Source organism: Amaricoccus sp. (assembly GCF_047602525.1).
Taxonomy (GTDB): domain Bacteria; phylum Pseudomonadota; class Alphaproteobacteria; order Rhodobacterales; family Rhodobacteraceae; genus Amaricoccus.
In genome coordinates, this window is record NZ_JASGHB010000001.1 from 2,212,590 (window position 1) to 2,268,434 (window position 55,845).

At 70.7% G+C, this 55,845-nt stretch carries 53 protein-coding genes, 1 tRNA gene and 5 pseudogenes (2 of these 59 running past the window's edge); 31 read left to right on the forward strand and 28 right to left on the reverse strand.

Going from position 1 to position 55,845, the window contains the following annotated elements:
- Window positions 1-165, reverse strand: partial view of a DUF2934 domain-containing protein gene (locus QM699_RS11425; RefSeq protein ID WP_415011239.1) — the 5' portion only. It extends 123 nt beyond the left edge of the window; 165 of the gene's 288 nt are visible here — the first part of the coding sequence; its start codon is at window positions 163-165; the stop codon falls past the left edge of the window.
- 164 nt (window positions 166-329) lie between these two features.
- On the opposite strand from QM699_RS11425, the gene QM699_RS11430 reads away from it, so the two are divergent.
- Complete coding sequence (locus QM699_RS11430; RefSeq protein ID WP_415011240.1) at window positions 330-497, forward strand: hypothetical protein; 168 nt, start codon at window positions 330-332, stop codon at window positions 495-497.
- A 4-nt stretch (window positions 498-501) separates the two neighbouring features.
- On the opposite strand, the gene QM699_RS11435 is transcribed toward QM699_RS11430, so the two are convergent.
- A complete protein-coding gene (locus QM699_RS11435; RefSeq protein WP_415011241.1) occupies window positions 502-1,725 on the reverse strand; it encodes a glycosyltransferase in 1,224 nt (407 codons plus the stop codon).
- 6 nt (window positions 1,726-1,731) lie between these two features.
- Window positions 1,732-2,178 (reverse strand): hypothetical protein, encoded by a 447-nt coding sequence (locus QM699_RS11440; RefSeq protein ID WP_415011242.1) that lies wholly within the window; start codon window positions 2,176-2,178, stop codon window positions 1,732-1,734.
- A 243-nt stretch (window positions 2,179-2,421) separates the two neighbouring features.
- Here QM699_RS11440 and QM699_RS11445 point away from each other — a divergent pair, with 243 nt between their 5' ends.
- Window positions 2,422-3,555 carry a hypothetical protein gene (locus QM699_RS11445; protein WP_415011243.1) on the forward strand — a complete coding sequence of 378 codons (1,134 nt, stop codon included), beginning with the start codon at window positions 2,422-2,424 and terminating at the stop codon, window positions 3,553-3,555.
- On the opposite strand, the gene QM699_RS11450 is transcribed toward QM699_RS11445, so the two are convergent.
- The 3 genes and pseudogenes from QM699_RS11450 to QM699_RS11460 form a co-directional block, all read right to left on the reverse strand.
- Window positions 3,536-4,333, reverse strand: a complete 798-nt coding sequence (locus tag QM699_RS11450) for a CatB-related O-acetyltransferase (RefSeq protein WP_415011244.1) — start codon at window positions 4,331-4,333, stop codon at window positions 3,536-3,538. The genes QM699_RS11445 and QM699_RS11450 overlap by 20 nt on opposite strands.
- Before the next feature lie 293 nt (window positions 4,334-4,626).
- The gene (locus QM699_RS11455; protein WP_415011245.1) at window positions 4,627-5,601 is read right to left on the reverse strand and encodes a hypothetical protein; all 975 of its coding nucleotides are present in this window, start codon (window positions 5,599-5,601) and stop codon (window positions 4,627-4,629) included.
- A gap of 295 nt (window positions 5,602-5,896) precedes the next feature.
- Window positions 5,897-6,625 (reverse strand): annotated as a pseudogene (locus QM699_RS11460) (GTPase); the annotation flags it as partial.
- Window positions 6,626-6,795: 170 nt separating this feature from the next.
- Here QM699_RS11460 and guaD point away from each other — a divergent pair.
- The 11 genes and pseudogenes from guaD to QM699_RS11515 all read left to right on the forward strand — a co-directional run.
- Window positions 6,796-8,139: a guanine deaminase gene (gene guaD / locus QM699_RS11465; RefSeq protein ID WP_415011246.1), complete on the forward strand. Its 1,344-nt coding sequence runs from the start codon at window positions 6,796-6,798 to the stop codon at window positions 8,137-8,139.
- Window positions 8,140-8,507: 368 nt separating this feature from the next.
- Window positions 8,508-10,001 (forward strand): sugar ABC transporter ATP-binding protein, encoded by a 1,494-nt coding sequence (locus QM699_RS11470; protein WP_415011247.1) that lies wholly within the window; start codon window positions 8,508-8,510, stop codon window positions 9,999-10,001.
- Window positions 10,002-10,014: 13 nt separating this feature from the next.
- Window positions 10,015-11,094: an ABC transporter permease gene (locus tag QM699_RS11475; protein ID WP_415011248.1), complete on the forward strand. Its 1,080-nt coding sequence runs from the start codon at window positions 10,015-10,017 to the stop codon at window positions 11,092-11,094.
- Entirely contained in the window at window positions 11,091-12,200 is a 1,110-nt protein-coding gene (locus tag QM699_RS11480) for a substrate-binding domain-containing protein (protein WP_415011249.1), read from the forward strand. Before QM699_RS11475 ends, QM699_RS11480 begins: the two co-directional genes overlap by 4 nt.
- 183 nt (window positions 12,201-12,383) lie before the next feature.
- Complete coding sequence (locus QM699_RS11485; RefSeq protein WP_415011250.1) at window positions 12,384-14,855, forward strand: glycogen/starch/alpha-glucan phosphorylase; 2,472 nt, start codon at window positions 12,384-12,386, stop codon at window positions 14,853-14,855.
- A gap of 83 nt (window positions 14,856-14,938) precedes the next feature.
- Window positions 14,939-17,101, forward strand: coding sequence for a 1,4-alpha-glucan branching protein GlgB (gene glgB, locus QM699_RS11490; RefSeq protein ID WP_415012748.1), 2,163 nt, complete (start codon window positions 14,939-14,941; stop codon window positions 17,099-17,101).
- A gap of 68 nt (window positions 17,102-17,169) precedes the next feature.
- Window positions 17,170-18,394 (forward strand): annotated as a pseudogene (gene glgC, locus QM699_RS11495) (glucose-1-phosphate adenylyltransferase).
- Window positions 18,394-19,840 (forward strand): annotated as a pseudogene (gene glgA, locus QM699_RS11500) (glycogen synthase GlgA). Before glgC ends, glgA begins: the two co-directional pseudogenes overlap by 1 nt.
- Entirely contained in the window at window positions 19,837-21,474 is a 1,638-nt protein-coding gene (locus QM699_RS11505; protein WP_415011251.1) for an alpha-D-glucose phosphate-specific phosphoglucomutase, read from the forward strand. The pseudogene glgA and the gene QM699_RS11505 overlap by 4 nt, the downstream one beginning before the upstream one ends.
- Window positions 21,471-23,435 (forward strand): glycogen debranching protein GlgX, encoded by a 1,965-nt coding sequence (gene glgX, locus QM699_RS11510; protein ID WP_415012749.1) that lies wholly within the window; start codon window positions 21,471-21,473, stop codon window positions 23,433-23,435. Before QM699_RS11505 ends, glgX begins: the two co-directional genes overlap by 4 nt.
- Window positions 23,436-23,478: 43 nt before the next feature.
- Window positions 23,479-24,978 (forward strand): annotated as a pseudogene (locus QM699_RS11515) (glucan biosynthesis protein); the annotation flags it as partial.
- A 54-nt stretch (window positions 24,979-25,032) separates the two neighbouring features.
- On the opposite strand, the gene QM699_RS11520 reads toward QM699_RS11515, so the two are convergent.
- Complete coding sequence (locus tag QM699_RS11520; protein ID WP_415012750.1) at window positions 25,033-25,989, reverse strand: NADPH:quinone oxidoreductase family protein; 957 nt, start codon at window positions 25,987-25,989, stop codon at window positions 25,033-25,035.
- 5 nt (window positions 25,990-25,994) lie between these two features.
- Window positions 25,995-26,846: a 4-hydroxy-tetrahydrodipicolinate reductase gene (dapB, locus tag QM699_RS11525; protein WP_415011252.1), complete on the reverse strand. Its 852-nt coding sequence runs from the start codon at window positions 26,844-26,846 to the stop codon at window positions 25,995-25,997.
- 64 nt (window positions 26,847-26,910) lie between these two features.
- Here dapB and rbfA point away from each other — a divergent pair, with 64 nt between their 5' ends.
- The 3 genes from rbfA to QM699_RS11540 are packed head-to-tail and all read left to right on the forward strand — an operon-like array spanning window position 26,911 to window position 28,953.
- Complete coding sequence (gene rbfA, locus QM699_RS11530) at window positions 26,911-27,309, forward strand: 30S ribosome-binding factor RbfA (RefSeq protein WP_415011253.1); 399 nt, start codon at window positions 26,911-26,913, stop codon at window positions 27,307-27,309.
- Window positions 27,310-27,313: 4 nt separating this feature from the next.
- Window positions 27,314-28,216 (forward strand): tRNA pseudouridine(55) synthase TruB, encoded by a 903-nt coding sequence (gene truB / locus QM699_RS11535; RefSeq protein ID WP_415011254.1) that lies wholly within the window; start codon window positions 27,314-27,316, stop codon window positions 28,214-28,216.
- The gene (locus QM699_RS11540) at window positions 28,213-28,953 is read left to right on the forward strand and encodes a phosphatase PAP2 family protein (RefSeq protein WP_415011255.1); all 741 of its coding nucleotides are present in this window, start codon (window positions 28,213-28,215) and stop codon (window positions 28,951-28,953) included. Before truB ends, QM699_RS11540 begins: the two co-directional genes overlap by 4 nt.
- 20 nt (window positions 28,954-28,973) lie before the next feature.
- Here the strand turns inward: QM699_RS11540 and QM699_RS11545 are convergent, their stop codons facing one another.
- From QM699_RS11545 to QM699_RS11565, 5 genes are all read right to left on the reverse strand, one after another.
- Window positions 28,974-29,126 carry a Trm112 family protein gene (locus QM699_RS11545; RefSeq protein WP_415012751.1) on the reverse strand — a complete coding sequence of 51 codons (153 nt, stop codon included), beginning with the start codon at window positions 29,124-29,126 and terminating at the stop codon, window positions 28,974-28,976.
- A gap of 41 nt (window positions 29,127-29,167) precedes the next feature.
- Window positions 29,168-29,848, reverse strand: a complete 681-nt coding sequence (locus QM699_RS11550) for an LON peptidase substrate-binding domain-containing protein (RefSeq protein ID WP_415011256.1) — start codon at window positions 29,846-29,848, stop codon at window positions 29,168-29,170.
- An 18-nt stretch (window positions 29,849-29,866) separates the two neighbouring features.
- Window positions 29,867-30,769, reverse strand: coding sequence for a thioredoxin (trxA, locus tag QM699_RS11555; RefSeq protein ID WP_415011257.1), 903 nt, complete (start codon window positions 30,767-30,769; stop codon window positions 29,867-29,869).
- 110 nt (window positions 30,770-30,879) lie between these two features.
- Window positions 30,880-31,488: an HD domain-containing protein gene (locus tag QM699_RS11560; protein ID WP_415011258.1), complete on the reverse strand. Its 609-nt coding sequence runs from the start codon at window positions 31,486-31,488 to the stop codon at window positions 30,880-30,882.
- Between the two features lie 49 nt (window positions 31,489-31,537).
- Window positions 31,538-32,512: a glycosyltransferase family 8 protein gene (locus QM699_RS11565; RefSeq protein WP_415011259.1), complete on the reverse strand. Its 975-nt coding sequence runs from the start codon at window positions 32,510-32,512 to the stop codon at window positions 31,538-31,540.
- 111 nt (window positions 32,513-32,623) lie between these two features.
- On the opposite strand from QM699_RS11565, the gene ahcY reads away from it, so the two are divergent.
- Window positions 32,624-34,036, forward strand: coding sequence for an adenosylhomocysteinase (gene ahcY / locus QM699_RS11570; protein ID WP_415011260.1), 1,413 nt, complete (start codon window positions 32,624-32,626; stop codon window positions 34,034-34,036).
- Window positions 34,037-34,622: 586 nt separating this feature from the next.
- On the opposite strand, the gene QM699_RS11575 is transcribed toward ahcY, so the two are convergent.
- Window positions 34,623-35,006: a DUF2125 domain-containing protein gene (locus tag QM699_RS11575; protein ID WP_415011261.1), complete on the reverse strand. Its 384-nt coding sequence runs from the start codon at window positions 35,004-35,006 to the stop codon at window positions 34,623-34,625.
- Window positions 35,007-35,010: 4 nt separating this feature from the next.
- Window positions 35,011-35,643 (reverse strand): annotated as a pseudogene (locus QM699_RS11580) (DUF2125 domain-containing protein); the annotation flags it as partial.
- Window positions 35,644-35,741: 98 nt separating this feature from the next.
- Here QM699_RS11580 and QM699_RS11585 point away from each other — a divergent pair.
- From QM699_RS11585 to QM699_RS11605, 5 genes are all read left to right on the forward strand, one after another.
- A complete protein-coding gene (locus QM699_RS11585; RefSeq protein ID WP_415011262.1) occupies window positions 35,742-36,284 on the forward strand; it encodes a gamma-glutamylcyclotransferase in 543 nt (180 codons plus the stop codon).
- 139 nt (window positions 36,285-36,423) lie between these two features.
- Window positions 36,424-36,726 (forward strand): hypothetical protein, encoded by a 303-nt coding sequence (locus tag QM699_RS11590; RefSeq protein ID WP_415011263.1) that lies wholly within the window; start codon window positions 36,424-36,426, stop codon window positions 36,724-36,726.
- An 8-nt stretch (window positions 36,727-36,734) separates the two neighbouring features.
- On the forward strand, window positions 36,735-37,556 hold the full coding sequence (locus QM699_RS11595; RefSeq protein ID WP_415011264.1) for a cytochrome b/b6 domain-containing protein: 822 nt from the start codon (window positions 36,735-36,737) through the stop codon (window positions 37,554-37,556).
- On the forward strand, window positions 37,553-38,314 hold the full coding sequence (locus QM699_RS11600; protein WP_415011265.1) for a molybdopterin-dependent oxidoreductase: 762 nt from the start codon (window positions 37,553-37,555) through the stop codon (window positions 38,312-38,314). The genes QM699_RS11595 and QM699_RS11600 overlap by 4 nt, the downstream gene beginning before the upstream one ends.
- 117 nt (window positions 38,315-38,431) lie before the next feature.
- Complete coding sequence (locus tag QM699_RS11605) at window positions 38,432-39,259, forward strand: RibD family protein (RefSeq protein ID WP_415011266.1); 828 nt, start codon at window positions 38,432-38,434, stop codon at window positions 39,257-39,259.
- On the opposite strand, the gene QM699_RS11610 is transcribed toward QM699_RS11605, so the two are convergent.
- The 5 genes from QM699_RS11610 to QM699_RS11630 are packed head-to-tail and all read right to left on the reverse strand — an operon-like array spanning window position 39,151 to window position 43,380.
- On the reverse strand, window positions 39,151-39,936 hold the full coding sequence (locus tag QM699_RS11610; RefSeq protein ID WP_415011267.1) for a class I SAM-dependent methyltransferase: 786 nt from the start codon (window positions 39,934-39,936) through the stop codon (window positions 39,151-39,153). The genes QM699_RS11605 and QM699_RS11610 overlap by 109 nt on opposite strands.
- A complete protein-coding gene (locus tag QM699_RS11615) occupies window positions 39,933-40,997 on the reverse strand; it encodes a glycosyltransferase family 4 protein (protein WP_415011268.1) in 1,065 nt (354 codons plus the stop codon). Before QM699_RS11615 ends, QM699_RS11610 begins: the two co-directional genes overlap by 4 nt.
- On the reverse strand, window positions 40,994-41,389 hold the full coding sequence (locus QM699_RS11620) for a 6-pyruvoyl trahydropterin synthase family protein (protein WP_415012752.1): 396 nt from the start codon (window positions 41,387-41,389) through the stop codon (window positions 40,994-40,996). Before QM699_RS11620 ends, QM699_RS11615 begins: the two co-directional genes overlap by 4 nt.
- A 22-nt stretch (window positions 41,390-41,411) precedes the next feature.
- Entirely contained in the window at window positions 41,412-42,380 is a 969-nt protein-coding gene (locus QM699_RS11625) for a dehydrogenase (RefSeq protein ID WP_415011269.1), read from the reverse strand.
- A complete protein-coding gene (locus QM699_RS11630; protein ID WP_415011270.1) occupies window positions 42,370-43,380 on the reverse strand; it encodes an AraC family transcriptional regulator ligand-binding domain-containing protein in 1,011 nt (336 codons plus the stop codon). The genes QM699_RS11625 and QM699_RS11630 overlap by 11 nt, the downstream gene beginning before the upstream one ends.
- Window positions 43,381-43,626: 246 nt before the next feature.
- On the opposite strand from QM699_RS11630, the gene QM699_RS11635 reads away from it, so the two are divergent.
- From QM699_RS11635 to QM699_RS11645, 3 genes are all read left to right on the forward strand, one after another.
- Window positions 43,627-43,857 carry a hypothetical protein gene (locus QM699_RS11635; RefSeq protein WP_415011271.1) on the forward strand — a complete coding sequence of 77 codons (231 nt, stop codon included), beginning with the start codon at window positions 43,627-43,629 and terminating at the stop codon, window positions 43,855-43,857.
- Between the two features lie 284 nt (window positions 43,858-44,141).
- A tRNA-Ser gene (locus QM699_RS11640) sits at window positions 44,142-44,231 on the forward strand.
- A 101-nt stretch (window positions 44,232-44,332) separates the two neighbouring features.
- A complete protein-coding gene (locus QM699_RS11645) occupies window positions 44,333-45,856 on the forward strand; it encodes a tyrosine-type recombinase/integrase (RefSeq protein WP_415011272.1) in 1,524 nt (507 codons plus the stop codon).
- A gap of 328 nt (window positions 45,857-46,184) precedes the next feature.
- On the opposite strand, the gene QM699_RS11650 is transcribed toward QM699_RS11645, so the two are convergent.
- From QM699_RS11650 to QM699_RS11685, 8 genes are all read right to left on the reverse strand, one after another.
- Complete coding sequence (locus tag QM699_RS11650; protein ID WP_415011273.1) at window positions 46,185-46,847, reverse strand: Bro-N domain-containing protein; 663 nt, start codon at window positions 46,845-46,847, stop codon at window positions 46,185-46,187.
- 84 nt (window positions 46,848-46,931) lie between these two features.
- Window positions 46,932-47,186, reverse strand: a complete 255-nt coding sequence (locus QM699_RS11655) for a spike base protein, RCAP_Rcc01079 family (RefSeq protein ID WP_415011274.1) — start codon at window positions 47,184-47,186, stop codon at window positions 46,932-46,934.
- Window positions 47,187-47,191: 5 nt separating this feature from the next.
- Window positions 47,192-47,497, reverse strand: a complete 306-nt coding sequence (locus QM699_RS11660; protein WP_415011275.1) for a hypothetical protein — start codon at window positions 47,495-47,497, stop codon at window positions 47,192-47,194.
- A gap of 200 nt (window positions 47,498-47,697) precedes the next feature.
- Window positions 47,698-48,279 carry a Bro-N domain-containing protein gene (locus QM699_RS11665; protein WP_415011276.1) on the reverse strand — a complete coding sequence of 194 codons (582 nt, stop codon included), beginning with the start codon at window positions 48,277-48,279 and terminating at the stop codon, window positions 47,698-47,700.
- On the reverse strand, window positions 48,228-48,731 hold the full coding sequence (locus QM699_RS11670; RefSeq protein WP_415011277.1) for a BRO family protein: 504 nt from the start codon (window positions 48,729-48,731) through the stop codon (window positions 48,228-48,230). The genes QM699_RS11665 and QM699_RS11670 overlap by 52 nt, the downstream gene beginning before the upstream one ends.
- Before the next feature lie 18 nt (window positions 48,732-48,749).
- A complete protein-coding gene (locus QM699_RS11675) occupies window positions 48,750-48,962 on the reverse strand; it encodes a hypothetical protein (RefSeq protein WP_415011278.1) in 213 nt (70 codons plus the stop codon).
- Between the two features lie 16 nt (window positions 48,963-48,978).
- Complete coding sequence (locus QM699_RS11680) at window positions 48,979-49,644, reverse strand: helix-turn-helix domain-containing protein (protein ID WP_415011279.1); 666 nt, start codon at window positions 49,642-49,644, stop codon at window positions 48,979-48,981.
- Window positions 49,641-50,651: an Ldh family oxidoreductase gene (locus tag QM699_RS11685; RefSeq protein WP_415011280.1), complete on the reverse strand. Its 1,011-nt coding sequence runs from the start codon at window positions 50,649-50,651 to the stop codon at window positions 49,641-49,643. The genes QM699_RS11680 and QM699_RS11685 overlap by 4 nt, the downstream gene beginning before the upstream one ends.
- 343 nt (window positions 50,652-50,994) lie before the next feature.
- On the opposite strand from QM699_RS11685, the gene QM699_RS11690 reads away from it, so the two are divergent.
- From QM699_RS11690 to QM699_RS11715, 6 genes are all read left to right on the forward strand, one after another.
- Entirely contained in the window at window positions 50,995-51,276 is a 282-nt protein-coding gene (locus QM699_RS11690) for a hypothetical protein (protein WP_415011281.1), read from the forward strand.
- A complete protein-coding gene (locus QM699_RS11695; RefSeq protein ID WP_415011282.1) occupies window positions 51,273-51,482 on the forward strand; it encodes an ABC transporter substrate-binding protein in 210 nt (69 codons plus the stop codon). The genes QM699_RS11690 and QM699_RS11695 overlap by 4 nt, the downstream gene beginning before the upstream one ends.
- A complete protein-coding gene (locus QM699_RS11700; RefSeq protein WP_415011283.1) occupies window positions 51,473-51,829 on the forward strand; it encodes an ABC transporter substrate-binding protein in 357 nt (118 codons plus the stop codon). The genes QM699_RS11695 and QM699_RS11700 overlap by 10 nt, the downstream gene beginning before the upstream one ends.
- 91 nt (window positions 51,830-51,920) lie before the next feature.
- Complete coding sequence (locus QM699_RS11705) at window positions 51,921-52,601, forward strand: oligopeptide/dipeptide ABC transporter ATP-binding protein (RefSeq protein ID WP_415011284.1); 681 nt, start codon at window positions 51,921-51,923, stop codon at window positions 52,599-52,601.
- A 533-nt stretch (window positions 52,602-53,134) separates the two neighbouring features.
- Window positions 53,135-54,274 (forward strand): dipeptidase, encoded by a 1,140-nt coding sequence (locus tag QM699_RS11710; RefSeq protein ID WP_415011285.1) that lies wholly within the window; start codon window positions 53,135-53,137, stop codon window positions 54,272-54,274.
- Window positions 54,271-55,845, forward strand: the 5' portion of a protein-coding gene (locus QM699_RS11715; RefSeq protein WP_415011286.1) for an ABC transporter substrate-binding protein. The gene runs 63 nt beyond the window's last position; the window shows 1,575 of its 1,638 coding nt (coding positions 1-1,575); the start codon lies at window positions 54,271-54,273; its stop codon lies off the right edge, out of view. Before QM699_RS11710 ends, QM699_RS11715 begins: the two co-directional genes overlap by 4 nt.

A 55,845-nucleotide genomic window follows, 5' to 3' on the forward strand; every position in this document is an offset into this window, starting at 1 on the left:
TGCATCCGGGGCGGTGGCCGCCGCCTCGTCCACCGTTTCCCCGGCCTCCCCCGCCGTCTCGCGTTCCGCCTGAAGCCAGTGTTCGAGGTCGCGACCCTCGGGCCGCCCCTCGTCTTCCCAGATCGAATAGGCGCGCCCCTGCACGCTTTCCCTCGGTCCCGCCATACATCTCTCCTCGGCTTGCGCGGCCTCGAGCCGCTCGCGGGAGGAAAACCGGACCAGCGCATGATTGTTCCGCCACGCCCGGGGCGGCACCGGCGTGCCGGGGCTGGTCCGGCGCGGCGATTCCGGCCACGGTGGAACCGACCAGACAGCTGCCGAGGCCCGAAATGCCGGATCGCGATCCGCACGCCGAATCGGTCGACATCCCAGCCACGGCGCGGCGGCTGGCGGTCCTGCTCGCCGCCATCGCGCGCGAGCCCGCGCCCGGGCGCCTGCTCGATCTCGCGCAGGAGTTGCAGGCCCTCCTCCGCGCGCAAGACCCGGACTCCGACTGAGCCGTCAGCGCAACCGCTCGAGAAACTGCGCCTTTGCCGCGAAGATCCGTGGCTCCGCCAGATCCGCCTCGATCCGCGCCCGCGCCCGCCGCCGCCGCCGCTCGACGCCCGGCCCGCCGGCCAGGGTTTCGAGGATCGCCTCGGGCAGCCGCGCCGGCTCGCGAAAGTCGACCAGTGCCGCCTCGCCCTGGTCGGCGAACTCCCGCACCGGGGCCGTATCCGACGCCACCAGCGGCGCTCCGACCGCCATCGCCTCGAGCAGCGACCAGGACAGCACGAACGGGACGGTCAGGTAGACATGCGCGTCGGAGCGTTGCAGCAGGGCGCGGTATCCGGCGAACGGCAACGTCCCGACGAAATGCACCCGCGCCGGGTCGAGGCCATGCACCGCCAGCGCCCGCGCCTTCCAGTCGATCCGCCGGATCGCGTCGCCGCCATAAGCGACCCGGTTCTCCCCGGCGATGACGGCGACCACGGCCGGATCGGCGGCCAGCACCGCCGGCAGCGCGGCCATGAACTGCGGAAAGCCGCGGTGCGGCTCCATCCCGCGCGTCGCATAGGTGACGACCCGCGCCTCCGGCGCCACCAGCCCCCCGAGCGTGCCACGGCGCGCCGCGGGATCGGGGCGGAACCGCTCCGTGTCGATGCCGTCGTGCAGCACGGTCAGCCGCGCGACCAAAGCCTCGGGGAACTGCGCCGCCTGGAACACGGTCGGCACGAGCCCCGCGTCGGCGGCGGACAATTCGAGCGCGATCGGCGCGTTGCGCGCCCGCTCGTGGATCGCCGCCTCCGGTCCGGCCGGGCCGGCGGCGGGCTCGATCGGCGCGAGGAACTCGACGTCCGCGCCGGGAAAGCGATACCACCACTCGCAGTACGGCACGACGCGCGCCCGCGGAAACACGTCCTTGGCGAACATCCCCGCCCCGGGGCCGGCATGGGACATCACGAAGTCCGGCCGCAGCCCCGCCCCGCGCGCCGCCAGCGCCGTGCGGGCAAAGGCCTGGGCGTTCAGCGCCGCCCGATCCATCGGCTGCGCATAGGGATGCGTCTCGGGCGACGGCCGCCGGTGCGGCGCATACTGCAGCACGCGGATGCCCTCCGCCTCCGCGCCCGCCCGCGCGGTCGCAAAGGCCACATCCCAGCCGCGCGCTGCCAGCCAGCCGGCGAACCCGCCGAACTGGCCGGGAAAATCGTCGTGGACAAACAGGATCGAGGGCGGCCGGGCCATCGCCCGTCAGGGCCAGACCAGCGACAGAATGCCGAGCGCGATCGACACGCCGGCGGTGGCGAGCGCCAGCCCAAGGATCAGGTTCGGGCCGGAGGGCGCGGCGCCCGGCGGCTCGACGCGCGCCAGCGTCGCCTCGATGCGGGCCTGCACCAGCTCCAGCCGCTCGGCGAGCCCCATCAGAGCGTCGCTCGGCGCGGCCTGCGCCATGCGCAGCGCCGTCACCTCCTCATAGAGCCGCTCCACCAGCCGCCGCTCCGGCGCGCGATCGCGCGCGCCGGAGCGGCGCAGGTCGAGGCGCGCGCCGTCCGCCGCCCGGGCCACCGCGACGACGGTGAACTCGAACCCCGGCTCCAGCGGCGGATCGAGGTCGGCCGCGAAGCCGTATCGGCCGCTGCCGACCCCGGTCTTCACCAGAATCCGGCCGGGGCCGGTCGGCCCGCACGGTGGCGACAAGGCGGCCGTCCCGGCGGATCTCCACGTCGAGCGAAACGCCCGCATCGGTGCGGTCGATGGCCCAGCCGGCGATCCGGTCGGCGCGCAGAACGTCGACCACCCCATAGAGCCGCGGGCCGGCATCGGCCGGCGCCTGCGTCGAATCAGTGGCCTCGGTGGGGACATTCATGGCAGTTCCTTCCGGGGGTCCTGCTTACGGGCTCCGAAAAACTCCGGTAACGCTTGGTCATTAACGAACTGCCAATGCATCGCCTGCCCCTCATCGCCCTGCTTGCAGCCGCTCCCGCCGCTCCGGCGGCGGCCGCGCCCCGGATTGCCGGTGCCGCGGAGACGACGTTCTCGTGGGCGAACGACCGCTGCGCCACGTGGGATATCCCCGACACGCCCGCCCGCGCCTGGCGCGACGCATCGGGCGCGACCCACCTCGTCGCGGGCTCCGAGGCGAGCCGCGCCTCCGTCGGGCCGGACCTCGACCACCTCAGCCGCGACTGCAGCGTGCTCTACCAGGCCGCCGGCAATCCCGACCCGGCGGCGGTGGACGAGCGCGGCTGGATCCATTCGATCTTCACCGCGGACGGCGTCCACGTCATCGCCCTCGTCCACGAGGAATTCCACGGCCGGATCGGCGTGACGTGCGAAAGCGACTCGTCGGGCGACTGCTGGCGCAACTCGATCGTCGAAATCTCGTCCGACGACGGCGGGCGCACCTTCCGCCGCCAGGGCCTCGCGCTGGTCGCCGGCCCCCCCTATCGCTACAACGACGACGCGGACGGGCGCACGGGCTACTTCAACCCCAGCAACATCCTCGAACGCGAGGGCTTCCTCTACGTCTTCGTCTGGGCGACCGGGGACCACGCCCAGCGCACCGGCGCCTGCCTGCTGCGCCGCCCGGTCAACGGTGATGCGGCCGACTGGCGCGGCTGGGACGGCAGCGGCTTCACCGTGCGCTTCGTCGATCCCTACCGCGAGGATGTCCCCGACCCGGCCGAGCACGTGTGCGCCCCTCTCGATGGCGTCACCAGCGTGATCTCGAGCGTGGTCGCGTCGCCGGATGGCGGCTTCGTCGCGGTCAGCCCGACGACACGCGCGGAAGAGGCCGGACGGGTGTCGGGCATCCACTGGATGCAGTCGCCCGACCTGCTGAAGTGGAGCTCGCCCGAGCTGCTGCTGCCCGTGCCGCTGCTCTGGCGGCATGGCTGCGACGAGTCGCAGGTCTATGCGTATCCGGCGCTGCTCGATCCCGACAGCCCGAGCCCGGTCTATGCCACCGTCAGCCGGCACCTCTGGCTCTATCTCGCGGAAATCAGGCTCGTCGACTGCCGGGCCGGGCCCGAGCGCAATCTCGTGCGGTTCCCGATCAACTTGCCTGCGCCATGACGGCCGGCGCCAGCCGGGCCGCAAGCCCCATGGCATCGGCCAGATCCGCCGCCTGCGCCTCCGGCCCGGCATAGGGCCGCACCGCACCGTCGGCGACCAGCTGCTCGATGCGATCGAGCGCCGCTTCCACGTCGTCCATCGGCGCCGCGAACAGGTCGTAGATCGAGTAGTTCCACCACGCGACGGCGAGCAGCCGCTCGACCGTCGTCTCCGGGAAGCGCAGGCGCAGCACCTTGCCCGGCGTGCCGACGACGATGGCATAGGGCGGCACGTCGCGCAGCACCGTCGCCCGCGCCCCGATGATCGCCCCGGCGCCGATCGTCACCCCCGCCTTCACGAAGGCGCCCTGCCCGAGCCACACGTCCGGGCCGATCTCGGTGATCGGGCAGCTCGCGGCGAACGGCCGCTTGTGGCTGCGGATGAACGGCCGCTTCTCCTCGGCGAGCAGCGCATCCCAGCCGTTCACCTCCGGGTAGTAGGCGGTGCGCGAGGTGGTGAGCCAGTCGGTCGGATGCTCGTGCGGCCCGATGACCACGCCGCTCGCCATCGAGCAGTAGCGGCCGAACCGGGCGTTGTTCACCGTGCCGCCGGACAGGTTGCAGAAGGCGCCGACGTCGATGAACGCCCCGTTCGGCACGCTGGCGATGATCGAGGTCGGCCCCTCGATCCGCGACCCTTCGGCCAGCCGCCCGGTGTGGCGCAGGCCCGGCAGGCGCAGCCCCACCTTGTCGAGCGCGTCGAGCGCCGGTCCCGGCAGGGTGAAGGATGTCGTCGCCATCGGGCTCTCCACGCGTGTTCCAGCCCCCGATCTAAGGCGCCGTTCCTTCACGATCCGTGAACGGCCCCCGCCCCGGCGGCTTTCGCGTACGAGGTCCGGCGCCCGACCGCCGGCTCGCACGCGGCAATCGGCCTTTCGCGACCGACGCTGGCGCTCACCGTCGCTCGGTTCGCGTCTGCGCCGCGTGGGTGAGCGGCCCCGACAAATTCACCTCCACGTGGCGCGCATCAGGGCGGCGTGCGGCTCACGCCAACGCGCTTCCACCCTGATCGGCGCCACATGGGTGACAGCGCCTATCCTGCCATTTCCTTCGTCCGCTCCTGGACCACCTTGTCGGCCGCCTTGCCGTGCAGCTCCTCGTAGTGGTCGAAGTCTGCCGCATACCACCCGACCCCTTGCGTCGCCGCCCGGACGTCGTTCGCCAGGGCCGGCAGCGCCGCGCCCGGGACCAGCGCCTCGAACACTTCCCAGCCCTTCGCCTCGGGGTCGGCGTCGAAGCCCAGCACCTGCCCGGAATGCGACGAGACCAGTGGCCCGAGGCTGCCGGTGAAGGCGGCGGGGGCATGGATCGCCACGCGGAAGACCGGTTGCAGCAGCACCGGGGCGGCCGCCTTCAGCGCCTCGCGCACCCCCTGCCGGCCGGCGATGCGGAACGCCATCTCCGAGCTGTCGACCGCATGGGCCATCCCGTCGGTCAGGGTCACGGCGACGTCGACCACCGGAAAGCCGAGCGGCCCCTTCTCGGTGGCGTCGCGCGCGCCCTGCTCCACCGCGGGGATGTAGTTCCGCGGCACCGCGCCGCCCTTCACCACCTCGGAAAACGTGAACCCCGCCCCGCGCCCGGCCGGCCCGACGGTCAGCTTCACGTCCGCGAACTGCCCGGCGCCGCCGGTCTGCTTCTTGTGGCGATAGGCGGTCTCCTGCGGCTTCGAGATCGTCTCGCGGTACGCCGCCGCCGTCGGCTGCTCGTCGACGTCCATGCCGAACACGTCGCGGAGCCGCTGCCGCAGCAGGCGCAGGTGCAGCGGCCCCTGCAGGCCGGCGAGAGCGTTGCCGGTCTCCGGGTCCTGCGTCACGCTCAGTCCGCCGTCGCCCTCCGCGGCGCTCGCCAGCGCGCCGGAGAGCTTCACGGTGTCCCGCTCCGACGTGGCGAGCAGCAGCCGGCGCAGCATCGGCGGATGCGGCGCGTGCCACGCCGGGGCGTCGAGCAGGCCGGTCGCCGTCGCGATCCGGCCGGCGGCGAGGTGGTCGGACTTGACCGCGGTCACGATCGCGCCCTCCGCCACCGAGTTCGAGATGGTGGCCGTCGCGCGGATCGGCCGGGGTGAGCTGCCCGGCCGCCCGGCCGCCGAGCGGCTGCCCCGGGCCGATCGGCGCCAGCGCCCGCAGGAGCAGGGTCTTGCCCAGATGCTTGCGGGTGGCGCTGGCGAAGACCGCGGCCAGCGGCGGCTCGTTCGCCCCGGTCCCCTCGGCGAGCCGCGCCCGCAGCGTCGCGGGCGCCGGCGTCTCGTGGCGCAGCGCCTTCATCATCCGCACGATGCCGTTGCCGTGCCCGGCCGAGCCGATCAGCGCCGGCAGGATGCGGTTCTCGCCGAGCGCCCGGGCGCAGAGGGCGAAGACCGCGTCGTTCGGCGGCTGGCGGTCCTCGACCAGCTCCTCGAGCAGCCAGTCGTCGAATTCGGACAGGTGCTCCAGCATCTCGCCCCGCGCCTCGTGCTCGCGGGTGCTGACGGTGGCGGGGATTTCGATCAGCTGCGACGGCTCGCCCTCGCGGTAGTGCCAGGCCCGCTCCGAGACGAGATCGACCGATCCGGTCACGTGCCCGTCCTCGACGATGGGGATCTGCCGCAGGATGATCGGGTGGCGGGCATAGTCCTGCAGGGCCGCCACGATGTCGCGCACCCGGCCCTGCGCCTCGTCGATGCGGTTGATGAAGAGGATCGCCGGCGTGCCGGCCGCCTTGACCAGATGCAGCCAGGGCGAGGCGAGGATCGCGGCCGCCGGCTCGGGCCCGACGCAGACGACGGCGATGTCGGCGGCGAGCAGCGCGTCGGCCGCGACGTGCAGCAGCTCGATCGAGCCCGGGCAGTCGATCGCCTGCCAGTCGTCGCCGAGGTGGGTGAAGCTCGCGACCCGCAGCTCGCCCGGCTGGGCGGCGGGCTGCGGCTGGCCCTCGAGGGCGCACATCCGGTCGACCAGAGTCGACTTGCCGGTGTTCGATGCCCCGAGGACGGCGAAGGTGCGCGCCATCTTTGTCTCCCCCCATTGTGGTTCTTCTCTTTGGCGGATCATGGGACGAGCCGGCCGCGATTTCCAGCGTGTCGGCTTCCAGCGTGTGGGCCAGCGCCTCGGCAGCCCGGTTTCTCGGGGCGCGCGCGAAGCTGCTTCGGGAAATCCAAGGTTGTCCGGCCGGCGCCGCCGGGGTTCACTGCGCGGGTTTGAACGCGCGAGGGGAGGGCAGCATGGCGGCGAGAGGGCTGAGGGGCGAGGTGGTGAGCCTGCGGGCGGATCCGTTCCTGGAGGCGCCGGAGACCTGCCTCGAGCATATCCCCGACGCGCTCGTGGTGGTCGAGGACGGCCTGATCGCCTCGGTCGGCCCGTGGGACGACGCCCGCGCCGCGGGGCTCGACGTGACGCACTATCCGACCGGGATCATCGCCCCAGGCTTCATCGACGCCCATGTCCACTATCCGCAGACCCAGATGATCGGCGCCTTCGGCGAGGGGCTGCTCGAATGGCTGGAGAAGTACACCTTCGTCGCCGAGCAGGACTTCGCCAACCGGGTGCACGCCGAGGAGGTGGCGGCCGTCTTCCTGCGCGAACTGCTCCGGGGCGGCACGACGACGGCGGCGGTCTACTGCACGGTGCATCCGCAGTCGGTCGAGGCGTTCTTCGCCGAGTCGGAGCGCTTCGACACCCGGATGATCGCCGGCAAGGTGCTGATGGACCGCAACGCGCCCGAGGCGCTGCTCGACACGCCCGAGACGGCCTATGCCGACTCGAAGGCGCTGATCGAGCGATGGCACGGCCGGGGGCGGCAGCTCTACTGCATCACCCCGCGGTTCGCGCCGTCCTGCTCGCCGGCGGAACTGGCGGCGGCAGCGCGGCTCTGGGCCGAGCATCCGGGCACCTACGTGCAGACGCACCTCTGCGAGACGACGGCGGAAATCGACTGGGTGATGGACCTCTTTCCCGGTCACTCCAGCTATCTCGACGTCTACGACAAGGCCGGGCTCGTCGGGCCGCGGGCGATCTTCGGACACGCGGTCCACATGGACGAGGCGGACTTCTGCCGCTGCCACGAGAGCGGCGCGGCGCTGGCGCATTGCCCGACCTCGAACCTGTTCCTCGGCTCGGGGCTCTTCCGGGTGTTCGAGGCGCGCCGCGCCGACCGGCCGGTGCACGTGGCCCTCGGCACCGACCTCGGGGCCGGGACGGCGTTCTCGCAGCTCAGAAGCCTCGACGAGGCGTACAAGGTGGCGAAGCTCGGCGGCGAGAAGCTGACGGCCGCGCACGGGCTGTGGCTCGCGACGCGGGGGGCGGCGGACGCGCTGCAGCTCGGCGACCGGCTCGGGCGCGTGGCGCCGGGGATGGAGGCGGACCTGGTGGTGCTCGATCCGGGCGCGACGCCGATCCTCGGGTTCAGGAGCCGCTTCGCGCGGGACCTGATGGAGCGGCTGTTCGTCCTGATGATCCTCGGGGACGACCGGGCGGTACGCGCGACCTGGGTCGCCGGGCGGCCGGTCTACGACCGGGACCGGGCACCGTCGTTCCTCCACGCCGCCGAGGACGCGTTTCCCGGGTGAAGCCGGGCGGCCGGCCGAAGGGGGCATCGAGCCCCCCTCGGCCGGCGCGGCCTTCGCCGCGGAGCCCCGGGGAGCGGTTCCGAGAGCGGCCGTAGAGTGGGGACGCCGCCTTGGCGGCGATTGAGGGCGCGCGGGTCGCGCGCATTGCTTTCTTTGCTTGTTTTCCGGCTGTTGCCGGAAAACCGACTGCTCTCCAGGTTTCAAGGCCGTATGAAGACCAAGAAGGAGGAGCACAGGCGGGGCCGCGGGTCTCGGGTGGATGTCGCCTCTTCCGGCGCGCTTGACAGTGCGTCGCAGGCATCGGCTAGTGAACGAAGCGGCCGGCAGAGCCGCACGGGACCGGACGGCCCCAGGGGAGGACGGCGCAGATGGCCGGTGGCGGAAGCCTGGCGTTTCGCGATATCGTCAAGACGTTCGGGGGCACCCGGGCGCTGAAGGGCGTCAGCTTCGAGGTCGCGCCCGGCGAGATCGTGGCCCTGCTCGGCGAGAACGGCGCCGGCAAGTCGACGCTCATCAAGATCCTCGGCGGCATCCATCGCGCCGATGGCGGCGAGATCACCCTCGGCGACCTGCCCTACGTGGCCGAGGGCACCAGGGGCGCGCGGGCCATTTCGTTCATCCATCAGGACCTCGGGCTGGTCGAATGGATGACCGTCGCGGAGAACGTCGCGCTGGCGCAAGGCTATGGCGGCGGGCCGTTCCGGCGGATCGACTGGCGCGGGACGGAGCGGGCGGCGCGGGCGGCACTCGGGATGGTCGACTGCGACATCGACCCGGAGACGCGGGTGAGTGCGCTGTCGCGCACCGAGAAGTCGCTGGTGGCGATCGCCCGGGCGCTGGCCACCGACTGCGACTTCCTGGTGCTCGACGAGCCGACCGCGAGCCTGCCGGCGAACGAGGTGGAGCGGCTGTTCACCGTCATGCGCTCGCTGAAGGCGCGCGGCGTCGGGATGATCTATGTCTCGCACCGGCTCGACGAGGTGTTCCGGGTCGCCGACCGGGTGGTGGTGCTGCGCGACGGGACGAAGGTCGGCGACGGGCCGGTGGCGGAGACCTCTCCCGAGGCGCTGGTGCGCCAGATCGTCGGCCGCTCGACCTTCGACGCCTTCGCCAAGGTCGAGCGGCCGTCGGCGGCGGTGCGGCTGCGGGTCTCGGGGCTGGCGACGGCGTCCGCGGGGCCGGTCGACTTCGAGCTGCGCGGCAACGAGCTGCTCGGCCTCGTCGGTCTGCGCGGCGCCGGGCAGGAGGAGGTCGGGCGCGCGCTCTTCGGGGTGCTGCCGCATGTCGGCCGCGTGGTGCTCGACGGGCGCGATCTCGCGCTCGGCTCGGCCTTCGCCGCACTCGGCCAGGGGGTCGGGCTGATGGCGCGCGACCGGGCCGAGGAGGCGGTGGCCGGGCGGCTGAGCGTGCGGGAGAATACCTTCCTGAACCCGGCCGCGGCCGGACGCGGCGCGCTTTCGGTGCTCTCGCCCGGCGCCGAGGCCCGGGCGGCGGCGGCGCTGGGCGCGCGGGTGAACCTGAAGCCGAATGCGCCGGAGCTTGCCATCGAGTCGCTGTCAGGCGGCAACCAGCAGAAGGTGGTGGTGGCGCGCTGGCTCGCCACGGGGCGCAGGCTGCTGATCTGCGAGGATCCGACCGCGGGCGTCGACGTGGGCGCAAAGGCCGAGATCTACGGGCTGATGGCGCGGGCGCTCGACGAGGGTCTGGGCGTCATCGTCGTCTCGACCGATTTCGAGGAGGTGGCGCAGATCTGCCACCGGGCGCTGGTGTTCAGCCGCGGGCGCATCGTCGCCGAGCTGACCGGGCCGGCGCTGACCACGGAGGCGGTCATCACCGCGGCCTCCACCACAGCGGCGGCGTGAGGGGGACCCGGGCATGTCGGTCAATTCGGTCAAGTCCGAGGCGCTGGAGCCGACGCGGGCGGAGCTTGCGGGCCTTTCCGGCGGTGCCCGGATCGCGCGGCTGCTGCCGGTCTACGGGCTGGTGATCCTGACGGTCCTGCTTGCGCTGTTCTTCTCGCTGCTGCTGCCGCAGACCTTTCCGACGCTGCTGAACCTGCGCTCGATCGTGGCGGACAAGGCGATCATCGCCATCCTGTCGCTCGCGGTGATGATCCCGATGGTGACGGGCAAGATCGACCTGACGGTGGGCTATGGCATCGTGCTCTGGCATATCCTCGCGATCAGCCTGCAGGTCTGGTACGGCGTGCCCTGGCCCGTGGCGGCGCTGATCGTGCTCGGTCTCGGGGCGCTGGTCGGGTTCCTGAACGGGCTGCTGGTCGAGGTGGCGCAGATCGACAGCTTCATCGCCACGCTCGGCATGGGCACGGTGCTCTACGCACTGGCGATGTGGCATTCCGACGGGCGGCAGATCATCGGCACGCTGCCGGACGGGTTCTTCAAGCTCAACACGCTGCGCGTCGCCGGCGTGCCGGTGACGGGGTTCTACGTGCTCGCCCTCGCCGTCGTCATGTGGTTCGTGCTCGAGTACCTGCCGGTGGGGCGATACCTCTATGCCATCGGCGCCAATCCCAAGGCGGCGGCGCTGAACGGCATCCCGGTCCGGCGCTACACCATCGCCGCGTTCGTCGCCTCCGGCACGCTGACCGCGGCGGCGGGGGTGATCCTGGCGGCGAAGCTCCGGATCGGGCAGGCGAGCGTCGGGCTCGAGTTCCTGCTGCCGGCGCTGGTGGGCGCGTTTCTCGGGTCGACGACGATCAAGCCCGGCCGGGTAAACGTCTGGGGCACGATCGTCGGGGTCATCATCCTCGCGATCGGCATCTCCGGGATCCAGCAGATGGGCGGGTCGTTCTGGGTGGAGCCGATGTTCAACGGGCTGACGCTGCTCGTGGCGATCGGCATCGCGGGATATGCGCAGCGCAAGCGCATGGCGGCGACGCGGGTGCCGGAGGCCCGCTCGCCGGACAAGACACCGGCACAGGGAGGACTGCAATGAAACTGACGGGACTGGCGGCGCTGCTCGCCACGGTGGCGGTGGTGAGTGCGGGCACGGCCTGGGCGGAGGACGATCCGCTGGCGGCGGCGAAGGCGCGCATCGAGACGGCGACGGCGCGGGCCGGGCAGTGGGACGGCCCGACGACGGGGCCGAAGGCGGCCAAGGGCAAGACGATCATCTACGTCGCGGGCGACCTGCGCAACGGCGGCACCGAGGGCGTGTCGCGCGGCGTCGCCGAGGCGGCCAAGGCGATCGGCTGGGAACTGCGCGTGCTCGACGGGCACGGCGACATCTCGGCGCGCACGGCGGCGATGAGCCAGGCGGTGGCGCTGCACCCGGACGGGATCGTCGTCGGCGGGTTCGATGCGGTCGAGCAGAACGCCGCGCTGGAGCAGGTGAAGGAGGCGGGGATCCCGTTCGTCGGCTGGCACGCGACGATCGAGCCGGGGCCGGACCCGAAGACCGGCATGTTCGCCAACGTCAACACCCGGATCTCCGACGTGGCGCAGACGGCGGCGGACCTCGCCATCGTCGATTCCGGCGGCAAGGCGGGCGTGGTGATCTTCGGCGACTCGAACTACGAGATGGCCATCGGCAAGGCGCGGATGATGGAGAAGGCGGTCAAGGACGGCTGCCCCGGCTGCGAGGTGCTGGTGCTCGAGGACTCGCCGATGACCGAGGCGTCGAGCCGGATGCCGCAGCTCACCACCTCGCTCTTGCAGCGGTTCGGGGCGAAGTGGACGTATTCGCTGGCGGTGAACGATCTCTACTACGACTTCATGGGACCGTCGCTGGCGAGCGCGGGGATCGACGGAGGGGATCCGCCGCACAATATCTCGGCGGGCGACGGGTCGGAGTCGGCGTTCCAGCGGATCCGCTCGGGGCAGTACCAGATGGCCACCGTGCCGGAGCCGCTGCAGGAGCAGGGCTGGCAGCTGGTCGACGAGCTGAACCGGGCCTTCGCCGGCGAGCCCTGGTCGGGGTATGTCTCGGGCATCCATCTGGTGACGGCGGAAAACATTGCCTTCGACGGCGGGCCGCAGAACGTGTTCGACCCGGACAACGGCTACCGCGAGGTCTATCGCAAGATCTGGGGCGTCGAGTAGACGCGCGGACGGGGGCCGGCGCGGCAATCGCGCTGGCCCTTGATCGGCGGCGAAAAACGGGCTTAGGTCGGGCGTCGCGCCGGGGAGGAGCGCATTACGAGACCATGCGGATCGAGGGCGCCGGAGAGCGCTTCGGTCCATGAAGACCCCCGATCTCGCCCCGTATCAGGCCAGGGACCCCAGATGACCCCCCCCCTTCAGGCGTTGCCCGCCCCCCGCCCCGAGTTTGAAGACCCGAACACCCTCGCGAAGGAGGTCGTCGACCGGCTGACCTACCGGGTCGGAAAGGATCCGAAGGTCGCCAAGCCGCACGACTGGCTGCAGGCGGCCGTGCTCGTCACCCGCGACCGGGCGATCGAGTACTGGATGAACGCCACGCGCCAGACCTACCTCGAGGGCGACAAGCGGGTCTATTACCTCAGCCTCGAGTTCCTGATCGGGCGGCTGATGCGCGACGCGCTCGCCAACCTCGGGCTGCTCGATACCATGCGCGATGCGCTGAAGCTGCTCGACGTCGACTTCGACGAGATCGCGGCGCTCGAAGCCGACGCGGCGCTCGGCAACGGCGGCCTCGGGCGGCTGGCGGCGTGTTTCATGGAGAGCATGGCGACGGTGGGCGTGCCGGCCTATGGTTATGGCATCCGCTATCGCCACGGGCTGTTCCGGCAGGAGATCCTCGACGGCTGGCAGGCGGAGATGCCGGAGATCTGGCTCGAGCACGGCAACCCGTGGGAGTTCGACCGGCGCGAGGCGGCCTATGCCATCGGCTTCGGCGGGCGGGTCGAGTACCGCGAGGCGAACGGCAAGTCCGAGCGCTACACCTGGCATCCGCAGGAGCGCGTCACGGCGACGGCCTACGACACGCCGGTGGTCGGCTGGCGCGGGGCGCGGGTCAACACGCTCCGCCTGTGGAAGGCCGATCCGATCGACCCGATCCGGCTCGACGCGTTCAACGCCGGCGACCACATCGGCTCGCTCACCGAAAGCAACCGGGCGGACGCGCTGACGCGGGTGCTCTATCCCGCCGACGCCTCGCCGGCCGGGCAGGAGCTGCGGCTCCGGCAGGAATACTTCTTCTCGTCCGCGTCGCTGCAGGACATCCTGCGCCGGCACATGCAGCAGTACGGCCGGTTCGACAACCTGCCGGACAAGGTGGCGGTGCAGCTCAACGACACGCACCCGGCGGTCTGCGTGGCGGAGCTGATGCGGCTCCTGATGGATGTCCACGAGATCGAATTCGACGACGCCTGGCAGCTGACGGTCGGGACGATCGGCTATACCAACCACACGCTGCTGCCCGAGGCGCTGGAGAGCTGGCCGGTGCCGCTGTTCGAGCGGCTGCTGCCGCGGCACATGCAGATCATCTACGAGATCAACGCCCGCCTGCTCAAGGCGGCGCGCAACGATCACACGATGACCGACGACGAGATCCGCTCGATCAGCCTGATCGACGAGTCGGGCGAGCGGCGGGTGCGCATGGGCAACCTCGCGTTCGTCGGCGCGCACGCCGTCAACGGCGTGGCGGCGATGCACTCCGAGCTGCTGAAGGTCACGGTGTTCAAGGATCTGCACCGGATGTTCCCGGAGCGGATCAACAACAAGACCAACGGCATCACGCAGCGGCGCTGGCTGTTCCAGTGCAATCCCGGGCTGACCGGGCTCATCACCGACACCATCGGGCCGGCCTTCCTCGACGACATCGAGCGGCTGCGCGACCTCGAGCCCTACGCCAAGGACCCGAGCTTCCAGGACGCCTTCGCGCGGGTGAAGCGGCAGAACAAGGACGCGCTCGCCGACATGGTGCGCGACCGGATGGGCATCCGCATCGACCCGAACGCGCTCTTCGACATCCAGGTCAAGCGCATTCACGAATACAAGCGCCAGTTGCTCAACATCATCGAGGCAGTGGCGCTCTACGACCAGATCCGCACGCACCCGGAACTGAACTGGGTGCCGCGCGTCAAGATCTTTGCCGGAAAGGCGGCGCCCACCTACCACAACGCCAAGCTGGTCATCAAACTGGCGAACGACGTGGCGCGGGTCATCAACTCGAACCCCATCGTGCGGAGCGTGCTGAAGGTCGTGTTCCTGCCCAACTACAACGTCAGCATGGCCGAGATGCTGGTGCCGGCGGCCGACCTGTCGGAACAGATCTCGACGGCCGGCATGGAGGCGTCGGGCACCGGCAACATGAAGTTCGCCCTGAACGGCGCGCTTACCATCGGTACGCTCGACGGCGCCAACGTGGAGATCCGCGAGGCGGTGGGGCCGGAGAACATCGTGATCTTCGGCCTGACCGACACCGAGGTCGAGGAGCGCCGCAACAACGGCCATGATCCGCGCAAGGTGATCGAAGCGTCGCCCGAGCTGAGCCAGGCCCTGCAGGCGATCGCCGGGGGCGTGTTCTCGCCGGACGATCCGAACCGCTACGCCGGGCTGATCGGCGGGCTCTACGAACACGACTGGTTCATGGTGGCGTCGGACTTCGACTCCTACACCGCGGCCCAGCGCCAGGTGGACACGCTCTGGTCCGATCCGTCGCTGTGGTGGGAGAAGGCGATCCTGAACACGGCGCGGATGGGCTGGTTCTCGTCCGACCGCACGATACGACAATACGCGACGGAGATCTGGGGCATCACGCCCGGGGTCGACTGACGCGAGGACCATACCTTGGGGAGGGGATGGCATTGGTGAGGGAAGTTGCGGAGCCAGGCCGGCGCAAGGCCGGCGGCGTCGACATGGCTGCGATCGACGCGATTGTCGCCGGCCGGCATGCCGACCCCTTTGCCGTGCTCGGCCTGCACGCGGTCGGCCGCAAGCTGGTAGCCCGCGCGTTCGTCGAGGGCGCGGAGGAACTGACCGCGTTCAGCCTGTCCGGCGACGAGCTGGGCACGCTCGAGCGCCGGCATGACGCCGGCTTCTTCGAGGGGCCGCTGGCGCTGAAGCAACGGGCGCCGCTGCGCTATCGGGCGACGAACGCCGGGGGCACCTGGTGGGTGACGGACCCCTACTCCTTCGGCCCGGTGCTCGGGCCGATGGACGACTACTATATCCGCGAAGGCAGCCACCTGCGGCTGTTCGACCGGATGGGCGCGCACCCGCTGACCCACGAGGGCGCGGAGGGCGTGCATTTCGCCGTCTGGGCGCCCAACGCGCAGCGGGTGAGCGTCATCGGCGACTTCAACGCGTGGGACGGCCGGCGGCACGTCATGCGGCTGCGTCGGGACACCGGGATCTGGGAGATCTTCCTGCCGGACGCGGGCGTGGGCGCGCACTACAAGTTCGAGCTGGTGGGGCCGGACGGCAACCTGCTGCCGCTGAAGGCCGACCCCTTCGCCCGCGCCTCGGAATTGCGGCCCGCCACCGCCTCCGTGGTGGCGGCGGAGTTGCAGCACGACTGGCAGGACGCGGCGCACCGCGCGTTCTGGGCCGAGGCCGACGTGCGGCGGATGCCGATCTCGATCTACGAGGTGCACGCGGGCTCGTGGCGGCGGCCCGACGGCGAGGGGTTCCTGTCGTGGGACGAGCTGGCCGACCAGCTCATCCCCTATGTCGTCGAGATGGGCTTCACCCACATCGAGTTCCTGCCGATCAGCGAGCACCCCTATGATCCGTCGTGGGGCTACCAGACCACGGGCCTCTACGCGCCGTCCGCGCGCTTCGGCCCGCCGGAGGGATTTGCCCGCTTCGTCGACGGAGCGCACAAGGCCGGGATCGGAGTCCTGCTCGACTGGGTGCCCGCGCACTTCCCGACCGACGCGCACGGACTGGCGCAGTTCGACGGCACCGCGCTCTACGAGCACGCCGACCCCCGGCAGGGATTCCATCCCGACTGGAACACCGCGATCTACAACTTCGGCCGGCAGGAGGTGTTCTCGTATCTGTTGAATAACGCCCTCTACTGGTCTGAAAAGTATCACATCGACGGGCTGCGCGTCGACGCGGTGGCCTCGATGCTGTACCTCGACTACTCGCGCAAGGAAGGCGAGTGGGTGCCGAACCAGTACGGCGGCCGCGAGAATCTCGAGGCGGTGGAGTTCCTGCGTGCGACCAACCGCGCGGTCTACGGCAAGCATCCGGGCCGGATGACGATCGCCGAGGAGTCGACCTCGTGGCCCAAGGTCTCGGCGCCGGTCTACGACGGCGGCCTCGGCTTCGGCTTCAAGTGGAACATGGGCTGGATGCACGACACGCTGCAGTACATGGCGCGCGAGCCGGTGTACCGGCAGTTTCACCACAACGAGCTGACCTTCGGCCTGCTCTACGCCTACAGCGAGAATTTCGTGCTGCCGCTCAGCCACGACGAGGTGGTGCACGGCAAGGGCAGCCTGATCGCCAAGATGACTGGCGACGGCTGGCAGAAGTTCGCGAACCTGCGGGCGTACTATGCCTTCATGTGGGGATATCCGGGCAAGAAGCTCCTGTTCATGGGTCAGGAGTTCGCGCAGGGCGCCGAATGGACCGAGGCGCGCGGCCTCGACTGGTGGCAGCTCGACCTCGAGCCGCACCGCGGGGTGCAGAGCCTGGTGCGCGACCTCAATCATCTCTACCGCGACACGCCGGCGCTGCATCAGCGCGACTGCGAGGGCGACGGCTTCGAGTGGCTGATCGCGGACGATGCGCAGAATTCGGTCTATGCGTGGCTGCGCAAGGCGCCGGGGCAACCGCCGGTCGCGGTGATCTCCAATTTCACGCCGGTGCCGCGCACCGGGTACGCGGTGCCGCTGCCGGTCGCCGGGCGCTGGACCGAGCTCATGAACACCGACGCCGGCCACTACGGCGGCTCGAGCGTCGGCAACATGGGGGGGGTCGACGCGCAGGACGCGGACGGCCGGGTGCAGGCCATCGTGACCCTGCCGCCCCTCGCAACGATCTGGCTGAAGCTTGACACGGGCGCTTGAGGCGACCGAAGAAACGAAGGGGGAGTATCTTGGCTGACAGACGTTCAGGGCCGCTCGCACGCGACGCCATGGCCTATGTGCTGGCCGGCGGACGCGGCAGCCGGCTGAAGGAGCTGACGGACCGGCGCGCCAAGCCCGCCGTCTACTTCGGCGGCAAGACGCGGATCATCGACTTCGCGCTGTCGAACGCGCTCAATTCCGGCATCCGGCGGATCGGCGTCGCGACGCAGTACAAGGCGCACAGCCTGATCCGCCACCTGCAGCGCGGCTGGGACTTCTTCCGGCCGGAGCGCAACGAGAGCTTCGACATCCTGCCCGCCAGCCAGCGCGTGAGCGAGACGCAGTGGTACGAGGGCACGGCCGATGCGGTCTATCAGAACCTCGACATCATAACGGATTACGAGCCGGAGTTCATGGTGATCCTCGCCGGGGATCATATCTACAAGATGGACTACGAGCTGATGCTGCAGCAGCACGTGGAACAGGGCGCCGACGTGACCATCGGCTGCCTCGAGGTGCCGCGGATGGACGCGGTGGCGTTCGGCGTGATGCATGTCGACGAGAAGGACGTCATCACCTCGTTCCTCGAGAAGCCCGCCGATCCCCCGGGGATCCCCGGCCAGCCGGATCTCGCGCTGGCCTCGATGGGCATCTACGTGTTCCGCACGAAGTTCCTCGCCGACCTGCTGCGGCGCGACGCAGAGCTGCCCGGATCGAGCCGGGATTTCGGGCATGATCTCATCCCCTACGTCGTCAAGCACGGCAAGGCGGTGGCGCACCGCTTCTCGACCTCGTGCGTGCGGTCGAGCCGGGAGGGCGTGGCGTACTGGCGCGACGTCGGCACGGTGGATGCGTACTGGGAAGCGAACCTCGACCTGACCGACGTCATCCCCGAGCCTCGACCTCTACGAAACGAGCTGGCCGATCTGGACCTATGCCGAGATCAAGCCGCCGGCGAAGTTCGTCCACGACAGCGCGGGGCGGCGCGGCGAGGCGATCTCGAGCCTCGTCTCGGGCGACTGCATCATCTCGGGGGCGGCGCTCAAGCGAAGCTTGCTCTTTACCGGCGTCCGGGTGCACTCCTATGCCAAGCTTGAGGAGGCGGTGGTCTTGCCCGAATGCGATATCGGCCGGAATGCCCGGCTCTCGAAGGTGGTTCTGGACCGCGGCGTGCGGATCCCCAGGGGCTTGGTGGTGGGCGAAGACCCGGAGCTGGACGGCAGGCGGTTCCGCCGCACCGAGTCCGGGGTGTGCCTCATCACCCAGCCGATGATCGACGCGCTCGACGCGTGATGCGGATCCTCTCCGTCACGTCGGAAGCCTACCCGCTGGTCAAGACCGGCGGGCTCGCCGATGTCGCCGGCGCCCTGCCCCCCGCGCTGGGGCGGCAGGGCATCGACGTGCGCACGTTCCTGCCCGGCTATCCGGGCGTGCTGGCCAAGCTCGGCGGCGCCTGGCAGTCCGTCTCCGAGTTCCCCTCGCTGCTCGGGACGCGGGCCCGCATCCTGTCGGCCGAGGCCGCGGGCCTCGACCTGCTCGTCCTCGACGCGCCGGAACTCTACGACCGGGCGGCGGGGCCGTATGGCGGGCCGGATGGCGACTACGTCGACAACTGGCGCCGCTTCGCCGCGTTTGCCAAGGCGGCCGCGGAAGTGGCGGCGGGCAGCCTGCCGACGTTCAAGCCCGACCTCGTGCATGCGCACGACTGGCAGGCGGGGCTGGTGCCGGCCTACCTGCGGTTCTACGGCATCCCGGTCCCGTCGATCCTGACCGTCCACAACCTCGCGTTCCAGGGGTACTTCCCCGCCCATGTGTTCAGCTGGCTCGACCTGCCGCCGCAGGCGTTCGCGCTCGACGGGGTGGAGTACTACGGCGGGGTCGGCTTCCTGAAGGCCGGGCTCGCCAACGCCACCGCGCTCACCACGGTCAGCCCGACCTACGCCGAGGAGATCGCCACGCCGGGCGGCGGCATGGGCCTCGACGGGTTGATCGGCGCCCGCGCCGGCGCGCTGACCGGCATCGTCAACGGCATCGACGCCCGCGCCTGGAACCCGGCGACCGACCCGCTGCTCGCCGCCCGGTTCAGTGCGGACGACACCGAGGGGCGCAAGGTCAATCGCAAGGCGGTGGAGCAGTCGTTCCACCTCGACGCGGACGGCACGCCGCTTTTCGTCGTCATCAGCCGGCTGACCGGGCAGAAGGGCATCGACCTGCTGGTCGAGGCGTCCGACGAGCTGCTGATGCAGGGCGGCCGGCTGGCGGTGCTCGGCACCGGCGATCCCGCGCTCGAAGCGGCGTTCCTCACCCTTGCCGCGGCGCATCCGGGCCGAAATCGGCGTGCGTATCGGCTATGACGAGGCACTGGCCCACGTGATGCAGGGCGGCGCCGACGCCATTCTCATCCCCTCGCGCTTCGAGCCCTGCGGCCTGACCCAGCTCTGCGGCCTGCGCTACGGCTGCATCCCGGTGGTGTCGCGCGTCGGCGGCCTCGCCGATACCGTGATCGACGCCAACATCGCCGCGATCAACGCCGGCGTCGCCACCGGCGTGCAGTTCCAGCCGGTCGACGCGGGCGGTCTGCGCCACGGCATCCGCCGGACCTTCGCGCTGATGCGCCAGCCCGAGACCTGGGCGATGATCCAGCGTCAGGCGATGGCGGCGGATGTGTCGTGGGACCGCAGCGCCCGGCTCTATGCCGACCTCTACGCCTCTCTCCTGCCCGAAGGACCCGCCGCATGACGCCGCCAATCAAGATCGTCGCGACGAAACCCTACACCGACCAGAAGCCCGGCACCTCGGGCCTGCGCAAGAAGGTGCCGCACTTCCAGCAGCCGAACTACGTGCAGAACTTCCTCCAGTCGATCTTCGACAGCCTCGAGGGTTTCGGGGGCAAGACGCTGGTGATCGGCGGCGACGGACGCTTCTTCAATCGCGAGGTGATCCAGATCGCGCTGAAGATGGCGGCGGCGAACGGGTTCGGGCGGGTGCTGGTCGGCCGCGGCGGGCTGCTCTCGACGCCGGCGGCCTCCAACGTCATCCGGCAGCATCGCGCCTTCGGCGGCATCATCCTGTCGGCGAGCCACAACCCGGGCGGGCCGACCGAAGACTTCGGCATCAAGTACAACACCGGCAACGGCGGCCCCGCACCGGAGCGGATCACCGAGGCGATCTTCGAGCGCACGAAGGAGATCGAGGACTATCGCATCCTCGACGTGCCCGACCTCGACCTCGACAGGCCCGGGGTGCAGCCGCTTGGCGCGATGACCGTCGAGGTGATCGACCCGGTGGCGGACTATGCCGCGCTGATGGAGACGCTGTTCGACTTTCCGGCGATCAAGGCGATGTTCGCCGGCGGCTTCCGCATGGCCTTCGACGCGATGTCGGCGATCACCGGGCCCTATGCCACGGAAATCCTCGAGGGCCGGCTCGGCGCCGCCAGGGGCACGGTGCGCAACGGCACCCCCCTGCCCGACTTCGGCGGCCACCACCCCGACCCGAACCTCGTGCACGCCAAGGCGCTCTACGACGACATGATGGCGCCGGACGCGCCGGACTTCGGCGCCGCCTCGGACGGGGACGGCGACCGCAACCTCATCATCGGCCGCGGCATCTTCATCACTCCGTCGGACAGCCTCGCGATGCTGGCCGCGAACGCGCACCTCGCCCCGGGCTATGCCGCCGGGCTCGCGGGCATCGCCCGCTCGATGCCGACCAGCGCCGCCGCCGACCGGGTGGCGGAGAAGCTCGGGATCGGCATCTACGAGACTCCGACGGGCTGGAAGTTCTTCGGCAACCTGCTCGACGCCGGCATGGCGACGATCTGCGGCGAGGAGAGCGCCGGCACCGGCTCGAACCACGTCCGCGAGAAGGATGGCCTCTGGGCGGTGCTGCTCTGGCTCAACATCCTCGCGGCCCGCAAGGAGCCGGCGAAGGCGATCGCCGAAGCGCACTGGCGCGAGTACGGGCGCAACTACTACGCCCGCCACGACTACGAGGGGATCGACTCCGACGCGGCCAACGGGCTCGTCGACGCGCTGCGGGCCAGGCTCGCCAGCCTGCCGGGGACGAAGGTCGGGCCGCTCACCGTCGCGGCGGCGGACGATTTCGCCTACCACGATCCGGTCGACGGCTCGACCTCCGCGAAGCAGGGCATCCGCGTCCTGTTCGAGGGCGGCAGCCGCGTCGTCTTCCGCCTGTCCGGCACCGGCACCTCCGGGGCGACGCTGCGCGTCTACATCGAGGCCTACGAGCCGCCGACCGGGGCGCTCGACCTCGCGGTTTCGGACGCGCTGGCCGATCTCATCGCCGCGGCCGAGACGCTGGCGCAGATCAAGGAGAGGACCGGCCGTTCCGAGCCGGACGTCGTCACCTGAGCCCGTCTCCGTTCCCGAAGCCGTTCGGCGCCACGCCCGGACCGGACGGCACGCGGTTCGCCACGTGGTCGGCGAACGCCGAGCGGGTGTGGCTCTGCCTGTTCGAAGGCGGCAGCGAGCGGCGCATCGCGATGCGCCGCGGCGCCTTCGGGCTGTTCTCGACCACGGTCAAGGACGCGGGCCCCGGCACGCGCTACGGGCTGCGCGCCGACGGGCCGTTCGACCCGGAGCGGGGCCTGCGCTTCGATCCGGCCAAGCTGCTGGTCGATCCCTATGCCGTCGCCCTCGACGGGCCGTTCCACTACGACGCGCGGCTGGCCGCGCCGCGGCGCGACGGGATCGACACCGCCGCGCTGATGCCGAAGGCGGTGGTGACCGCCCTGCCCGACCTCGCGCCGGCCCCGCCGCCGGTGTTCCGGCCCGGCGGGCTGATCTACGAGGTGCCGGTGCGGCCGTTCACCAAGCTGCACCCCGAGGTGCCCGAGGCGCTGCGCGGCACGGTGGGGGCGCTGGCGCATCCGGCGGTGCTCGACCACCTGACGCGGCTTGGCGTCGACGCGGTGGAGCTGATGCCGATCACCGCGTGGATCGACGAGCGCCACCTCGGGCCGCTCGGGCTGACGAACGGCTGGGGCTACAATCCCGTCGCGTTCATGGCGCTCGACCCGCGGCTCTGCCCCGGCGGCATCGGCGAGCTGGCGGCGACGGTCGCCACGTTGCGCGCGGCCGGGATCGGCACGATCCTCGACGTGGTGTTCAACCACACCGGCGAGAGCGACCAGTTCGGACCGACCCTCAGCCTGCGCGGCCTCGACAGCGCCACCTACTTCCGCCACCTGACCGACGGGACGCTGGTGAACGACGCCGGCACCGGCAACACGCTCGCCTGCGAGCATCCGATGACGAGCCGGCTGATCCTCGACACGCTCCGGCATTTCGTCGGACAGGCCGGGGTCGACGGCTTCCGCTTCGACCTTGCTCCGATCCTCGGACGCGACGCGGGCGGCTTCCGGCGCGACGCGGCGCTGTTCGACGAGATGGCGGCCGATCCGCTGCTCGCCGACCGGGTGATGATCGCCGAGCCGTGGGACATCGGCCCCGGCGGCTATCAGCTCGGCAACTTTCCCGACGGCTGGCTGGAGTGGAATGACCGCTACCGCGACCGGGTGCGGCGGTTCTGGCGCGGCGACACGCACATGCTGGGCGAGATGGCGACGGCGGTGGCCGGATCGTCCGACGTCTTCGCCCCGCCGTCGAGCCGCAGCGTCAACTTCATCGCCGCGCACGACGGCTTCAGCCTGGCCGACCTCGTTGCCTACGCCCACAAGCACAACGAGGCGAACGGCGAGGAGAACCGCGACGGCCACGGCGAGAACCTGTCGTGGAACCACGGACCGGAAGGGCCGACCGACGACGCCCGCGTCCTCGCCGCCCGCCGCCGCGATGTCGAGGCGCTGCTCGCGACGCTGCTCGCCTCGCGCGGCACGGTCATGCTCACCGCCGGCGACGAGTTCGGGCGCAGCCAGGGCGGCAACAACAACGCGTACGCCCAGGACAACCCGATCACCTGGCTGGACTGGCAGGGGCGCGACCAGGCGCTCGAGGCCTTCGCCGGCCGGCTTGCGGCGGCGCGGCGGGCAACTCCGGCGATTGCCGGGCCCGAGCTGCTGACCGGCGCCGGCGAGCCGCCGGATGTCGTGTGGCTCACGCCCGCGGGAACGCCGATGGCGCCAGCCGACTGGGAGGCGCAGCACGGCGGAACGCTCGCCATGCTGCTCGCCCGCGACGGGGCGCGGGTGGCGCTCCTGTTCAACCGGACGGCGGACACGATCGACTTTCGCCTGCCCACACGGCCGGAGCATCGGTGGGAGGGCGCGACAGACGGGTGCGTCTGCGTTGGCGGGCGTGCAGTCGCGTTCGTGACCGAAGCCCCCCTTGAGGCGGGGCGCCCGGCGACGTAAGGAGAGGCTTCCCCAGCAACCCCCTCGGACGCAAGGACGAAACATGGATCGCCGCACCCTGCTCGAAGCCTTCGTTCTCGGCCTCGCGGGCACGCGGCTTCCTCTCTTCGCAACCGCAGCGGAAGCGCAGGACGCGCCGAAGCCCTTCAGCTTCGACAGTGTCATCGCCCTCGCGCGCGAAGCGGCGGGCAAGCCCTACACGCGCCCGATGATGAAGCTGAGCGAGCCGTTCGCCGACCTGAAATATGACCAGTATCGGGCGATCCGGTTCCGCGACGACAAGCGGCTGTTTCAGGGCGGCGGTTTCCAGGCCGAGCTGCTGCCGCCGGGCTTCTCGTACCAGGACAAGATCGAGATCAACGTCGTCACCGACGGACAGGTGCAGCCGGTGGCGTTCTCCACCGACTTCTTCGCGTTTCACCCGAGCTATTTCCCCTACCCGGACGGCCGGGCGCCCGCGGGGCTCGGCGCCGACATGGGCTTTTCCGGCGTGCGCTTCCGGCATCCGGTGAACCGCCCCGGCGTCTGGGACGAGTTCGCGGTGTTCCAGGGCGCGAGCTATTTCCGGGCCGTGGCGCGCGATACCGTCTATGGCCTGTCGGCGCGCGGGCTTGCCATCGGCACCGGCGGACCGGACCCGGAGGAGTTCCCGATCTTCACCCGCTTCTGGATCGAACAGCCCGGCCCGGACGACCGGGTGCTGCGCCTCTCGGCACTGCTCGACAGCGACAGCGTGGCGGGGGCCTACGACTTCTCGATCGAGCCCGGCCGCGAGACGGTGATGCAGCTGCGCGTGGCGCTGTTCCCGCGGCGCGACATCGGCTCGCTCGGCATCGCGCCGCTGACCTCGATGTACTTCTTCGGACCGGAGGGGCGCACCGGGATCGACGACTTCCGCAACGCCGTGCACGACAGCGACGGCCTGCGCATGGTGAACGGCTCCGGCGAGCGGCTGTGGCGGCCGCTGCGCAACCCGCCGGCCATCGAGACCTCGGCGTTCTCCGACGAGAACCCGCGCTCGTTCGGCCTGATCCAGCGGGCGCGCAACTTCTCGGACTACGAGGATGCGGAAACCCACTACGAGAAGCGGCCGAGCGCCTGGGTGGAGCCGGGCGAAGGCTGGGGCAAGGGCTTCGTCATGCTGGTGGAGATCCCCTCCGGCGACGAGTTCGCCGACAACATCGTCGCCTTCTGGCGGCCGGAGACGCCGCTGAAGGAGGGGAGCGAGCTCGATCTCTCCTATCGCCTGACCTGGGGATACGTGCAGGAAGAGGAGCTGCCGCTCGCCACCGTGATCGCCACCCGGAGCGGCATCTCGATCCTCGACACCCGCGAGCGGGTGTTCGTCGTCGACTTCGACCTCGGCGACATCGCGCTCACCGACCTGACGCCGCGGATCGAGGTGACGTCGGGCGAGATCAAGGGCCTCAGCGTCATTCCGCTGCCCGATACGGACACGGCGCGGGTCGGCTTCCACTTCGTTCCCGGCGAGGCGAAATCGGCGGAATTCCGGCTCTGGCTGGAAAGCGAGGGCGTGAAGGCGTCGGAGATTCTGGCTCTACCGCTGGAGCATGTGACGGCGTTCCCGCGGACGCCCCTACCCGCCGATCTCCACCACCACCTTGCCCGTCGCCTCCCGCCGGCGCAGCAGGTCGAGGCCCGCCTCGGCCCCGGACAACGGCAGCCTGTGGCTGACATGCGGCGCGAGCCGGCCGAGGCGCCACCAGGCGAACAGCGTCTCGAAGCTCGCCGCCACCGCGCCGGGCGAATGCTCCGCCCACGCGCCGAAATGCACGCCGAAGACGCTCAGATCCTTCACCAGCAACAGGTTCGCCGGGTACTGCGGCACGCCGCCGCTGGCAAAGCCGATCGGCAGGATGCGCGCCCGCGCCCGCGTGGCGCGCAGCGCGGCCTCCGCCAGCGTTCCGCCGACCGGATCGTAGACCACATCCGCCCCGCCCAGCGCCTTCACCTCGGCGCGGATGTCAGCATCGGCGTCGAGCAGCACCGCGGCGCCGGCCCGGCCGGCGATCCGAAGCCGTTCAGGCCCGCGCGCCACTGCGACCACCCGCGCGCCCATCCGCGCGCCAAGCTCGACCGCCGTCAGCCCGACGCCGCCGGACGCGCCGAGCACCAGCAGCGTCTCGCCCGGCCGGAGCTTCGCCGCCCAGGCGAGGGCGATGTGGCTGGTGCCATAGGCGACGAGGAAGCCCGCGGCGACGCTGTCGGGCATCCCGTCCGGGATCACCGCGCAGCGCGCTTCCGGCACCGCCACATACTCCGCGAGCCCGCCGTGGCCGACGTAGGCCGCGACCCGCGTGCCGGCCGCCAGCCGCGCCCCGCCCGGCGCCTCGACCACGCCCGCCACCTCGACTCCGGGCGAGAACGGCAGCGGCGGCCGCACCTGATACGTGCCCGCCACCATCAGCGTGTCGGCGAAGTTGAGGCCGCAGGCCCGCACCCGGACCAGCACCTCGCCGGCCCCGGGCACGGGCACCGGCGCCACGCGCTGCACCAGCGGCGTCCCGAGCGCCGTCACCTGCATCGCCCGCATCGTCGTCACCGCTCGGGCACCTCGGCATCGGGATCGTGCAGGCCGAGCACGTCGATCATGCTGTACTGGCCCGGTGCCCGGTCCTGGCCCCAGAGGGCGGCCCGCACCGCGCCGCGGGCAAAGAGCATCCGGTCGGTGGCGATGTGACCGATCACCACGCGTTCGCCCGGGCCGGCGAAGACCACCTCGTGCTCGCCCACCACGTCGCCGCCGCGCAGGCTGGCGAAGCCGATCGCGCCGTCGGCCCGCGGGCCGGTGATGCCGTCACGGCCGGATTCGGTCACGTCGGCAAGGTTGACGCCGCGCCCCGCCGCCGCCGCCTCGCCGAGCATCAGCGCCGTCCCCGATGGCGCGTCCACCTTGCGGCGGTGGTGCATCTCGACGATCTCGATGTCGTAGTCGGGCCCGAGCACCGCCGCGACCCGCCGCGTCATGACCGCCAGCAGGTTCACGCCCACGCTCATGTTGCCCGAGCGCACGATCACCGCGTGCCGCCCGGCCGCCGCCAGCTTCTCCAGATCGCTGCGCTCCAGCCCGGTGGTGCCGATGACGTGGACCAGCCGCGCCTGCGCCGCCAGCACGGAATGCGCCACGGTCGCGGCCGGGGTGGTGAAGTCGAGCGCCGCCTGGCTGCGGGCGAAGATCTCGAGCGGGTCGTCCGCGACGACGACGCCGAGCGGCGGGCCGCCCATCGCGACGCCGAGGTCCTGGCCGACCCACGGGTGGCCCGGCCGGACGGTCGCGCCGGACAGGTGCGCCCCCGGCGCCTCGATCACCGCGCGCGCGAGCATCTGGCCCATGCGCCCGGCAACGCCCAGGACCGCGATCCCGATGCCGCCCGCGTCCGTCCCTGTCATGCCGCGCCTCCCCTTGGCTCCACGCGGCCTTGACTCCACGCGGCGCCGATAGGATGTGACCGGAATGGCAAAGACAAGACCCATCGCCTCCGGCGGCGCGCCGAGCCAGCGCCAGCTTCGCGTCGGCGAGGTGATCCGGCGTGCCCTGTCGGAGATCCTCCAGCGCGGCGAGCTGCACGATCCGGATCTCGCACACGTCTCCGTCACCGTGTCGGAGGTGAAGGTCGCACCCGACCTGCGCCACGCGACCGCGTTCGTCCTGCCGCTCGGCGGGGTCAACACGGCAGAGGTGGTGCGCGCGCTCGGCCGCAACCGCATCGAGCTGCGCCGGCTCGTCACCGACCGCATCGACCTGCGCTTCTCGCCGGAGCTGGCCTTCCAGGCCGACACTCGCTTCGACCAGATGGACCGCACCCGCGAGGTGCTGCGCTCGCCGGACGTGCGCCGCGACCTCGAGGATTGATCCCATGGCCAGGAAGCGCCGCGGTCGGCCGGTCCATGGCTGGCTGATCCTCGACAAGCCGGCGGGCGTCACCTCGGCGCATGCGGTCGCCCGCGCCAAGCGCACGCTCGATGCCGAGAAGGCCGGTCATGCCGGCACCCTCGACCCGGCCGCGACCGGGCTGCTCGCGCTCGCCTTCGGCGAGGCGACCAAGACGGTGCCGTTCATCGCGGACGCCTCCAAGGCCTACCGCTTCACCGTGCGCTGGGGGGCGGCCACCACGACCGACGACGCCGAAGGCGAGGCGATCGCCACCTCGCCGCTGCGCCCCGAGCGCGCGGCGATCGAGGCCGCACTTCCCGCGTTCACCGGCGACATCCTGCAGATCCCGCCGCAGGTCTCGGCGGTAAAGGTCGACGGCGAGCGCGCCTATGCGCTTGCCCGCGCCGGTGAGACGCTGGACCTGGCCGCCCGCCCGCTGCGCGTCGCCCGCCTCGACCTCGTCGCGATGGACGCCGACACGGCGACCTTCGAGATGGATTGCGGCAAGGGCGGCTACGTGCGCAGCATCGCCCGCGACCTCGGGGCGCGCCTCGGCTGCTTCGGACACGTCGCGGCGCTCCGCCGCCTCGCCACCGGCCCCTTCGACCTCGACGGCGCCGCGAACTGGGACGATCTCGCGGAGCCGGGCCTTGGCCAGCGTCTCCTGCCGCTCGAGGCCGCGCTCGCCGGCGTGCCCGAGCTCGCCTGTCCGGCGCCACTGGCGACGCGGATCCTGAACGGCAACCCGATGCCGCTGGTCGGCGCCGGGCTCGCAGACGGCGCGACCGCGTGGGCGAGCCGCGACGGCGTTCCGCTCGCGGTCGGCACGTGGCGCGGCGGCGCGCTGCATCCGTCGCGGGTCTTCGTGCTGGACGACAGCCGGTGAGACCGGCGCGCTGGGCACTCGGCGGCTGGCGCTGGCTGCTCGACCGGGTGGAACTGCGCACCCTCGTCGCGCTCGGCGCGGCGACCGGCTGCCTCTGGATCTTCATCGCCATCGCCGACGAAGTGACCGAGGGGGGCACGCACGCGTTCGACGAGGCGCTGCTGCTCGCGCTCCGCAACCCCGCCGATCCGGCGGATCCGCTCGGCCCCCCCTGGCTCGAGGAGCTGACCCGCGACGTGACCGCGCTCGGCAGCTTCGGCATCCTTGCCGCGATCACGCTGGCGGTCGCGGGCTTTCTCTGGCTGCAGGGCGACCGGCGCTCCATGTGGGTGGTGCTCGCCTCGGTCGGCAGCGGACAGGCGCTGTCCTCGCTCGCCAAGCACGGCTTCGACCGGCCGCGCCCCGACCTCGTGCCGCATGGCATGGTGACCTACACCACGAGCTTTCCCTCCGGCCACTCGATGATGGCCGCCGTCACCTACCTGACCCTCGCCGCCCTCGTCGCCCGGGTGCAGCCGACCCGGGCGCTCCGGGCCTACGTGCTCGGCCTCGCCATCGCGCTGGTGCTCGCGATCGGGGTGAGCCGGGTCTATCTCGGGGTGCACTGGCCGACCGACGTTCTCGCCGGCTGGACCGCGGGCGCCGGATGGGCACTCGCCTGCTGGCTCGCGGCGACATGGGCAGAGCGGCATGCCGCGACGGCCAGGTCGGCTCCACCGCACCGCCCGGCCCCGTGAGCCGGCCGCGTCCGCGGGGATCAGTCCAGCGGCCGCGCCTCGTTCACCAGCATGACCGGCACACCGTTGCGGATCGGAAAGGCGAGCGCGGCGTTGCGCGACACCAGTTCCTGCCGACCGGCATCGTAGACCAGCGCGCCGCGGGTCACGGGGCAGACCAGCGCCTCGAGCATCCGCCTGTCCGCCGCGGTCAGCGGCACCGATGCCTCCTCGCTCACTGCAGGACTCCGTCATCGCCGCCGGAGCGCAGCGCGAATTCCATCAGCGTCACCAGGGTCTCGCGCCGGGTGGCGAGCGTCGGGGCCTCGAGCAGCGCCTGCCGCTCCTCGGGATCGAACGGACAGAGGATCGACAGCGAATTGACCAGAAGCTCGGCATCCGCCTCCTTCAGGCTCTCCCAGTCGGAGGAGAGCTGCGCCGCCTCGAAGAACCGCGACAACACGTCGAGAAACCCCCCACGGTCGAACCCGGGATCGACCTCCGCCCGCCCGAGGTCGCGCTCGAAGTCTGCCCAGTCGGCCCGCGCCCGCAGATACGGCGCAAACCCCTCCTCGACCGGGCCGAGGCGAAAGCGCGCCACCCCGGACAGGGTGACGAGATAGCGGCCGTCATCGGTCTCCTGGAACGCCGTGACCCGCCCGGCACAACCGATCCGGTGCAGCCGCGCGGTCTCCACCCGCTCCCGCTCCGGCCCCGGCCCGCGACCCTCGGGCAGGAGCATCGGCTGGATCATCCCGATCAGCCGGTGCGGGGTCTTCAGCGTGTCCTCGAGCATCGCGAGATAGCGCGGCTCGAAGATATTGAGCGGCAACCGGGCCCGCGGCAGCAGCAGCGCGCCGGGCAACGGAAACACCGGGAGCGTCTCGGGAAGGTCGGCAAGACTGTACTTGCGCACCGCTGGCCTCCCGCGCCGTCAGGCGAAGATCATCGAGCTCAGCCGACGCCGCCCCTTCTGTACCGCCTCGCTCTTCGGCCCGAGGCTGTCGAAGAGCTTGAACAGCTGCGCCTTCGCCGCGCCCTCGTTCCACTCCCGGTCCCGGCGGAACAGCTCGAGCAGATCGTCGATCGCGCCAACGGAATCCCCCGCCCCGATGCGCGCCAAAGCGAGGTCATAGCGTGCCTGAAGGTCCGACGGATCCGCCGCCAGCCGGGCCTCCAGCTCCGCCGTCTCGCCGGTCGCCCCGGCCGTCGCCTCGGCAAGCTCGATCTGCGCCCGCGCCGCGGCGATCGCCGGATCGCTCTCCTTGCCCTTCGGCGTCAGTTCGAGCACGCCCTTTGCCTGCTCGATCTCGCCCAGCGCGAGATGCGACCGCGCCAGCCCGCCGATCGCCGCGAGGTTCGTCTCGTCCTCCTGCAGCACCGCGGCGAAGGTCTGCGCCGCATCGGTCGCCGCCCCTTCGGCCAGCATCTCCTCGGCGGCGGCGATCGCCTCCTCGAGGCCGGCGTTGCCGCCCGACATCTCGATCAGCCGGTCGACGAACGCCTTGATCTGCGCCGGCGACTGCGCCCCCATGAACCCGTCGACCGGCTGGCCGCCGACGAAGGCGAACACCGCCGGGATCGACTGCACCCGCATCTGGGCCGCGAGCCGCTGGTTCTGGTCGACATCGACCTTGACCAGCCGCACCTTGCCCTTGGCCTCGGTGACCGCCTTCTCCAGCGCCGGCGTCAGCGTCTTGCACGGCCCGCACCACGGCGCCCAGAAGTCGACGATAACCGGCACCTCGACGGAAGCCTCGACGACGTCGGCCATGAAGGTCGCCTCGGTCGCGTCCCTGATCGGGCTCGCGGCGGGCATCGGGGCTTTCAGGTCCATGCGATCAGATCTCCTGCTCGGGCCGGCGGGCGCGGCCGAGGATTTGGCCCGTTAGGTGGTGTAGCGCCGCCTGCCCGTCAAGCGCTATCACCGCCGGTCGGCATGGCCGCTCAGCATGCGGCCATCAGCTCGGCGTGCCGCGCGAGGAAGGCCGCCTTCACCGCCATGGGCGGCCTCGGCGCAAGCCGCAGGCTGCCCACCTCGTCGAGGCGCGGCGTTCCGAAGAAACGGTTCGCCTCCGGGGCGGAGAATCCGGCGATCTGCGTCGCCTCGAGCCAGGCCGACACCTTGTCCGCCCGCTTGATCTGCACCTTCACCGCCTTCGGCAGATCGGCCGGCAGCCCGAAGCGGATGTGCACCGCCCGGGCCAGCCGCGCGTCGAGCAGCGCATACCCCGGCCCGACCGCGGCCTTCACCGGCGAGATCATGTCGCCGATCACGTATTCCGGCGCATCGTGCAGCAGCGCCGCCAGCCGCCACTTCGGCTCCGGCTTCGGCACGATCCGCGCATAGAGATCCTCGACCAGCAGCGAGTGCTCGGCCACCGAATAGGGATGCTCGCCATGCGTCTGGCCGTTCCAGCGCGCCACGAACGCGAGGCCGTGGGCGATGTCCTCGATCTCCACGTCGAAGGGCGACGGATCGAGCAGGTCGAGCCGCCGCCCCGAGAGCATCCTCTGCCACGCCCGCGCCGTCACGCCGCTCCCTCCGCCCGCCATGGGTCTTCGTACGGCCGCGTGCCGCGCCGGCGGACCGATGCGCCGCCGGTCACACGAGCACCGTCATGTCGTCCGGGAATCGGTCGAGATAATCCGCGAGCTTGCCCTGCGAGAGCAGGTGCTTCACCAGCATCCGCCGGACGAATCCACGGTTCGCCAGCGGCCGCACTCCGTCCGGCCCGACCGGCGCCTCGGGAAAGTGCTCGGCGAAGAACGCGCGATAGGCCCGCCGGAAGCGCAGCGGCAGCTCGCCGCCGTCGTGGCTCCACGGCTTTCGCGGCCCGATGAAATGCACCACGTGCGCGTCGTCGAGCGCCTCGAACAGCCGCGAGGCCCAAGTGTATTGCCAGTTCCAGACCGGCGACAGCTCGGCGAAGGCGCCGCGTACCACCGCGTTCACCAGATCCTGATCGAGGCCGATCCGCGCCGGATCATGGGCGGCGCCGAAGGCGAGCATCCGCCCGAGCACCTCCCGCTCGCGCCAGGCGGCCACGTCGATCAGCAGCATGCCGCTGTTGAACACCGACGCCCACGGCAGGCCCAGCCGGGCGAACGACGGCGTCCGCCGCCGCGGCGTGCGCCACTGCATGTTGTCGCGGACCGCGCCCAGAGGATGCGGCCCGAGGTCCACCTCCAGCAGCGCGCCGAAATCCCCGCCCTGGATGAAGACGTCGGCGTCGAGGTAGAGCAGCCGGCGATACGCGCCCGCGAACGCATCCGGCAGCGCATAGCGCAGGTAGGACGCGGCGCTCCGCCTCGGGTCGAGGCCGAGGCCATCGAACATCCCCGCGGTCCCGACCCGGCAGCGCCGGAGCCCGAGCGGGGCGAGGCCCGCGACCGCCGGCGGCATCTCCGGCCCGCAGAGGCAGATGTCGAACGTCCGGCCGGGCGACAGGGCCGCAAGCTGCGCCGCCGCGAAGGCGGCATGGCGCAGGTAGGCCCCATCGGCCGCGAAGACCACCGCCCGGTCGAAGCCCGCCGGCCGGTCGGCATCGAGCGTCACCACGCCCTCCGTCGCCGCCATCCGGCGCCCTCCCGATGTTCCGACAGCGGTCTTGCCGCACCTGCGGTTGTGGAGCAACCGGGATCTTGCTAAGCCGCGCCCCAACAGACCCCATTCGGAGACCTCCGGGACATGAGCGAAGATCAGGCCGTACTGAGCCGGGACTATGTCGTCAGGGACATCAACCTCGCGGACTTCGGCCGCAAGGAACTCGACATCGCCGAGACCGAGATGCCGGGGCTCATGGCGATCCGCGCCGAATACGGCCCCGCGCAGCCGCTGAAGGGCGCGCGCATCGCCGGCTCGCTGCACATGACGATCCAGACCGCCGTGCTGATCGAGACGCTGACCGCGCTCGGCGCCGAGGTCCGCTGGGCGTCGTGCAACATCTACTCGACCCAGGACCATGCCGCCGCGGCGATCGCGAAGTCGGGCGTGCCGGTGTTCGCGATCAAGGGCGAGACGCTCGAGGACTACTGGACCTACACCGACCGCATCTTCGACTTCGAGGGCGGCGCGAACATGATCCTCGACGACGGCGGCGACGCCACGATGTACATCCTGACCGGCGCCCGGGTCGAGGAGGGCGAGACCAGCCTGATCGAGAACCCGGACTCCGAGGAAGCGGAATACTTCTTCGCGCAGATCAAGAAGCGGATGAAGGCGTCGCCCGGCTGGTTCGTGAAGCAGCGCCACGCGATCAAGGGTGTCTCCGAGGAGACGACGACCGGCGTGCATCGGCTCTATCACCTGATGGAGAAGGGCCGCCTGCCGTTCCCGGCGATCAACGTGAACGACAGCGTCACGAAGTCGAAGTTCGACAACAAGTACGGCTGCAAGGAAAGCCTCGTCGACGGCATCCGTCGCGGCACCGACGTGATGATGGCGGGCAAGACCGCCGTCGTGCTCGGCTACGGCGACGTGGGCAAGGGCTCCGCCGCCTCGCTGCGCGGCGCCGGCGCGCGCGTCATGGTGACGGAAGTCGACCCGATCTGCGCGCTTCAGGCGGCGATGGACGGCTTCGAGGTCGTCACCATGGACGACGCGGCCTCGCGGGCGGACATCTTCATCACCGCGACCGGCAACAAGGACGTCATCACCATCGACCACATGCGGGCGATGAAGGACATGGCGATCGTCGGCAACATCGGCCACTTCGACAACGAGATCCAGGTCGCGCAGCTGAAGAACCTGACGTGGACCAACATCAAGGACCAGGTCGACATGATCTCCTTCCCCGACGGGAAGCGGATGATCCTGCTCAGCCAGGGCCGGCTGCTCAACCTCGGCAACGCCACCGGGCATCCGTCGTTCGTGATGTCGGCGTCGTTCTCGAACCAGACGCTGGCGCAGATCGAGCTGTGGACCCGCGGTTCGCAGTACGAGAACAAGGTCTACACCCTGCCCAAGCATCTCGACGAGAAGGTGGCGCGGCTGCATCTGGCGAAGATCGGCGTGAAGCTGACCGAGCTGTCGGCCGAGCAGGCGGCCTATATAGGCGTGGCGCCGACGGGGCCGTTCAAGGCCGAGCACTACCGCTACTGACGCCGCTAACCGTCTCGTTACCTTGAAGTCTAGGGGCTTCCCGTTTGACGGGAGGCCCCTTTTCCTGCAATGTCGGTCTTGTCGATGGCCGCGGCAGAAACGCCCTCCTGAACCATCGTACTCCACGAAAATCGCACCGGTTGCACCCGATGGGTCACAGAGGCCCTGGAGGGGTCGTGCGGGTCAGCGTGGGTCTGGCATGACGCGGATGTTCTCGGGTCCCACGGCGATGGTGGGTCCGCCCCCGGACCCGTCCCGCGTCGCCGGATCCCGCGGATGGGGGTCCGTTGTACCCGCACGCTGCGGATCGGGGGGGCCTTTGAGGGGAGGCCCCCCCGATCTCGCCTTTTCATGCCCGCCGTGACGTCGCCCGGTGCCCCCTCTCCGAACGGTCAGCCGGCACGCAGCGCGGGACGCGGCCTTTGCCGCGACAGGGAGCGCGCGGGGCGCGCGCATGGTTTTTTGCCTGTTTTCCGGCTGTTGCCGGAAAACCGACTGCTCTCCAGGTTTCAAGGCCGTATGAAGACCATCGGCGTCGCGCGAGCTGCCGGCCGGGGAGCGACGGCGGCGCGCGGTCGCCGGGACTTCAGCGGGTCGCGAGCCGGGGGGCGGGGCCGATCGGGATCGGGCCGAGGCGGGTCTGGCCGTCGGCGAAGGCGAGCGGGATCTCGATCGACTCGCGATTGCCTGCCATCTGCGCGAGGAGGCCGAGGCCGACCCGCAGCGTCCCGGCCATGTTCGCGCCGATCATGCCCCCCTGCTCCGCCACGTCGATCATGTCGCGCCAGTTCGTCGCCGCGATGTCGAGCCGGCCGGCGGCAAAGCCCTGCGCGTCGACATCGAGGGTGCCGTGGGCGCGCAGGTCGAGCCGGCCCCACGCGAGGTGAAGGTCGCGCACGGACACCTGCTTCAGCGCCGGCAGGCCGGCCTCGACGGCCGCGCGGTCCCACGGGCGGTCGAAGATCAGCATCGAATTCGAGCGACAGCGTGCCGATCTCGGCCGGCAGAACCTTGCCGGCGCGCAGCGCGCGCATCAGTTCCGGCGGCAGCGCGAGGCCGGAGACGTCGAGCGAGAGGTCATGGGCAAAGGGCGGCGCGGCGTCGCCGGTCGACTGCCGCGTCGCGAGGATCGCCTTGCCGACCTGCGCCGACCAGCCGGCATCGCCGGTGATCTGCATGTCGCCGATCTCGAACGTCATGTGGTCGAGTTCGAGACGCGGCGTCGGGCGGAACAGCACCGAGCCCCGGAACGTGTCGCCGTGCAGCCGGAGGGTGTCGTAGGGCGTCGAGAAGACCTGATTGCCGGGAAGTGCGGCGATGATGTGGTGCGGCTTGTAGGCGAGCGACAGGATCTGCAGCTCGTCCGCCTTCCACGCCCAGCCGGCACTGGGGTCGGCGAGGTTGAGTCCGGTCACGAAGGAATCGACCCGGCTCGGATAGCCCGTGACCTGCACGTCGCCGGCCTCGGCGACCCAGCCGGCCGCGCGCCGCTCTGCCAGCCAGCCCTCGAGCGCCCGCTCTCGAAGCGACACCTGCCAGAACCAGAAGCCGCTCCACGCCAGTGCCGCGACCACGACGACGGCGGTGATTGCCAAGACTGCACGCATGTCCTACCCCCTTGCCCCGCCAGTTAACCGAGCCGAACCAGGGACGCGAGGGGGAAACGGCGAGGTTGACACCAAGGGCGGCGGACGCGAGGGCAGCGATGGCGACGGGTGATCTCTGGGTCTTCGGCTATGGCTCGCTGATCTGGCGCCCCGGCTTCGACTTCGAGGAGCGGCAGGTGGCGCGCCTCGCGGGATGGCGCCGCGGGTTCTGCATGACCTCGATCCACTACCGCGGCACGCCGGAGGCGCCGGGGCTGGTTCTCGCGCTCGACGAGGCGCCGGAGGCGGCGTGCGAGGGCCTCGCCTTCCGGGTGGCGGCCACGCAGGCCGGGGCGGTGCTCGCCTACCTGCGCGAGCGTGAACTGGTGTCCTCGGCCTACGACGAGCGGCGGCTGCCCGTGCGGCTCGCGGATGGTCGCGAGGTCGAGGCGGTCGCCTATGTCGTGGACCGCGCCCATGCGCAGTACGTCGGCGGCCTCACGCTGGAGCAGCAGGCCGAGGTGATCGGCCGCGCCGAGGGGTCAAGCGGGCCGAACCTCGACTATCTCCTCTACACGGTCGAGGGCCTGACGGCGCTCGGCGTGCACGACGAGGAGCTGGTGCGCCTCGCCTCGATGGTGCGGCAGGCGCGCGCCAGCTGACCGGAGGGCGGATCGGAGGCCGGCGGCTCCGGGCGATCACCGTTTCGTGCGTCGATTCGCCGTAACCGATCGCGGCCGGACGCCGTATCAGGGGATGTGGCCGCACCGAGAGGCGGCACGCCTGATCGAGAGGGAAACCATGACCCGCCTTCACATCGCCTTCACCCTGGCCGCCTGCCTCGTGCCCGGCCTCGCGCTCGCCGACATGTCCTGCGCCGAGTTCAACGGCATGGACATGGACTCGCAGATGCAGATCGTCGGCTCCATGGCCGAGGCCGGCGAGGGCGGCATGAGCGCCTCCGGCACGATGACGGTCGATCAGGGCGACGATGCCGAGGTGATGGCGAACGACGATCTGGTGATGGCGGTGCAGGCCGCCTGCAAGCAGAGCCCCGAGCGCACGCTGGGCGCCGCGGTCAGCGACGCCAGCGACAACGAGTAGCACGGTCGATGGAGCGCGCGCCCGCGCCCGGCGGGGGAGAGGTCGTCCGCCGGCATCGCCTGTCGACCCGGCTCTGGCACTGGGTGAACGCCGGCGCGCTCGTCGTCCTGCTGATGAGCGGGCTGATGATCTTCAACGCCCACCCCCGGCTCTACTGGGGCGCCTATGGCGCAAATGCGGATCCGGCGTGGCTCGAGATCGGCGCGGCGGCGGGGCGCGGGTATCTGCGCATCGGCGGGACCGAGGTGGACACCACCGGCGTCCTCGGCGTCAGCGCCCGGGACGGGCGGCTCTGGGCGGTGGCGTTTCCCGGCTGGGCGACGATCCCCTCCGGCTACGACCTGGCGCTCGCGCGGCGCTGGCACCTGAGCTTTGCCTGGGTGCTGGCGGCCGGCCTCGCGGCCTATGCGGCGGCGAGCCTCGTCAATGGCCACCTGTGGCGCGACCTGGCGCCGCGCCGCGCCGAACTCGCGCCCCGGCATCTCTGGGCAGAGGTGAAGGCACACGCGCGCCTGGACTTTCCGGCGGGAGAGGCGGCGCGCCACTACAACACGCTGCAGAAGCTTGCCTATCTCGCGGTGCTCGTCGGGCTCTTGCCGGCGATGGTCCTGTCGGGGCTCGCCATGTCGCCGGCGATGGACGCGGCCGCGCCCTGGCTGCTCGACCTGTTCGGCGGACGACAGGGCGCGCGCTCGGTGCATTTCATCGTCGCGTGGCTGCTGGTCGGCTTCGTCGTGGTGCATCTTGCCATGGTGCTGCTCGCCGGGCCATTCAACGAGGTGCGCTCGATGGTAACGGGCCGCTACCGCCTGCCGGAGGCGCGGCGATGAGCGGGGTGAGCCGGCGGGCATTGCTGCGCGGGGCGGGGCTGGCGGCGCCGGGCCTGCTGCTCGGCGGCTGCGACGCGCTGGGGGCGAGCCCGAGCTTTCGCGACATCGTGCTCGGCACCGGCGAGTGGCTCTCCTACCGGGTGCATCGCCTGATCGGGTCGGAGGCGCTGGCGCGGGAGTTCGCCCCCGCCGAGATGTCGCCGAGCTTTCGCACCAACGGCAACACCGAACCGCGCTCGGCGGCGTGGCGCGCCCACGCCGACACGGGCTTCGCCGACTGGCGCCTCGACGTCGGCGGGCTGGTCGACGCGCCGCTGTCGCTGTCGCTGGCCGAGCTGAAGGCGATGCCGGCGCGGACGCAGATCACCCGCCACGACTGCGTCGAGGGGTGGAGCGCGATCGGCCAGTGGACCGGCGTGCCGCTCGGCGCGGTGCTGGCGCAGGCGCGGTTGCAGCCGGCGGCGCGGTATGTCGTGCTGCATTGCGCCGACGATTTCGACGGCACGGCGTACTACGAGAGCATCGACCTGGTGGATGCCTTCCACCCGCAGACGATCCTTGCCTATGGGATGAACGGCGGCGACCTGCCGGTCGGACATGGTGCGCCGCTGCGGCTGCGGGTGGAGCGTCAGCTCGGGTACAAGCAGGCGAAGTTCATCATGCGGATCGAGGCGGTGGCGCTGCTCGGCGCCGTCGGGCGTGGCAAGGGCGGGTTCTGGGAGGACACGGTCGGATACGACTGGTACGCTGGGATCTGAGCGACTGTTTGACCGCCTCGATGGGAACGCTCGTCCGGATCCGGTGTTTCGGAGAGGGCGTGCCGGCGGTGGCCGCGCGGCCAGCCGCCGGGGCGGGCGGCGCAGGGGGAACGAGCGATGCAGCGAGCGGACGTGACGGCCAGGGTCTGGGCGGCGGCGCTGGCGCTGCGCGAGGGGTCGGCGCCCGGGCCGGCGCCGGACTGGACGGCGGAGGAGCAGGCGGCATGGGCGCTCTATGCGCCGATCGCGGCCCGACCCGAGGGCACCGGACTTTTCGCGCAGGTGGGGCAGTCTCTCGACGGGCGGATCGCCACTCCGTCGGGCGACGCGACCGAGGTGTCGGGGGCCGGGGGATTGCGCCACCTGCACCGCTGCCGCGCGCTGGCGGATGCGGTGGTGGTCGGCGTCAGGACCGCGCTGCAGGATGACCCGCGCCTGACCGTGCGGCTGGTGCCGGGGCCGAGCCCGGCGCGGGTGGTGATCGACCCGCGCGGCCGTCTGCCCGACGGCGCCAAGGCGCTTCTGGATGCCAGCGTCCGGCGGGTGGTGATCCAGGCGTGCGAGCGGCGGCGGGCGCCCGGCGTCGAGGTGGTGCGGCTGCCGGCGCCTGATGGCTGGATCGCGCCCCATGACATCGCGGTGGCGTTGGGCGACCTCGGCTTCGGGCGGGTGCTGGTCGAGGGCGGCTGCGTGACGATCCAGCGATTCCTCGATGCCGGTCTCTTGAGCCGGCTGCACGTCGCGGTGGCGCCGCTCATCATCGGCGACGGGCCGTCGGGCCTGCGGATGGCCCCGGTGGCGCGCCTGCGCGACGCGCTGCGGCCCGAGACGCATGTCTACGGGCTCGACACCGACGTGGTTTTCGACTGCGCGCTGGCGGCCGGGGGCGTGGCGAAGAGATCGACTTGGCCGACCGAGGCGAACACGGTCGCCGCGCGCGCCTGACGCCAGGCTCGGGTCTCGACCCCAGTTTCGGCGGCAGCGGCGGCGATGCCGTCGGTGAGCGCGTCGAGCAGCGCGCCCGGATGGAGGCGCCAGGGGCTTGCGGCGACGCTGACGCGGAAGCCCAGCCGTGTCAGGGCAGCCGCGAGGCAGGGTGCCGCGTCCGGCCCGAGGGCCGGCCCGCCGAGCCCCTTCTCGCCGCGCTGATGCCGGTTGAAGCCTGCGGCGACGGCAGCGTCGTCGGGGTGTGCGGGGGTCCATTCGAGTGACCCGTCGTAGGTGAGTGCCGCGTAGACCGCGAGGTTTGCCTGGGCGAGCCGCCTGGCGAGCGTGTCGAGCCACTGCGCCGACGCGAGATCGAGCAGCGCCGAGGCGGTGACGAGCCGCACGCCCGCAAGCGGCAGGGCGTCGAGGCGGGACAGATCCATGACGACGGTTTCCGCGGCCGGCGTCCGCTGCGCGGCGTGGGCGAGCAGGTCGGGATCCGCGTCGAGCAGGCGCCAGCGAACGCCGGGCGTGGCGAACGCACGCGCGGTGGCCCCGGTGCCCGCGCCGAGGTCGAGCGCAAGGGCGCCGGGCGTGGCCGTCAGGTACGTACGCGCGCGGGCGAGGAGGTCGGGGGCGCGCGCCGCGGCGTCGGCCGGCGCGCGCAGGTCGAGCCAGCCGGCGTCGAAGCTCACGGCGTGCACCCGCCGGCGGCAACGCCGTCGAGGCAGGCCGCGACGGCCCGGGCGGTGTCGTCCCACGTCGGCAGCCGCCGGCCTGCATCGAACGCGGCATCCGCCGCCGCCCGCCGGCGGGCGGGATCGTCGAGCAGCAGGGCCAGCGCCGCCGCAAACGCGGCGGCGTCGCCCGGCTCCGCGAGGCCGCCGGCGGCGGCGGGCACCAGCTCGGCAATGGCCCCGGCGCGACAGGCAACGACCGGCACGCCCTGCGCCAGCGCCTCGGCGAAGGCCATCCCGTAGCCCTCGTACTCGCTGGCAAGGGCGAAGATCTCCGCCTCCGCCAGCTCTGCCCGGGTATCGACGACCGAGCCGCAGAGCACGATCCGCCCGGCAAGCCCGGCGGCATTGATCCGCTGCCGCAGCGCCGCGGCACAGGCCGGATCGAGCGCGGCCGACCCGGCGATGCGCGCGGTCCACGGACGGTCGGCGAGCCGCGCGAGGGCGTCGATGAGGACATCGTGGCGCTTGCGCGGGATCAGCGAGCCGACGGAGAGCACCCGGGGCGGCTGCCCGGTGCCGGCGGCGCGCGGCGCCCGGTCGGTGCCCGGGCACGCCACCGTCAGCCGCACCGGCGCGACGCCGAAGGCGTCCGTGAGCCGGCGCGCCGTCGCAGGGCTGGTGCAGACGACCGCGCGCGCCGCGTCGAGGGCCGCGCGCTCCGTGGCGAGGAGCGTCGCCCGAGCCGCCGGGTCGAGGCCGGCCTCGTCGCCAAGCGGATGGTGGACCAGCGCCACGAAGCGCAGGCGGGCCGCCTCGGCGCCGGCCTCTGCCGCCATCGCGCCATAGGCGAGCCCGTCGGCCAGCACCACGGCGCCGTCGGGCAGCGCCGCGAGCAGCGCCCGGGTGGCCGCGCGCGCCGAGGGATCGGGAAACGGCCAGTCGCCCGGCGGGTGCAGGACACGCACCGTCCAGCCCGCCTGGCGCAGCCCCGCGATCAGCCGCCGGTCATAGCCGTAGCCGCCGGTCGGTGCATCGAGGTCGCCCGGAACCAGAAAGCAGGCGGCGCCTGGCCTCACAAATCCGCCTCGTACCAGCCGCGCGCCGCGTGGCTCTCGTGCAGCGTGATGCGCAGCCGCCGCAGGCCGCCGGCATTGCCGAGCGCGCCGGCGCGGGCGGGACCGGCCAGCGCGTCGAAGACGTGGCGGGCAAGCACCTCGGTCGTCGTCGCGCGGCCGGCAAACTCCGGCAGGTCGTCGAGGTTGCGATAGCGCAGCGGCTCCAGCGCGCGGCCGAGCGCGTCGGTGGCGCGGCCGATGTCGACGACGATGCCGTTCGCGTCGAGTTCCCCGGCGAAGAACGCCGCGTCGACGACGAAGGTGGCGCCGTGCAGGCGCTGCGCCGGCCCGAAGACCTCGCCCGGCAGGCTGTGGGCGATCATCACGTGGTCGCGGACCTCGACGGCATACATGGGCACCGGCCTTTCCTGTGGTTCAGTCGTAACGCACGAGATGGCAGAGGGTGTCGGGATCGGCGAGAATCTCGCCGTAGCGCCGTGGCAGGTCGGCAAAGGCGGTCTCGCCGCTCAGCAGCGTGTCGGCGGCAGGATCGGCGAGCAGCGCGAGCGCGGCTTCGAGCCGGCGGCGGTGGGTCCAGCGCGGCCGGCGCAGCGGCGGCAGCTCGCCCACCTGGCTCGCGATCAGCCGGAGGCGGCGGCTGTGGAACGCCGCGCCGAGGCCGAGCGTGACCGGGCGGTCGCCGTACCAGCTCGCCTCGACCACCGTCGCCTCGGTCCCCGCGAGCCGGAGCGCCGTCCCGAGCCCCTCGGCGCTGGCGCTGGCGTGGATCACCGCATCGCACGCGCCCGGCGCCTCGCCCGGCACGGCGAAGCCGCAGCCGAGCGCCGCGGCGAGCGCGGCCCGGGCCGGGTTCACGTCGACGAACGTCACCTCGGTGCCGGGGATGCGGCCGGCGATCCAGCCGGCCAGCGCGCCCACGACGCCGGCACCAACCACCGCCACCCGATCACCCGGCCCGATCGCCGCATCCCAGACCACGTTCAGCGCCGTCTCGGCATTGGCCGCCAGCGCCGCGCGGCGCGGCGGCACGCCGGGCGGCACCGGCACGGCCATCGCCGCCGGCGCGGCGAAACGATCCTGATGGGGGTGCAGGACGAACACCATGCGCCCGATGAGCGCCGGCGGCCCGACCGTCACCTCGCCGACCGCGGCGTATCCGTATTTCACCGGGAACGGAAAGTCGCCGTCCTGCAGCGGCGCGCGCATCCGTGCCCATTCGGACGCCGGCACCCCGCCGCGGAACACCAGCGCCTCGGTGCCACGGCTGATGGCGGAAACCTGCGTGGCGATCGCCACATCGCCCGGTCCCGGCGCAACCGCCGCAGGGCGCAGCGCCCCCTGACCTGCCGCCTCGATCCAGAACGCCCGCGCGTCAGTCGCCAACGGCGGCCTCGGCGCGGAAGCGGCTCGGCGACTGGCCGGTCCAGCGCCGGAACGCGTTCGAGAACGCGCTCTGGTCGGCGTATCCCAGCAGATAGGCAATCTGCGACAGCAGGATCGTCGGATCCTCGAGATAGCCGAGCGCCATGTCGCGGCGGATCTCGTCCAGCACCTGACCGAAGCTCGTCCCCTCCGACACGAGCCGCCGGGCGAGCGTCCGCTCGCTGATCCCGAGCGCCTCGGCAACCTGCCGCGCGGTCGGGGCGCCCCTCGACAGCGCATCGAGCAGCAGGCGCTCGACACGGGTGCGGGTGGCATCGCGCGCCGGGCTGCGCTTCGCGAGGCAGGACGCGGCCACCCGTTCGAGAAGATCGAGCAGGTAGGGGTCGGAGGTGTGCGGCGCCAGCTCCAGCTGCTCGTGGACAAACGCAAGGCCGCTTGCCTCGGCGCCATAGGTGACGGGGCAGCCGAACCGCCGTGCCGCATCGCGGGCGTTGACGCGCGCGACCGAGAAACGCGCTTCGCGCGGCCGCAGCGCAGGGCCGACGAACGTCAGGCAGGCCCTGAAAATGAGCGCGACCTTGAACTCCGTCGCCTGGCGGCTCAGGCGGATCGGCGGCGAGCGGGTCTCGATGCGAAAGAACGCCTCGTCCGGCGTCTCGGCGAGTGCGTAGTCTGCCGAGGTGTCGCTGATCGCGCCGTAGCGGCAGGCGTTGCGCAGGCTTTCGCGCGCGGTGCTGCAGGCGAGGCTGACGTAGGCGGCGAGGCCAGAGGCGCGCACGTCATAGCCGAGCCCGAGATCGAGGCCATAGAACTCCTCGCCGGCCACGCGGGCCGCCTCCTCGATGAACTGAACGAAGCTGCTGGCAGCGATCTGGTCCGCGTCGCCGTCAAGGAAGCCGGGGGAAAGGTTCGCCGCGGCGAGTCCGGCCCGAATGTCGGGCGCATCGGCGCCACGCACGGCGACGGCATGCGTCAGCCATGCCACGGGAACCACGTACATACCGCCCTCCCCATCCGCGAATCACCCGGGCACATCACAAAAAGCACGATGTCCGCCGTTCGCAAGTTAATGGCAAACTGCCGCAAGACTAGCGGCGGATTTCCGCCGATATATACTACCGCTGTGGGGGCCGCCTGATTCGACCGTCGCGCGGACCGCTCCGCGCCTCGACGGTAACGGGGCTCCCGCGCGTAACGATGCAACGACCGGCCCGCCCACACGGGACGGCCCTTGGTGGAGTGATCCGTGAGTGACCTGAAGACCTGCAGCCGGTGCCGGGCGCGTCCGGCCTCGACCACGCACGCCGCGTACTGCAAGTCCTGCCGTGCCGAATACCAGCGCGAGTGGCGCCGGCGCCGGCTGCAGAAATCCGACATGGCCTGCGAGACGGCGACCCCGCCGGCCCTTGAGGCGCCGCGGCTGCGCCTGCGCGGGACCCCGACCTGGGCGGAGATGGTGCGCTACCGCCTGACCTGACCCGCCCGCGCCGCCGCGGATCCCTCTCCGCGGCCCGCCTTGGGCGGATGGAGGCCGGCGGTGCCGGTCCCGGCTGGCTTCTTCGCGCACGACGAGCTTCCGGGCCGGGGTCTCGCAGAGGCCCGGCCCGCTGAGCGGGCACGTCCCACAGCCGCAACGCCACTGACCGACCTGCCCCAATCTCAAGAAGCGCCCGATGCGATAGACGCGGGGCATCTTCGGCGCGGGGCCTGTGCATCTCCTCTTGCGCCGCCCGCGCCGCTTGCATATGGCTACGCGCCAGTGGAGAGATGCCGGAGCGGTCGAACGGGGCGGTCTCGAAAACCGTTGAGCGCGCAAGCGTTCCCAGGGTTCGAATCCCTGTCTCTCCGCCATTCCCATAAGCTGCTGAAACAGAACGGGTTTCTCGACGGTGGTGCGCAGGAAAGAGGTTCACAGTGTACCTCTCCCGGTCGGTGACGAGGCCGTGCCGCCCATGTCCGACCATTATCTCGCCCAGCCCAAGGGACCGGGAACCGCCTTCCAACTCCGTATGCGCACCCCAACCGCCCTTCTCGGCACCCTCGATCCCCTCTCAGGGCGCCCTTTCGGTTCCACCATACGGCGCGGCTTAGGTTCCACTCGCGATCTCCGGGAGGCCCGCGTCCGCGCCGCCATCCTCCGAGGCCAATATCTCGCCCTGGCCTCCAACCCCCGTGGTCTCACCGATGAACGTGCGCTCGTGTGGGCGGAGCTGATCGCCAAGCAACGCGCCACCGGTGACGATGGCCCCGACGATCCCTTTCCCGATCTCGCGTCACTGGTCGAGGCGGAGGCGGAGGCCGACGAACAAGCCGCCATCCACGTCAAGCTCCCTCCCGCCGAACGTACCGCCCGCGCCGCCCAACGTGACCGCTTCCTCGGGATCGCCTCAGGTGCCCGTGGTCTACCCCTCGACAGGCTCCTTGACGACTACCTCACGGCGCGCTCTCCGGGGAACCGTAGCGGTCTCGCTCCGCTGGCCCTGACGACACGGAACGATGTCCGCTCGGCCTTCCGTCATCTCGGCCTCTTCCTTAGCGGCGAAGCCGGTCATGGCAAGGACCTAGGCTCGTGCTTCCTCGGCGACATGACCGCCGATGCTGTCCATCGCTTCCGCACACGATACCTTCGTGAGCGCATGGCCCCGAAGACCGCCTCCAAGTATGAGACCTTGCTTGTCGGAGCATGGCGCTGGGCTCGCGAAGAGCGCCTCCCCGGTGCCCCTGAAGCTGACATTTGGGCCTCCCTGAAGCTCGTTCGTCGCGCCCTCCAATCCCCCGACACAACCTCTCGCGAAGCCTTCACGGCCCCGGAAGTCGCCGCGCTACTGGACCATGAGGCTGGCCTTAGAGAGCCTCTAGCGGGGCTCTTCCGGCTGTTGCTGGTCACTGGATGCCGGGTTGACGAGGTGGCCCGGCTCACGCTGGAGGATGTCGCGGCGCCAGCGAAGGAGGGCGCCAGCCCGAGCAACTCCCTCGGCTTCACCATCCGCTCCGGCAAGACCGCCAACGCTGCCCGTTACGTGCCCGTTCCGGCTGTCGCTCAGGGCCTCTTCGGTGCGCTGATCGAGCAAGCGCGGAAGGCTCGTGCTCAGAATACGAGCCTTGATGAGGGCACCAACCATTTCTTGGTTGGGGGAGGATCACGCCTCTTCCCCTCCATCCCGATCCGCCCCGCCTCGGGCAAGGCCGCTGCTGCATCTCAAACCTTCACCCGCGAACGCAGGCGCATCCTTCTCGCAGCTCTAGGCGATGCCGGCGACGGTCGCCTCGCGCTCCACTCCACGCGGCACACATGGCGGACCTTGGCGAGGCGCGCACGGGTGCCTGAGGATGCGGTGAACGAGCTTGGAGGGTGGGCCGGGCCGAGGCGCTCGTCTTCGGTCTATGACCATGGGATGCTGCGTGAACAGCTCGCGGAGGCTCCGGAGAAGGTGGCGCTTAGGCTGGCCGAAGAAGGCTTCCTGAGCGGTTGGTGATTTGCGCAGGTCAGAACTGCGGTATTCATCGCCTCCGCCCGCCTCCCCGCGACCTAACCGAATTTGTTTCGGCTTGGTCGTGCGCGTCACCGCCCCGTCGCCTCCGCCCCGTTAGGGTGGTGCCCGACACCACCACAAGTCTGAATTGGGGTGGTCTTGTCGCTCCGGCCTCTGCCCTGTTTACGGTTCATTCTGTGAACCTGAGCCGCCGTGGTCGAGGTGGAGTTTGATGGATACCTTCCATCAAAGTCTGCCGAAAGTTTCGGTAGACTTCCCGGCGCTGGAGAGCCTGAGAGACCTACATCCGTTCGGCGGACGTTGGGCAGCTTTACCCTTGTGCTGGACACAGGGGAAATTCATCGCCCCCGCCCGCCCGCCCGCCGGCCTCGGCCCGGTGCGCCGCGTTGGTGGCCTCCTGCACCGCCGCCGGGGCCTTCTCCAGAGCCGCCTTGCGGCGATCTTGCCCGAGCGTGTAGCCGCCGTGCTTGCGGATGTTGGGGAGGATGACGTGGCTCACGTAGTGCTTGAAGGCCCGAGCGGTAGGCTTCTCGCTGCGCTGGATCAGGTCGTAGAGGCCCGGCTCGGAGATGAGTGAGACGCTCGGGCGGCCGGTTCTCGGGAACAGGGAGTTTATTGCTTCTGAAGCAATTAAGTCCGCTGCCGCCTTCTTCGCCAGCACCATCACGTCGCCACGCTGAAGATGCCGCGTGTGGAGGCCAGCCACGCCAGTTAGCCCGAGGGCGCGGCACACGTCGATAGCGACGAACCACGGTTCGGGGCCGTTCTCAAAGATACCGCTGGTGCTGTCTCCAGGCAGCATCACCACGCGGATGGAATGCCCGTCGAAGTCGAAGGAACGCACACCTTCGGAACCAGCGTCACCGCCGGGGATAAGGTCGAATGCCATGTCAGGATTTCCTTTGGCGCGGCTCATCAGCCGCAGGTGCGCCCCGCCGAGGTCGAGCCGTGAAGCGGTTGCTTCAGGAGCCACCGCTTCCGCCTCCACATACCCCCGGAAAGTCCGGGGGTAACGCGAAAAAGCGCCTGTTTCCCGCCGCTTACACGGCCTCCGACCCTACCAAACCGCCGCCAGAACCTCCCCAGCCGTCGTTCCGTCCACCTTCACCCGCCTAAACCGCCCGCTCAGAGCCCCATACGCGACCACCGGAAGAACCGCGCTGGTCCCCCCGGCCGTCACCACGGCAATGAAGGCGTCCGCCCCGGTGTTGTTCACGAGCCCAATCGTACCTGGCGGAAGGTTGTCCTCCGCGTCGCTCGGAACCACAGGCACGAAGTCTCTGGGAACGATCTCCCCGAACGCTGCCGCCATCCGTTTCATCCCTTCTGGAGAAGCCCGAGGGACAGGGCGCTCGCCACCGTCATCTCCATCCCCGTTGCAGGGTCTCGATAGCGGTCGTTCATCGCGATCTCACGGCCGACGATCGCGCCCCCCGAGCTGGACGTGAAGCCCGCCCCCGAGAACTTCGACAAGTCGGCGCTGGTCACGCGCGCATCCACGTCGCCGATGTGCTTCACGGGGTTGTTGCGCTCCCGCTCCACCATGGCGCGGAGCTGGACTTCATCGGCGGAGAGGCCGGCATCGGGGGTGTCGTTCATGGAGTAGGAAGAGAAGTGTCCCATGTCAGGGAGCCTTTCGTGTTGATGTGTGGAAGAGGGTGCCCGTGGGGGCATGGACGCCCGTAGCGCCTCGCTGTGAGGGCTAGACGGCAGGTAGAGGATTTCAGGTAGGTTAGTGAGGGTGAGATGGAGCGGGGCTGTAGAGGGCGCTGTGAGGGGCTGTGAGAGGTATATGAATTTCATATACCCCTCCCTCCCGATCGTCACCGAAGCCTGCCCTTCAGCACGTCGAACGCAAGGCTCCGCGCCTCCCGTTCCTCGGCCGCGATGAGGCCCTGATGCTGATGTGCGACCGCCGCGAGCCGATCCTTCCCGGCTTCGCTCAGGTCCTCCTGACCGACCGTGTAGCTGCCCCGCGTGTCGATCTCGCTGAAGGCGCCATAGACCATCCAGCGACGGAACCGCTTGGCCTGTGGCTTGCGGCTGTCGAGGGCGAGGTCAGCGGCTCCTTCACGGGTGACGAGGGTGATGGCGTTGGTTCGGCCGGGGAAGAGGGAAGATGTCTCACTGTAATCCACCTCTTCCTTCAGCTCCGCCTTGCGCATCGTCCTCTTATGTTCGGCCGGGATGCGCCGGGCATGGTTGGCGATCTTGCCGCCGAGGCCGAGGGCCTTGCACACATCGGCGAGGGCGATCCACGCCTTCCCGTCGATTGTGACGTGACGAACGGTCACGCCTTCGAAGGCCGGAGCGAGTGCGGAGGGCTGGCCCGGAAGGGCTGGAAGGTTGGCGCTCATTCTGTGGTCTCCTTCGCGATGATCTCCGCCGCCGCTGCCGAGCACCATGGAGCCAACTTCGCCTGTCCCTGCGGAGAGAGCGTCTCCTGTCCGACTACGTAACCGCCCGTGGTCTCGATGCTGTCCGCCACAGAGAGCATCCACTCCTGAAACGGCCGCGCCTCCGGCTTCCAACTGTAGAGGATCGCCATATAGAGCCCGGCCTCATCCATGATGATGATGCTCGCCTCGCGGAGACGCGCACGGGAGAGCGCGCGGCGGTTCTCGACGGTCATCTCCGCCTTGGACAGGACGCGGTGGCTCTTCGGTTCAAGCCTGTCCTCTAGGAACCATGCGGCTCCCTTCCCGATCCCCAAGTCTCGGAGAACGTCCTTCACCGGGAACCACGGCTCGCCGTCGATCCACAGGGGTTGGTCGTGACGCCGAAGAAGCTGTCGCCGCTCATTCCGCGCTCTCCGCCTCAGAGCCAGCCTCAACCGAAGCCTTAAGCTGCACCGCATACCGCCCTTCGAAGTACCTCAGCCGCTCTTCCTGACGATCCACAGGTTTTCAGACCTCAGAGCAAAGAAGCCCAGGTCTATCGCGGTGCGGAGCTGCTCGCGGGTGCGCGCCGCCGGGCCGAAGGAATGGCGCCGACGGCAAAGTGCCCGTGCCGCCCGGATCGAGGACGCGCCAACACCGGCGAGGTTCGACGCTTTGGAGCTCGCCATCTCCACGGTCGCGCCGGTCACGCCGGCACTGGTCCTCTCATGTATGCATTTGCGGTCTGTCGAGCGGGGCGACGACACGGGAGGCAATCCACATGACGCGGGCGATCTCGTCGGTCATGTTGACGAGGGCGTGGCCCATCGTGCTGTCGAAGTAGCAGCCGTCGCCCACGTCGAGGACGGTCGGCGCATAGAATTCGGTGTGGAGCTCGACGCGGCCGGCAAGGACATAGATGAATTCCTCGCCGGCATGGGTAATGAGCTGGGGGAACTCGTGGGTGGAGCGCGCCTTGATCTCGGCAAGAAGCGGGACAAACTGGCGGTCGGCGATTTCGCTGCACAGCATCTCGTAGTCGTATTGCGCCGTGCGCACGACGATCCCCTGCCCTGCCCGCGTCACCGTCTTGCGGCCGTTGACGGAGAGACCGCGACCGCCGGAGACGAGATCGGCGAGATCCATGGCGAGCCCGTCGGCAAGACTGACCATGGTATCGTAGGTGGGCGACATCTGCCCGTTCTCGATCTTGGAAAGGGTGGAGATGGCGAGGCCGCAGCGGTGCGCGAGCTCGGTCAGGGAGAGCCCGGCGGCGGTGCGCGCCGCCCGCAGGGTGGCGGCTATCGACTGCCCGTTCCGCCGGCGCGGCACGAGGCGTGCGGGCTTCGCTGCGGGGGGCCCCGGCTCGACCATCGGCGCACGCTCCTTCATTCGGCCATCTGCAGGGATTTCAGCCGATCCGCCTCGGCCTCCGCAAGGTGAATACCGTTCCGCAGGGATTCGGCGCGGCGGGCGTGGCGCCGGCCGCCGGGCAGACGGCTGAGACCTGCCGCCCGCATCGAGGCGACAAGATCGGCGGCACGCAGCGCGAAGGCCGGGGTGCCGCCAAAGGCCGGATCAATCAGCAGGACGAACTGTCCGGTATGCGGGGTCTGCGCGCCGGGATGGGTGGACCAGTCGAACTCCGTCGAGAAATGGCCGCCAGTGAGCCCGGCGCAAAGCAACTCCACCATCATGGAGACGAGCGAGCCCTTGTGCCCGCCAAAAGGCACGAGGGACCCTCCGTCGAGAATCGCGGCCGGATCGGTGGTCGACGCCCCGTCACGATCGACGCCCATGCCGGGGGGCAGCGCCTGCCTCTCGCGCGCGGCAATCGACACGTCGCCATGCGCCATCGACGAGGTGGCCATATCGAAGACCAGCGGCTCCGCGCCCGCGACCGGAGCGGCGAAAGCGATCGGGTTCGTCCCGAAGATCGGACGCCGCCCCCCGTGCGGCACCGAGATCGCGAAGCTGTTGACGACCGAGAGCGCCACCAGCCCCTCTTCGGCGAAGGGTTCGACGTCAGGCCAGAGCGCGCTGAAGTGGTGCGATCCGCGGATCGCCAGCACGGCCGCGCCGGCCGCACGGGCCTTTGCGACGGTCAGTGCCCGCCCCGCTGCCAGCGCGGGCTGGGCGAAGCCGTTACGGGCATCAACCCGCACGAAGGCGGCACCCGCATCCTCGACCACCGGCTCGGCGCGCCCATCGACCCAGCCCGCACGGAGCGAGGCGACATAGCCCGCCATACGGAACACGCCGTGGCTCTCCGACCCGTCGCGCTCGCAGCCCGCGCAGTTTTCCGCCAGGAGCCGCGCAACCGCGGGGCTGGTGCCGTTTGCCAGGAAGATCGCCTCCAGCAGCGCGACCAGCGCGGGGTAGGAGTAAGCCTCGGGCACGAATTGCAACTCCTTCACGGTTCGGGCGCGCTAACCGCGCCCGAGCAATTTCCTATAGGAAATTGCACATCCCGCTCAACCTGCAACATTCAATCATTCCCGTACCGGCGGCATCTCCCACGCCGCAAGCGCCAAAATCTCGCACCGACGACGGCTGGATTGCCCGGATTCCCGCATTGCAATCGCCGAACATGTCGCCGCGGTGCCGGCAAGCATTGACAGCGACCGGCCGCCTTGCACTATCGGAAAATACTTTCCGACCATACCGGCACACGGCCGACTGCGGTTCCCGCAAGCCCGGCCCGATGGGCCATCCCCACCGCTCGCTCGAGAAGGAGTTGTCATGCGACACATGCCGTGGTTTCCCGGCTCCCGGCTGAGCGTCATTGCGCTTGCCTCCGGTCTCGGCCTCGCGGGCCAGGTGATGGCCTCCGATCTCACGGTCAACGCCAGCGTCGCGCCCTCGACGCTCGATCCCGCCTGGGCGTGCGGCCTGCCGGAGATCAGCTTCCTCTCCAATTTCTACGTCCGCCTTGTCGACCACGGCGTCAAGCCGGGGCCCGAGGGCACGTTGGAACGCGACTACTCGGTGGCGCCCCCGCACTCGCCGAAAGCTGGGAAATGAGCGCCGACGGCCTCACCGACACCTTCCACCTCAAGGACGGCTACAAGTTCGAGAGCGGCGCGCCGATCGACGCCGAGGCCGTGCGCTATTCGCTGCAGCGGGTGGTGGACATGGCCGGTTGCGGCCGCTTCTTCCTCACCGACGGCCATCTCGGCCCGGTCATCATCAAGGCGATCGAGGCCCCGATGCAAAAACCGTGGTCATAAGGCTCAACGCCCCGAACGCCAACATGCTCGGCGACCTCGCCACGCACGCCGGCTCGATCGTCGATCCGGCGATCGTCGAGGCCGACGGCGGGGTCACCGCCGGGGCTCCGAACCCCTTCATGGCGTCGCACGTCACCGCCTCCGGCCCGTTCCTGCTGAAATCCTACACCCCGAACCAGGGCGCGGTCCTGACCAAGAACCCGGCCTTCGGCGGCGAGGCGGCGAAGGCCGACACGATCGCCGTCAACTGGATCACCGCCGCCCCCACCCTGCTCCTGCAGGCGCGCACCGGCCAGGCCGACGTGACCCTCGATCTCTCGAAGCAGGCGGCGGCAAGCCTTGCGTAGAACCCCGGCACGCGCGTCATCGCCTATTCCGTGCCCTTCGCGCAGCAATTCATGATGCGCAACAACGTCGCCCCCCTAGGACAACCCCAAGGTGCGCGAGGCGGCGGCGCTCGCTGTCCCGTACGAGGACATCATCAAGAAGCTCGCCTACGGCTACGGCACCGCCTACTACGGCCCGATCCCGCCGAGCCTGCCCGGCTTCAACGCCGAGCTGTCCAAGCCCCTGCCCTACGACCTCCAGAAGGCCAAGGCGCTGATCGCGGAGAGCGGCCTGCCGACCCCGATCAAGCCCGAGGTGATGATCCAGGAGGGCGATCCGACCCAGGCGCAGCTCGCGACGGTCGTCCAGAACACCTGGAAGCAGATCGGCATCGACCTGTCAGGCAAGGTCGCGCCGGCGGCGGAGTTCCAGGAGCTTTCCCAGGGCCACAAGGTGCAGTCGCTGATGCGCCTCGACGGGCCGGGCGTCTTCGAGACCGGCCATTGCTGGGGCTACGATCTCATCTGCGGCATCTCCTTCAACCTCTCGGACATCTGCCTGAAGGACACCGCCCCCCTGATCACCGAGATGCGTGCCTCGTCCGATCCCGCGCGCCGCGGCCAGCGCATCGCCCTCGAAGGGGACGTCCCGAGCCCGATCGACCCGCCGTCGGGTTGCGTGTTTCGCACCCGCTGCCGCCATGCCCTGGCCGCATGTGCCACCGCGGTTCCCCCGCTCGTCGAGGTGGGCCCCGGCCATGCCAAGGCCTGTATCCGCGAGGACATACCTTGAGCCACGCGCCATCGCCTCACTGACGCGCCCGTCGTCCTGCCCGACGCGCGACATTCCCAAATCACGTGCGATCCTGAGAAGCGGATAGGCGCGACGCCGTGCGAAAACAGGTTGGGCCGGGCATGGAGTCCGGGGGAGCCCCGGGGACGGGCGCTCGAAGCCGGACCTTCCGGCGCCCCATGCGGCGGGGCCCCTTGTCCTTCCTCACCCCGGACTGAGCCGATGCAACTGCCGCCAGCGCGCCGCAGGGCTACCGGCTGACGACGCGCTGCGTCGCCGGCGATCGGTCCGGCGAGCCTCGGCGGCTCAATCTCGAACTCGGTCGCGGCAGGTTTGGCTGGACGCTCTGCCCCGGGCTCGGCCGAGCGGCTGGTCGCGGCCATCCGCCCCGACGCCGGGGTGACGCGTTCGCAATTGCGAAGACTGCCGCAGAAATCCAAAGATCATGTCCGAGAATCAAAAGTCATCGGCATGGAAGGCTTTCATAGTTCCGTCACGGGCAGTGGCCCGCGGCGGGATCGGGGGCAGCGACAATGGATGAGGCGGGAGAGACGGCAGGACGCGCCGCACCGCCCGTGGAGCCGGTATTCGACGGGCACAACGACGTGCTGCTGCGGCTCTGGCTCGGGGAAAAGCGCGGGATCGACCCGGTGGCGGCCTTCGTGGACGGCGAGAGCGTCGGCCACATCGACCTGCCGCGGGCGCGGGCGGGCGGCCTTGCCGGTGGCCTCTGCGCAGTCTTCGTGCCCTCGGCCGGCCGCTTCGCGCTGGCGGCGCCGGCGGCGGACGGCGCCTACAGCACCCCGATGGCGCCGCCGGTGGACCTCGCGACGGCCGCGGCGGCGAGCGACGAGATCATCGACATCGCGCTCCGGCTCGACCGCGCCGGCGGCTGGACGCTCTGCCGCTCGACGGGCGAAATCCGCGCGGCGATGGCGGCGGGCCGCTTTGCCGCCGTGCTGCATGTCGAGGGCGCCGAGGCGATCGGCCCGGACCTCGGCGCGCTGGAGCGCCTGCACGGCCTCGGCCTGCGCTCGCTCGGGCCGGTGTGGAGCCGGCCGAACGCCTTCGGCTTCGGCGTGCCCTTCGCCTGGCCCGCGTCGCCGGACTGCGGGCCGGGGCTGACCGGACTCGGGCGGGACCTGGTGCGCGAATGCAACCGCCTCGGGATCGCGCTCGACCTCGCGCATATCACCGAAGCCGGGTTCCGGGACGCCGCGGCGATCAGTGACGCGCCGCTGATCGTCAGCCACTCGAACGCCCACGCCCTGACGCAGGTCGCGCGCAACCTGACCGACCGGCAGATGGACGCGGTGCGCGACTCGGGGGGCATCGTCGGGCTGAACTTCGCCTGCACCATGCTCCGCCCCGACGGGCAGGAGAGCGCGGCGACTCCGCTCGCGGACGCGGTGCGCCACATCGACCACATGGTCGCACGGATGGGGATCGCTCACGTGGCGCTCGGCTCGGACTTCGACGGCGCCGTGATCCCCGAGGCGATCGGCGACGCGGCCGGCACGCAGGCGCTGGTCGCGGCGCTCCGCGGCGCCGGCTACGGCGCGGACGACCTGCGGCTCCTCTGCCGCGACAACTGGCTGCGCGTCCTGGGCACCTCCTGGCGCGAGAACGACGACCAAGCCCACCTCAACATCCTCAGCGTGGAACCGACATGACGCACCTGACCAGACGTTCGCTCCTGAAGCTCACCGCCGGAACCTGCGCCGCCGCCCTGATCGCGGGGGCCCCCGCCCTCGCCGCGACGCCGCCCGACACGCTGGTCGCCGCCTTCGCCATCGACGACATCATCAGCCTCGATCCGGGCGAGGCCTTCGAGCTGACCACCGCGGAGATCACCTCCAACACCTACAGCCTGCTGGTGCGCCTCGACCTCGCCGACACCTCGAAGGTCTCGCCCGACCTCGCCGAGAGCTGGACGGTCTCGGAGGACGGCAAGACCTTCACCTTCAAGCTGAAGCCGGACGTCGTCTTTGCCTCCGGCAACCCGCTCACGGCCAGCGACGTCGCGTGGTCCTTCGAGCGGGCGGTCAAGCTCGACAAGAGCCCGGCCTTCCTTCTGACCCAGCTCGGCCTTTCGGGCGACAACGTGACGGAGACGGCCAAGGCCGCGGACGCGCTCACCTTCGTCCTGACGGTGGACCAGCCCTATGCGCCGAGCTTCGTGCTGAACGTCCTCTCCTCCACCGTCGGCTCGGTGGTCGACAGCGTGCTCGTCAAGGAGAAGGCGAAGGCGGTGACGCCGAGCGCCGACTACAAATACGACACCGACTTCGGCAACGGCTTCCTGAAGACTGCCTGCGCCGGCTCCGGCGCCTTCATCGCCAAGGTGTGGAAGGCGAACGAGGCCGTGGTGCTGGAGCGCAACGACAAGTATTTCGGCGAGAAGGCCAAGCTCGCGCGGGTGATCTACCGCCACCTCAAGGAGAGCGCCGGCCAGCGGCTCGCGCTCGAGGCGGGCGACATCGACGTGGCGCGCAACCTCGATCCGGGCGATCTCGAGGCGGTCGCGAAGAACCCCGCGCTCAAGACCGACAGCGCCGGCAAGGGCACCGTCTACTATATCAGCCTCAACCAGAAGAACCCGAACCTCGCCAAGCCCGAGGTGCGCGAGGCGCTGAAATACCTCGTCGACTACGACGCCATCGGCAAGACGCTGATCAAGGGCATCGGCGAGATCCACCAGACGTTCCTGCCCAAGGGCCAGCTCGGCGCGCTCGACGAAAAGCCCTACACGCTCGACGTCGCCAAGGCGAAGGAGCTGCTCGCCAAGGCGGGGTTGCCCGACGGCTTCACCGTCACCATGGACGTGCGCAACAACCAGCCGGTGACCGGCATCGCCGAGAGCTTCCAGCAGACCGCGGGACAGGCCGGCATCAAGGTCGAGATCATCCCCGGCGACGGCAAGCAGACGCTGACCAAGTACCGCGCCCGCAACCACGACATCTACATCGGCCAGTGGGGATCGGACTACTGGGATCCGAACTCGAACGCGCAGACCTTCGCCTCGAACCCGGACAATGCCGACGACGCGGCGTCCAAGACGCTAGCCTGGCGGAACGCCTGGGAGGTGCCGGAACTGAACGCGCAGACCGCGGCGGCGCTGCTCGAGAAGGACCCGGCGAAGCGGGCCGCGATCTACGCGGGCCTCCAGAAAGAGGTGCTGGAAAACGGCCCCTTCATCATCGTCTTCCAGCAGGTCGAGGTCGCGGGCCTCTCCGGCAAGGTC

What these genes read in the sequence shown, in the direction of transcription:
- QM699_RS11430 (WP_415011240.1), top strand. Translation starts at nt 330, where the DNA reads ATGCCGGATCGCGATCCGCACGCCGAATCGGTCGACATCCCAGCCACG.
- QM699_RS11435 (WP_415011241.1), bottom strand. Translation starts at nt 1,725, where the DNA reads ATGGCCCGGCCGCCCTCGATCCTGTTTGTCCACGACGATTTTCCCGGC.
- QM699_RS11445 (WP_415011243.1), top strand. Translation starts at nt 2,422, where the DNA reads ATGCATCGCCTGCCCCTCATCGCCCTGCTTGCAGCCGCTCCCGCCGCT.
- QM699_RS11450 (WP_415011244.1), bottom strand. Translation starts at nt 4,333, where the DNA reads ATGGCGACGACATCCTTCACCCTGCCGGGACCGGCGCTCGACGCGCTC.
- guaD (WP_415011246.1), top strand. Translation starts at nt 6,796, where the DNA reads ATGGCGGCGAGAGGGCTGAGGGGCGAGGTGGTGAGCCTGCGGGCGGAT.
- QM699_RS11470 (WP_415011247.1), top strand. Translation starts at nt 8,508, where the DNA reads ATGGCCGGTGGCGGAAGCCTGGCGTTTCGCGATATCGTCAAGACGTTC.
- QM699_RS11475 (WP_415011248.1), top strand. Translation starts at nt 10,015, where the DNA reads ATGTCGGTCAATTCGGTCAAGTCCGAGGCGCTGGAGCCGACGCGGGCG.
- QM699_RS11480 (WP_415011249.1), top strand. Translation starts at nt 11,091, where the DNA reads ATGAAACTGACGGGACTGGCGGCGCTGCTCGCCACGGTGGCGGTGGTG.
- QM699_RS11485 (WP_415011250.1), top strand. Translation starts at nt 12,384, where the DNA reads ATGACCCCCCCCCTTCAGGCGTTGCCCGCCCCCCGCCCCGAGTTTGAA.
- glgB (WP_415012748.1), top strand. Translation starts at nt 14,939, where the DNA reads ATGGCTGCGATCGACGCGATTGTCGCCGGCCGGCATGCCGACCCCTTT.
- QM699_RS11505 (WP_415011251.1), top strand. Translation starts at nt 19,837, where the DNA reads ATGACGCCGCCAATCAAGATCGTCGCGACGAAACCCTACACCGACCAG.
- QM699_RS11520 (WP_415012750.1), bottom strand. Translation starts at nt 25,989, where the DNA reads ATGCGGGCGATGCAGGTGACGGCGCTCGGGACGCCGCTGGTGCAGCGC.
- dapB (WP_415011252.1), bottom strand. Translation starts at nt 26,846, where the DNA reads ATGACAGGGACGGACGCGGGCGGCATCGGGATCGCGGTCCTGGGCGTT.
- rbfA (WP_415011253.1), top strand. Translation starts at nt 26,911, where the DNA reads ATGGCAAAGACAAGACCCATCGCCTCCGGCGGCGCGCCGAGCCAGCGC.
- truB (WP_415011254.1), top strand. Translation starts at nt 27,314, where the DNA reads ATGGCCAGGAAGCGCCGCGGTCGGCCGGTCCATGGCTGGCTGATCCTC.
- QM699_RS11545 (WP_415012751.1), bottom strand. Translation starts at nt 29,126, where the DNA reads ATGCTCGAGGCGCTGGTCTGCCCCGTGACCCGCGGCGCGCTGGTCTAC.
- trxA (WP_415011257.1), bottom strand. Translation starts at nt 30,769, where the DNA reads ATGGACCTGAAAGCCCCGATGCCCGCCGCGAGCCCGATCAGGGACGCG.
- QM699_RS11560 (WP_415011258.1), bottom strand. Translation starts at nt 31,488, where the DNA reads ATGGCGGGCGGAGGGAGCGGCGTGACGGCGCGGGCGTGGCAGAGGATG.
- QM699_RS11565 (WP_415011259.1), bottom strand. Translation starts at nt 32,512, where the DNA reads ATGGCGGCGACGGAGGGCGTGGTGACGCTCGATGCCGACCGGCCGGCG.
- ahcY (WP_415011260.1), top strand. Translation starts at nt 32,624, where the DNA reads ATGAGCGAAGATCAGGCCGTACTGAGCCGGGACTATGTCGTCAGGGAC.
- QM699_RS11575 (WP_415011261.1), bottom strand. Translation starts at nt 35,006, where the DNA reads ATGCTGATCTTCGACCGCCCGTGGGACCGCGCGGCCGTCGAGGCCGGC.
- QM699_RS11585 (WP_415011262.1), top strand. Translation starts at nt 35,742, where the DNA reads ATGGCGACGGGTGATCTCTGGGTCTTCGGCTATGGCTCGCTGATCTGG.
- QM699_RS11590 (WP_415011263.1), top strand. Translation starts at nt 36,424, where the DNA reads ATGACCCGCCTTCACATCGCCTTCACCCTGGCCGCCTGCCTCGTGCCC.
- QM699_RS11595 (WP_415011264.1), top strand. Translation starts at nt 36,735, where the DNA reads ATGGAGCGCGCGCCCGCGCCCGGCGGGGGAGAGGTCGTCCGCCGGCAT.
- QM699_RS11600 (WP_415011265.1), top strand. Translation starts at nt 37,553, where the DNA reads ATGAGCGGGGTGAGCCGGCGGGCATTGCTGCGCGGGGCGGGGCTGGCG.
- QM699_RS11605 (WP_415011266.1), top strand. Translation starts at nt 38,432, where the DNA reads ATGCAGCGAGCGGACGTGACGGCCAGGGTCTGGGCGGCGGCGCTGGCG.
- QM699_RS11620 (WP_415012752.1), bottom strand. Translation starts at nt 41,389, where the DNA reads ATGTATGCCGTCGAGGTCCGCGACCACGTGATGATCGCCCACAGCCTG.
- QM699_RS11630 (WP_415011270.1), bottom strand. Translation starts at nt 43,380, where the DNA reads ATGTACGTGGTTCCCGTGGCATGGCTGACGCATGCCGTCGCCGTGCGT.
- QM699_RS11645 (WP_415011272.1), top strand. Translation starts at nt 44,333, where the DNA reads ATGTCCGACCATTATCTCGCCCAGCCCAAGGGACCGGGAACCGCCTTC.
- QM699_RS11655 (WP_415011274.1), bottom strand. Translation starts at nt 47,186, where the DNA reads ATGGCGGCAGCGTTCGGGGAGATCGTTCCCAGAGACTTCGTGCCTGTG.
- QM699_RS11660 (WP_415011275.1), bottom strand. Translation starts at nt 47,497, where the DNA reads ATGGGACACTTCTCTTCCTACTCCATGAACGACACCCCCGATGCCGGC.
- QM699_RS11665 (WP_415011276.1), bottom strand. Translation starts at nt 48,279, where the DNA reads ATGGTGCTCGGCAGCGGCGGCGGAGATCATCGCGAAGGAGACCACAGA.
- QM699_RS11670 (WP_415011277.1), bottom strand. Translation starts at nt 48,731, where the DNA reads ATGCGGTGCAGCTTAAGGCTTCGGTTGAGGCTGGCTCTGAGGCGGAGA.
- QM699_RS11680 (WP_415011279.1), bottom strand. Translation starts at nt 49,644, where the DNA reads ATGAAGGAGCGTGCGCCGATGGTCGAGCCGGGGCCCCCCGCAGCGAAG.
- QM699_RS11690 (WP_415011281.1), top strand. Translation starts at nt 50,995, where the DNA reads ATGCGACACATGCCGTGGTTTCCCGGCTCCCGGCTGAGCGTCATTGCG.
- QM699_RS11695 (WP_415011282.1), top strand. Translation starts at nt 51,273, where the DNA reads ATGAGCGCCGACGGCCTCACCGACACCTTCCACCTCAAGGACGGCTAC.
- QM699_RS11710 (WP_415011285.1), top strand. Translation starts at nt 53,135, where the DNA reads ATGGATGAGGCGGGAGAGACGGCAGGACGCGCCGCACCGCCCGTGGAG.